This window comes from Flavobacterium succinicans LMG 10402, assembly GCF_000611675.1.
Lineage (GTDB): Bacteria > Bacteroidota > Bacteroidia > Flavobacteriales > Flavobacteriaceae > Flavobacterium > Flavobacterium succinicans.
In genome coordinates this window covers 1-57,671 of sequence record NZ_JATV01000006.1, presented here as the reverse complement: position 1 = coordinate 57,671, position 57,671 = coordinate 1, and the positions used below count along the sequence as shown (strand labels likewise).

Below are 57,671 nucleotides of genomic sequence, written 5' to 3'. Positions count from 1 at the left end.
GTGGTTCATCCTGGTCATGGTAATTATACAGGGACTTTGGTCAATGCTTTGGCACATCATTTTGATAATTTGCCGATGAATAGCAGCGAACGTCCTGGTTTGGTACATCGTATTGACAAAGACACTTCAGGATTGCTTGTGATAGCCAAGACCGAAGCGGCTATGACGCATTTGGCCAAACAATTTGAGGCCAAAACAACCGAACGAGAGTATCTTGCTTTGGTTTGGGGAAATGTAGCTGCAGAAAGCGGAACTATCGAAGGGAATCTTGCCCGTCATTTGAAAGACAGAATGCAAATGGCTGTTTTTGACGATCCCGAAATTGGTAAACCAGCGATCACGCATTATAAAGTATTGGAACGATTTGGTTATGTTACTTTAATTTCTTGCAATCTAGAAACTGGACGTACGCACCAAATTAGAGCGCACATGAAACATATTGGGCACCCCTTATTCAATGATGAGCGTTATGGTGGGCATTTGATTTTAAAAGGAACTACTTTTACCAAATACAAACAGTTTATAGAAAATTGTTTCAAAGCTTTACCACGCCAAGCCTTGCATGCTAAAACCTTAGGGTTTGTGCATCCAAATACTGGCGAAATGATGCGCTTTGATACCGAAATTCCAGCCGATTTTCAAGATTGTATTGACCGTTGGCGTAATTACTGCAAGACGCATGTTGCAGACGAAGATTAAGTATAAAAAAAGGACTTGTAATTATTAACAAGTCCTTTTTTTTGCTTTACAACTGAATTTTTTCGATGACAATAGGGGCATCGTTTTGGTCGAAATAGGTACAAGTTTTATCCAAAATGTTTACCGTCCAGCGGGCAATACCACACTGGGCTACTTGCGCGCAAAACGTAAGATAATCGGTTTGGCCTTCTTGGTGCATCACCAAATATTCAATGAAACGTTCTTTGTTGGCAGACGCGGCAATTGTTAAAGGTTCATACGTTTCGGTAGCGGACGTTCGAAAATTGTCAGCGCCAAAATACGTTACGCGACCATCGGCCACAGAAGTATCGTAACCGATCACTCCTAAATTAATTAAATCTTGAATATATTTTGGGAAATCTTCGCCTGATTTTACTTTGGCGTGCGCTTCTTTTATTTGGGCAATGGTAAACATAGGTTAGGTATCTAAAGTGAAATAAAATCAGTAGTTTTTGGAAACGCATTGAAAGAATCAATCACGATTTGAGGGGTTGGACTCGCCAATTTCCTTGCTTTGGTATCCATCCAAGCACCATCCACCGTGATGGTAGCACAGAGCACCTCGTCTCTATACATTTCATGTTTGATCGTCCAGCGTGAGGCATCGGGTTTCATTTTGGCAATTTTAGTATTCAAAATGATGGTGTCGGCCAAATGTATTTCTCTTTTAAAAACACACTCTTCTCTAAATAAAACGGGACCAATATGTTGAGATTTCATGACTCCCAAGGTTAACCCTAATTCTTCTAGAATCTCAATACGGTGTTGGGCTCCAAAATCGTAGTAAGCGCTATGACGCATATGAAAGTTAGGATCAAGATCAGACCATCTTACGGAAATTTGTTTGCTAAATGTGGGCATAAACGTTATTTTTTTGAGCTTTTTTTGAATTTGCAAAAGTAAAACATAAATCCAAGAGCAAGATGGAATTAAATAGAAATTAACACTATTCTTACTGTTGATTACTACAGCCTTTTTTCGAATTTCACTATTTGGGCGTTACCACAAGGGGCGGGCTTTACGCTACAATCTTTTTGAGGCAGAAAAAGCCTCAAAAAGGATTTTCACTGCAAACGAAGTTCACTGAACTCCTATGAAAATAGTATAAGTGAAGTAATCTCTAATCAAAAAGAACTGTGCGTAATAGAATTTAGAGCTTGTTCTAAAAACGAGAAAGGTATAAAAAAAGGTCCTTTTAAAGCATAAAAATGCTTTAAAAAGACCTGATTTTTGGTGTCATTTACATAACAACACTAAGTATCATGGGATCAACCTGTGTTTTTCAAACCACTTGAGATGGAGTTAACAATGCTTAATAGTTTGGTCAAAAGTTTATTTTTTTCAATACTATTTTCATCTGCAATATTTCTCCATTGCGTCAAGTATTTAAGATGTAGTTTATGCAAAACCTTAAGTTTTTCATTTCTCCACTCTAAATTATCATATTGACCACCTCTACGTTTGGAAGCTGGTTCGTCAAATAATTCTTCAATGATTGAGAATCCGTTGTGATAATCGGTTAGGATTTTGTCCATGAACAGTTTTCTCTCTGCTTCGTTTTCATCCAAATTAGCATACAAATTCATCATTTCTTTATTAGAAAGGATAAGGTTTGTTTCTGTTTGAATCATTAAGAATTTCAAGAATGTCCAATTTTCAACATTGTTTTTGAATGTGATAAAATCTGCCGGTCTTTCTTCTTTTAATTTTTTCAAGGCTTCACCCAATCCGTACCAACCTGTGATGGTAATACGAGATAAGTTCCAACTAAATACCCATGGAATAGCGCGTAAGTCATTGAGCGTTCTTGTTCCAGTTCGTCTAGCAGGTCTAGATCCAATTTTACTTTTCTCTAAGACGTCAATACACGTTGCTTTTCCGTAAAAATCAATAAAACCAGGAGTTTCAATTAAATCTTTATAGTGTTCACAAGATTTTTGAGATAAAAATTCCATGATTTCAATTGGGAAAGAAGCCTCGTCTGTATTTTCTTTGCTCAATATCGTTTGTTTTGCTACTCCTGATGCTAAAGCATTTAGGTTGTAAGTCGCAGTTAATGGATTGCCAAACAACTGTGCCATAGTTTCTCCTTGCACCGTTAATTTGATGGTTCCGTTCACGGTATTGGTTGGCATACTTTCTAGGAATCGGTGGTATTTTCCGCCCCCTCTACTAATCGTTCCTCCTGTTCCGTGGAAAAAGAAAATGTCTATTCCATTTTTTCTACCCACTGCCGAAAGTGCTTTTTCAGCTTTGTAAAGATTCCATTTACTAGCAATGGTTCCACCATCTTTATTACTGTCGCTATATCCTAACATCACTTCTTGTTTGTTGTCAAGTTGTGCAGTACGTTGTTTGGTAATAGTATTTTGTAAAAAGGCTTCTAAAATTTCTGGACCATTGTGCAAATCTTCGATGGTTTCTAGCAAGGGAACGACTCTAATTTTGGTATTGAGCAATTGTGTTTCTCTCATCAAAAGATAGACCACTAATAAATCACTCAAGCTTCGGGTCATACTCACAATGAATGAACCAATGCCCTCTGCACCATATTGATTAATGTGTTGGCGTACCACTCGGTAACAATCCAAAACATTGTCTGCTTCTGGACCATAAGAAACGGTTACATCTGTGATTAACGAATGACTTTGAAGAGTTTTGTTCAAAAAGGCTACCCTTTTTTCTTCTTCCCAGTTTTCAAAATCATAATCAGTTTCTCCGTTCGATTTCAAGATTTGAGAAATCGCTTTGTCGTGGAAGGTACTGTTTTGACGAATGTCTAACTTGGCCAAGTGAAATCCGAAGCATTTAACTGCGCGTTCAATTGGGAATAGTAAATCATCTGCCAATCCTTTCAATCCATTATCAACTAATACTTCTCGTAAAAATTTTAAATCTTCTTGCAGCGCAGCGCTAGATTTGTAGTACGATTGAGAATCGGAGGTTTTATCCGAAACGGTGTTTTTTAATTGTACCAAAATCAAACTTACATATTGTCTCCAAGGTTCGTAAGGATTTCTTTTGATACTATTTTGTCCTGCTGCTCCTAGAATCGTTGCTTTTTTCTCGATAGCATTCGTCAAAACAAAAGGAATCGGGTTATTGATAGCAGAAACAGAAAGACGACTTGCCAATGTTAGCAATTGACTTTTTAGTAAAAAAAGTGCTGTTTGTCTGTGCAAAAGTAAGGTGTCCTGTGTGATGTTTGGCGTTACTAATGGGTGACCATCTCTGTCTCCACCCACCCAGCTACCAAAAGTAATGCTTGGATAAACATCTGGATTTTTAATTTTATTGGGATTGAGTCCCATTTCAATCCAAGAACTCTTCAGTTGTTGGTCACTTTTTTCTAATACAGCAGGGAAAACTTTGCTTAGGTAATAGATGACATTCGATCTTTCGTCAGTAATGTCTGGTTTTTCAAGATAAATTTCACCAGTTCGCCACCATCTTTCCAATAAGCAAATAATTTTTTCTTTATTTTCAAAAAGTTCAATTTTACTTAAAGCAGTGTTTTCTTTTTGTACTAAAAGCAAATACAATTCACGGTGAATTTCGATAACTGTAACTCTTTTGGCTTCAGTAGGGTGAGCTGTTAAAACTGGAATTACATGAGTAGAGGCTATGGTTTTTAGCATTTCATCTTCACTAATTCCTTGTTCTTTCCAAATTTTGAAAGCCTCAGCCCATGATCCTCTGGTGGAATCAATGTTCAATTGATTCTCTGTTTTTCTTCTGTATTGAGTAGCAGCGTTTTCTTCAACTAAGGTCATTAATTGGAAATAGATGCTAAGTGATTGAATTACTTTTTCACTTGGAATCTCGTCATTCTCTTCAATCGAAAGGTTTTTAGGATCATTTTTGATCAATTCAATGATTTTTGGCTCATTGATGCGGGACAACATTTCAACATAACAATCGATGATGAACTTGCGATCATCGGTTATTTTTTGAAATGGTGATTTTAATTTTGTCATAATGATTCAATTTGTGTTAATTATGATTTAAAAAAGGTACCTGTTTTATAGTTAAACAAGAGCTATTAATTGTGCTAATTTTATCCGTTTAATCTTGTTATTATTATAAAAAAGATGATAAACAAATATAAAAAATGTTTGAGTATAATTAGCTTACATTGATCATGTGGTGGGTATTTTATATTTTTTTTTTGATACGTGTTGTACCAATAGTATACCTGAATAGGCTTGTGAATTCTGACTTTTTTATTTTTTTGTCACTTCACTTTGGAGTATATTCTACAACGTTTGAAGACTCGTTTTTGGAGATGTTTTCTTCTACACTTTACCTACTTGGGGTTATAGTTACGCTCGTTTTTTTATTGGAAATTTGCCTTAAAAACACACCTTAATAGATTGATTTTAAATAAATATTTTAACAAAAAATTAATAAATTATTTCTTCATTAATTATTGTATCGATATTTTACAATGTGTTTTTTTGTGGTTGTATAAAGAAATGTTGCTTTTAAAAGCAATTTGAAAATCGTGTTGACCTTTTTTCTATTGTTGGTCAATCATTGTTTAAGACCAACGCACCGTTGATTTTTGGATAAAAAAAACCGTTACAAAGGCTGTAACGGTTAAATATAGATTTGTGATTCGATTTTAAAGAATTCCCAACTCCACCATGCATTCTTTCATGCTTTGATACGTTCGCTCAATGTTGTTATCAAGTCCGATAGAGAAACGAATCAAGCCATCTGTTAATCCCATCTCGGCTTGTTCCTCTAATGGAATCTCGCTGGATGTGGACGTACCCGGTGCGCTGAATAAAGTTTTATAAAAGCCTAAACTTACCGCTAAGTACCCTAAATTGCGTTGTTGCATTAATTCCATCAAGGCGTTAGCGGTGTCCAAAGTGCCCACATCAAGCGTCATCATGCCACCAAAACCATATTCAGGGTTGATCATCTTTTTATATAACTCATGACTTGAATGACTGGCTAAACCAGGATAAACCGTTTTTAATCCGTCTTTTTCAAAACGTTCTGCCAAGTAACTGGCATTGTAACTGTGTTGTTTCATTCGAATATGCAACGTGCGAAGGTTTTTCATCACACTGGCAGATCGTAAACTGTCCATAGTGGGCCCTAAAAGCATGCTGGCGCCGGTATTCACGTTTTTTAGACTGTTGATAAACTCGCGACTACCGCAAGTAACTCCCCCCACCGTATCGCTAGAACCATTAATGTATTTGGTTAAACTATGAATTACCACATCGGCACCTAAAGTGGCTGGAGCCACAGACAGTGGCGAAAAGGTATTGTCGACTACCAATTTTAAGTGATGTTTTTTGGCAATTTTTGACAATCCCTCAATATCGGCTACTTCTAAAAGGGGATTACTTACTGTTTCGCAATACAAAACTTTAGTATTAGGCGTAATGCTGGCTTCTACCACGTCTAGCTTAGTGATGTCCACAAATGTAGTTGCTATACCTAATCTAGGGGCGAAGTTTTTTAGAAACGCATACGTTCCACCATAAATGGTTCGACTCGACACGATATGATCACCCGAACCACACAGTTGTAATAGGGTAGGCGTAATGGCACCCATTCCAGAAGCAGCTACATTGGCGGCTTCCGTACCTTCCATGGCAGCAATGGCTTGGTCTAAGTATAAATTACTGGGGGAAGAATGACGTGAATACAAATAACAGCCTTCCATATTGCCTTCAAAAGTGTCAAACATGGTTTTGGCGGATAAAAAAGTATAGGTAGACGAATCAGAAATAGAAGGGTTTACACCTCCAAATTCTCCAAAGTATTGTAAATCTTGAATGTTGTCGGCTGGGTTAAAGTGTTTCATAACGCAATTTGGTTTTATTGTTCAATAGTAAATGACTTTTTAAAAAAAAAATAATAGTCAAAATAAAGAGTTTGTAGATTCAATTTCAATAGCATCTGTTGAATATAGATTTTAATTCCTTAATTTTTATTTTATATAAATTTTAAATCTATATTTGATAAGTAAATTTTAAAAAGCTAGTTTTTCTTTCTAAACGAAAAGGTGGAACATTATGTTTTTTAATTCAAAATCAAGTATATGTTTTTAGATGCAATTGATAAAAAGTTATTGGTATTACTGCAAACCGATAGTAAAAAAACAACCAAAGAACTGTCTGTAAAGCTGAATCTTTCGGTAACAGCCGTTTATGAACGAATCAAAAAGCTGGAGCGAGAGGGCGTCATTCATCATTATGCGGCGTTAGTCGATAAAACCAAAATTGAAAAAGGATTTGTGGTTTTTTGTCATTTAAAATTAATTCAACACACCAAAGAATTTTTAACTCGTTTTGAAAATGAGGTCGTGCAGCTTCCTGAAGTGTTAGAATGCCATCATGTAAGTGGTGATTACGATTATATTCTGAAAGTGGTGGTCAAAGATATGGAGGCCTACCGAGAGTTTTTGGTCACCAAGCTCACCACGTTGCAACATATTGGCAGCACGCATAGTACTTTTATGATCAATGAGGTGAAAAACACAACGGTAATCTCTTTTTCATAACAGCATATATCATTCTTAAAGAAAATGCCATGACTGTACAAGAATCATGGCATTGGTAATCATTAAAAAGTTTTTTTTCTAACCAAGTTAGTCTTTTACTCCCAATTTAGTAAGTATGTCTTCCATTAAACACCATTTGGTGATAGAAGATTGCAATAGATTAGCGCCCACAAAGGCGGTAAACCACAACCAATTTTGATTGACATAGATAGATAATACGACACTTAGTAGCACAAAAGTTCCTGCTATGGCTCTTATAATTCTGTTTTTCATTGCTTGATTTTTGAGGTTAATTGGATTTTTCTATACATAAAACCGCCAAATGAATTTGTGATAGCGTTTCTTGCTTTGCATTGAAATCTGCAACCCATTCAAATAGAGGGTCTACTTTTTTTTCATGCGCAAAGACATAAAACAATACCGATTCATTTTCGATATTATCGGTGGCGAACCAGTTTTCTTCTATCAATTCTTCTGAACTGTTTTGGTAGCCCGTTACTTCTTTATAGGAATATGAACTAATATTGGCCTTCTTCAATAGCTGTTGGATTTCTTTTTGGAAAGCTTTGACGGCAACGATGAGTAGTAATTTCATTTTTTTAGGTTTAAAGGTTTAAAAGTTTAAGGTTTCTAAAATTGGAAACCTTAAACTTGAAACTAATTTTTATTGATTAGCAGCTCCTGATTCCTCTTTTTCGGAGAGATTATTTGTTTCCCATTTTTTTCGTTCAGTGATGTAATAAATCAAAGGCACCACAATTAGCGTTAAAACCGTTGAAACAATAGCACCAGCTACAAGTGAAATGGCTAATCCTTGAAAAATGGGATCAAACAAAATAATAGACGCTCCAATTACCACTGCTCCGGTTGTTAAAAGAATAGGAGTGGTGCGGACAGCTCCAGCTTCTATAATGGCTTGTTTTAAAGGTACACCGTCATTCAATCGGATTTCGATGAAGTCGATAAGTAAAACAGAATTTCGAACCATAACCCCTGCCAAAGCAATCATTCCAATAAAAGAAGTGGCGGTGAAATATGCATTTAGCATCCAATGCCCTAAAACGATTCCTATCAACGAAAGTGGAATTGCCAACATCATAACGATTGGTGTTTTGAAGTTTTGAAACCATCCTACAATCAACATATAGATTATCACAATCACGACCATAAAGGCTACGCCTAAATCACGAAATACCTCTAAGGTTATTTGCCATTCACCATCCCATTTTACTGTATAATCACTTTCATCTGTAGGTTGCTCCATATACAATTCATTTATTTTGTAGCCTTTTGGAATTTTCATTTTAGACAGTTTTTCATTCATTCCCAAAATAGCATAGACTGGGCTTTCTAATGTACCTGCCATATCAGCCGTAACATACACCACACGTTTTTGGTCTTTTCGGTAAATGGTTTTTTGTAGTGTGTCCTTTTTAACTTTTACCAAATCGCTAATCGGAATCATATTCCCTTGGCTTCCTTTTATTTTCAAGTTTTGAATATCTTGCAAACTGGTTTTGTCTTTGTCATCTAATGAAAGTACGATGCTTACATTATCATTTGAGTTTTCGTCGTATAAATTAGAAACAGGATATTCTTTTAATAAATACGTAAGATTCCCTACTACTTGTTGAGGAGCAATACCATTGAGCATGGCTTTTTCTTTATCAATTTCGAGTTGGTATTCGGTTTGAGTATCTTCAACCATCCAATCGATGTCAACAATATCACTAGTGTTTTGCAAAATAGATTGTACTTGTTGGGCTACCTTAATTTGTTCTTCATAATCAGGGCCATAAATTTCTGCGACCAAAGTAGACAGTACTGGAGGTCCCGGAGGTACTTCAATCAGTTTTACATTGGCACCATATTTTTTGGCAATCTTTTGAATCTCAGGACGCATGGCTTTAGCAATGTCATGACTTTGCAAATCACGGTCTTCTTTATGTAATAAATTTACCTGAATGTCGGCCATATTACTACCACCGCGCATATCGTAATGACGCACCAAACCATTGAAAGTAATAGGAGCAGAGGTACCTACATAGTTCTGATAATTGACTACTTCGGGTTGAGTCGATACATATTGAGCAATTTCTCTGGTAACTGCCGAGGTTCTTTCCAAAGTACTTCCTTCAGGCATGTCAATCACTACTTGAAATTCATTTTTGTTATCAAAAGGCAGCATTTTAACGACCACCGATTTGGTAAAGAACATCAAAATCGAACCCATCAATAAGACCACAGTACCAGCCAACAAAAGTCTTCTTTTTAAACTGTTTTCTAAAAACGGACGTTCGATTTTACTGTAAATTTTATAAATCAAACTGGTTTCTATTCCTTCGGCTTTTTTGTGTTCTTGTTCTTCTTTTTCATGTAACAAATGATAACCTAAATAAGGAGTTACCGTCAAAGCAACAAACAAGGACAACAACATAGCAATAGAGGCTCCAATAGGCATTGGACTCATATAAGGCCCCATCATTCCGGATACAAATGCCATCGGAAGTATGGCGGCAATTACTGTAAACGTGGCCAAAATCGTTGGATTCCCCACTTCATTAATCGCATAGATTGCGGCTTGTTTAAAGGGAAGTCGCTTCATTTTGAAATGCCTATGCATGTTTTCGGCAATAATGATACTATCGTCAACCACAATTCCAACTACAAATACAAGGGCAAAAAGTGTAATTCTATTGAGTGTGTAACCCAACAAATAATAAGCAAATAGTGTTAATGCAAAAGTGAGCGGAACAGAGAAAAACACGACCAATCCACCACGCCATCCCATAGCTAGAATTACCAAAACAGTAACCGCAATAATGGCTATTCCCAAGTGAAGCAATAATTCACCCACTTTGTGCGATGCTGTTTCTCCATAGTTTCTTGTTACTTCAACGTGTACATCATCAGGAATGATGGTTTTTTTAAGTTGCTCTACTTTGGTCAAAATTTTATCCGATATTTTCATAGCATCGGCACCTTTTACTTTTCCAACAGAAATGGTTACAGCAGGATATTCTGATTTTGCCGTTTTGAATTGTTCATTGGCTTTGCCATAACCAAAAGAAACATAGCTTTTTGGAGTTGAAGCACCATCTGTGATTGTAGCTACTTGTTTTAAGTATACCGGCATATTTTTGTTGATACCAACCACTAAGTTTTCTACATCTTCGGCATTCGATAAAAATTGTCCTGTTGTAACCAAAAATTCTTCATCGTTCTCAACAAAACTCCCCGATTGCGAACTGCCGTTATTGGCCTGAATCATTTGCATGATTCCTAAAGCATCGACACCATTTTCGGACATTCTATCTTTGTCGAGAATAACTTTAAGTTCTCGATTATTGCCGCCAATTTCTTTGGTAATGGCTACATCTTTTACTTTTTCAATTTCAGAAGTTACTTCTTCTGCAATCTGGCGCAGTTGGTAATCATCTTGTTTCTCGCTCCAAAGGGTTATTCCAAGCATAGGAACATCATCTATAGAACGGGTTTTAACCATAGGTTTGTAGACACCTTGCGGAAACATGTTTTCGTGTTTGGCCAATTCGTCATACAGTTTTACATAAGAGCGCTCTACATCTTGCCCTACATAAAATTGTACAATCAGCATCGCCTGACCATTCATAGCCATCGTATGTACGTGTTCTACACCCTTAATATTAGAGATAATTTTCTCTAGTGGTTTCGCGACACGGCTTTCCACTTCTTTTGGACTCGCTCCAGGATAGCCGACCAAAATATCTGCCATCGGAACATTGATTTGCGGTTCTTCTTCCCTTGGAATTAGAAACGAACTGTATACCCCAATAATCATCAACCCAATCATTAACAAAATCGTTAATTTGGAGTTCATAAATGCTTGGGCAATTTTGCCTGAAATACCTTCTTGCATTTTTATCTTGTTTAAAGTTTGAAATTGTTTAAAGTTTAAAAGTTGTTTAACTGAACACTAAAAACTGATTACTGAACTACTGAATACTTACCAAAGCTCCGTTGTACAATTTTCCTTCTGCCGAAACGATATAGTGTTCTTTGGCCGAAAGTCCAGATAAAACCTCTACTTGATTGCCTAATTTTTTACCAACGCGCAACCATCTCAAAATCGCAACATTTCCATTGCCCACAGTGTAAATTCCAGTGAGTTGACCTTGATGCACCAAAGCACTTTCTGGTACAAGCATTCGTTCATTTGTTGCCGAAGGTGTTTTATTTTCAGTAGGAAACTGAACATTTACAAACATTCCAGATAACACTTTCGCTTTCGTTGGTTCTAAATTGATTTTTACCAAATACTGTCCACCTGTATTTTTGGTCGAGGCACTCACTTCGATTACTTTTCCTTTAAGGCTCGTAGCATTCGATTTTACTAAAATGTCAACAAGCATTCCATTGCGTATTGCGGTAATATCATTTTCGCTAACCATAGCCGTTACTTGTAGCTTAGAAGCTCCTTCAATACTAACCAATGGCATTCCAGGATTTGCCATATCGCCTTCTTTTACAAAGGTGTTGGTGACTACTCCACTAAAAGGAGCAGTTATGTTAGTGTAGGAGAATTGGGCTACTACTTCGTTTCGCATTTGTTTGGCGCCTTGCAAGCTAGCTTTTGCCATTTCGTAACGAGCAGTCATGTCATCCAATTCTTTTTGGGAAGCACTTTGTTGTTTGAACAAGTTGGTAAAACGCTCGTAATCTTTTTTAGCATTGTTATAAGCTGCAGTAGCTTGTAGAATACTAGCGTCTACTTGCGCTTTTTTAGCTTGTAAGTCGGTATTATTAATGCTAACGATTAATTGTCCGCTAGTTACTTTTTGTCCCACTTGTACATGCAGTTTAATAACAAAGCCCATCATTCGGGTACTTAAATTGGCCGAATTTTCAGCTTCGATTTTACCACTCGCCGTAACGAATCCACTAGTACTGTTTTCTGCAATACCACTTACTTTTACAGCAATTGGTGTTTCTTTGTTCAAAGATTCTTTTTTGTCGCCTCCACACGAAGTCAATACAACTGCGGAAAGGGAAAGGAGGGCTATTATTTTATTACTTATTTTCATTTTTTTTTATATTGATGATTATCTTTTTTATTCGTAAAACGTGAGACTTACTAATTGCTACTTTGTTAAAAACTGCAGATATTCTTTGGTGAAATTATACTCAAACACTGCTTGTAAATGTTCCAGTTCTTTTTGTGCCATTTGCGTTTCGGCTTGTAATAAATCAGTGGTTTTTTCCAAACCTTGCTTAAATCTGTTGTTGCGAATGCGATAGGCTTCTTCGGATTGTTCAAATGCTAGTTTGGATAAATTGACTTTGTTTTCAGCATCTAATAATTGGCGATTGGTTTTGTTTAATTCCAATTGACTTTGTGCTTTGTATTGTTGGTTTTCTATCGTTGATTTTTGAAGATCAGCTTTGGCTTTTTCCATTTTGCCAATCGCTTTATAGCCATCAAAGACTGTCCAAGACAACTGCGCTCCAATCAAATAACCTCTAGCGCCCATGCCTAAGAAGTTCTTGTCGTATAGTTCATAACTACCAAAAGCATTCAATCGAGGCAAGAAATTCATTTGACTGGATTGCGCCATTTTTTCGTATGCCTTTACCGATTGATCCATCGCTTGGATGTCTTTTCTGTCTAAGGGCAAATTCAAATTTATGGGACTTACAACAATGCTGTTTTCGAGTGCTTCAACAGGTTTGAAAACTGCATTTTTAGTATCTTCATTTAATAAAAAAGCCAAATAATCAGAGGCGTTTTGTATGTTGCTTTTAGCATATTGCAATTGATTTTTAATTTCATTTACTCGAACTTGAACCGAAAGTAAATCAGTTTTTTGTAGTAAGCCTTGTTTGAAATAGTTGTTGACCAATTGTAAATTAGCTTGTACAGTAGTATTGGCTTTGTTCAAAACGTTGACGGCTTGATAAGCCAATTGTAGTTGCATAAAGGCCTTGTTTACTTCCAATTCAAGGTATTCTTTGCTGCGTTCGGTTTGTAATTGATGGGCTTGCATTTTGGCTTTTGCAGCCTGTCTGCCATAAAGACCATCGACATTGATTAAGGGTTGAAGGATTTCTATTTTGGTAGCAAAGTTTTGTGTGCGAGCTGGATTGTTGAGTAAAGCCGGGTTGAAATCGGCTTGGGTTAGGATTTCTTGATTCAGTTTTGAACCAAAAGCCATAAGCGGATTAGTAGTCGAAATCGCCGTATGCGAAGCCGTGATACTTGGAAGAAATAAAGCGTTCGATTGTCTGTAATCAGCTTGTGCGGCTTGAAATTCTTGTCGCGCTATTTTAAGCTGAAGGTTTTTATCTGCAGCTTTTAGCGCTATTTCTTTTTTGTATACCAACAGTGTATCTTGACTCCATCCTGTAGCGGAACCGATCAAGCTCAATAGAAGTCCAACTATTTTTATTTTTTTCATCTTTTTTACTTTTTGATGAAGCAAAAGTAGGCGCTAAAAAAAACAAAGTCTGTAACTAATATCACACTGCTTGTTTTGGGTAGGAGTTAACCCTGATTTCAAAAAAATAGGGCACTTTTGTCAAATCGGAAAGTTGTTAAACAGAAAATGGAATTAGAGAGTAAGAGACTAGAAATGAGTCCTAGCGTGCTATCGATAACAAGAAATGAAGACTTATTGCAGCACAATATGATCCAAAAGTAATTGGAACGATTCACTTTTTTTGTTCGCAATCAGAAATACTATTTCTTCAAAAGAAGCACTGCTGAAATTAGGAGCCTCTAAGCGTCGACCTCTAAACGAAGGATACAAGGTGTTGAGGTTGATAATAATGGTTTCCCATTCCCCTGTGGTTGGAAAGGTGGTGATATAGGAATAATAAGCGGAAGATTGATCTTTAATCCGAAATTGATAGTTTTTACCGTCTCCTTTTACACGAAGGACAATTTGACTTTTGGAAGTCGCAGCTACAGGCGAAAATCGATGTCGGATCGAGGTAAAACCGCCGTTGTTTTCTAAAGAAACCTTTCCCGAAAAAACACCATGCCCTGACGTATTGATGGCAAATGCACCAGAGGAAAGGCCACCCATAACTCCATCGTTGACCAAAGTCCAATCATTTGCAGCTGATTTTGTAGTGAAATCATAAAGAGTGGTAGTTTGTGTCATCATAAATACTATAGCAATGAATAAAGGCATAACTCAATGTTTCAACTAAAGTACTCAATCTACTGCGTTGTAGGGCAGTTTTAACAGCTTTTTGATAGCTGTTTAGGGGCGAAAGAGCGAATGGTTATTGTTTTGAAGAGGAGCTAATGCAGTGTCTATTGGAGTTTTTTAAATTTCATAAAGTTCAATGGGCAACTTGTCAGGGTCTTCCAAAAAGGTAAAGCGCTTTTGTGTAAATTCATCGACTCTTATCGGTTCTGTAATTACATTATATTTCATTAAATGTTCTATACATTTTTCGAGATTTGAAACTTCAAAAGCAAGATGACGGAGTCCACAAGCTTCTGGTTGCGAAACCCGCTGTGGTGGAGTAGGAAAGGAAAATAATTCTATAGTATAAAGGCCACTTAAAGCAAGATCAAGTTTGTAGGATTGTCTTTCCTCTCTGTAACACTCTTTAATAATTTCCAAACCTAATATTTCGGTATAAAAATGTTTTGATTTTTGATAATCAGAACAAATGATGGCTATATGATGAATGCTTTTTAACATTTTTGATGGGGTATAGTGCAACATGAAAAGTTGAGGCAAGTGCCTGTCGTAATAGATCTTACTAATTTTACTTGCTCAAAGGTAATTTTTTTTAATCAAAAAAAACAGCAGTAACGTCAAGACGATACTGCTGCAGGTATTGATTGAGTAACGTTACAATATGTTATGTAAGTTACTTCAGCTAAGTTAGTTTATGTTTACTATTTCAAAGGCATAACCCTCTGAGCCGTTTTGACTTGTTCTGCTCAAGGAAATAATATCTCCTTTGAAGTTAAACAAAAATTTAGGATATCCTTTTAGTAATATTTCATTATCACGCGTCAATGATGGGTACTTTATAATCTGTAGCGATGGTCGATTTGAAGTTCCAGCATAAATAGTGTTACCATTATTACCAAAAGCAAAATCTGAGAAAAATAAGGCTCCTCTGTCCACCATTCCTTTGTAAATCATGGAGCTTGATGCGCTATATACTGCACCAACGCTTCCGGTTATTACAAATTCACCATTACTAGAAATTCTGAAAATGTTTGCATCCAATGGGTGGTCTCCATGATATTTATCGTCAACATGCGAAAGGATTTTCCCGTTACTGTCTAATTCTAAATATTCCATATCTACGGGTGAAATACTAGTTGTTATGGTAATAATTTTATCAGAATTAGGAATGAATCGTATATAATCACCGTCAAAATCCCCATTTCCACTGATATTTATACCGGTACTTCTCGAATACGTTCTAATTGGTTGTTCCCACCAAGGCGAGGGTTTTACTGATGCTACCAAATACCCATGACCATTTGTGACAACGCATCTTGTGGCTAGACCGGTATTTATGGAAGTGACTAAATTTAGGGTATTGGCATTGTACACTTTAATAAAGCCATTTTCATTTGGGACATAAATTTCTAAACCAAAACCATTGTTTCCAATATCAATTTTACCAACAGTTGCGTCTATACTAACATTATCAATCTCTTGATTTGTTTTGTAATTGATAGCTCTTAATTTATGAGCAGCATTATCCACAATATACACTATAGGTTCCGAAGGGTGATGAACTGCATCAGTAATGGAGTAGTTGTAGATTTTACCAGCGGGTTCAAGCACATTAAGTTTGTTGCTATTCCTTGAGTAGTTTTCATTATTTGAAACTCTTACATAATAAAATACTTCATTGGCAAAAGGAGGAAGTTTGTCTAAAAAGGTAGTAATATCAGCGGAACTAAATGTTTCGATCACTTCTCCTTCGCTATCTTTATTAAGAGATCTTAGTACTTCGTATTTCTTAAAATCAGTAGATGTATATTTTTGCCATTTAAGCTCAACATTTCCTGAATTTGGAATTGCTGATTCTAGTGTAATACTACTAGGCGCTATTGTAGCTACTTCAATAGTTTTTGTGGTGAAGTATTTGTCTTTGTCTGTAGCTGTTACTGTAACGATATGCTTTCCTCTTGTTAATTTAGTAGTTTCAAATTTAACGTTATTGGAAGCATCGGGGCGCGTTTCCAATAATTTGCCGTCAAGATTACTTGAGATAACTACAGTGATATCGCTTGCTTTGGAGTCGCTATCTCTCACGTCAAATGAAAATACAATCTTTTCATTTAAACTAAATGAGGCTGGTAAGCTTGGAAGAATTTGTGTAATTTCAGGGGTAAAACCTGTTTTAACTCCTTGCTCAATAAGGATTTCTGCTTCTTCCAAAGAGTTTGCTGATACGCGTACAGCGGTTTTTCCTGAGCCATAACCGTCCAAATTAGCGTATACTTCGTAAGAGGCAACATCGATATCTTTTAATATGGCTCCTCCAAATTCATCAGTAGTTACTTGTTTGGTTGGAGGCACTGTAAATACACTTACGCCTTTGGCTGGAAATTTTGAAAAGCCATTATTCATAAAAACTTTTACATAAAGATCTCCTTTTGATGATGATGATTCGTCTTTGTCACAAGCTAAAAGAGTGAGCAGTACAAAAAGAGCTGCAAAAAAATTATTCTTCATTTTACCTTCTTAATTTATAGTTAAATATTAACAATTATTACGACTTGATTTTTATTGTAAGTACTAATGCAACGCATTAATGCCGTTGTTTTTTTATGAATTTATTTTTGAAAAAGCATTAAATCAGTACTTTGTGTTATGTGTGTTGATGAAATATAATTTTCTACCCTCATTTATATAAGTACTTAGATAACGTTTTGTATAAGGAAGTAAATATAATAATGTTTTTTTTACAAATTATTAAATGTGTACTATTTTTTCTATAGATTTTGAACATTTTACAACTTGATCAACATGACTATTGTCTTTTCGGGAAAGGATGTTTTATTCAGTAAAAGCTATAGTTCACGAGTTGTTTTTAAGGAGTAATAGCAGTGTGCATTACAATTGTTTGTAGAACGGGAGATTGATGTTGATACTTTGTTTATGAGGGTTTAGCTTGCTAATTATGTTGAAAAAAAAGTAAGATTTTTATTATATTTATGAATCTCAACTTGTTTAAAAATGGCGTGAAGTCGGAGACGTTCGAGCAGCATACTTCAAGAGTTTGTATGCTTCGGAGGATTAGGAGCTTTTAGCAATTGTTATCAGCTGTTCTTTTTAGTTCGAACTATCATTCCAAGATTTAAGATGCCACTTTCCATTTGTTTTTTCAAAATAGAAATCAGAATATATTCCATTGTCAACTCCTCTAATTTCAACAACCGCTTTATTGCCCTTAGTTTTGATGTTTTGTGTGTATCTATCAAATTCTCGTGTTAAGGCATCTTTTGGATATTCAAAGTCAAGTTTTGTGTAATCTTTTTTTTGAATAATTTTTACTATTGATTCAAGTTCGTTATTATAATCTAATTCCGTAACCTTCAATGGGAAAATTACACGACTAATTTGAAAAACAGAATCTTTACTAAAATTATCAAGAAATGTTTTGAAATTGTCATCAATATTTTTTGGAATATTAATTTGAGTCAACTTTTTTTTGCTCTCGATTGGTTTCTCAATAGGTGTTTTTTGCGATTCATTTTTACAACCCATTATGGTTAAAGTGAGCATTAAATAGCAATATATTTTTAGTGTTTTCATGAAGCTAAAGTAAAGATAAAGGTCACGTGCTTTTGTATGTTTGGGAAATAAATAAGGCCCATTATTAGAAGCTAGAAAAACCGAAAAATCAAATTTATTGAAGTATGTTAGAAGATGTCTTTTGTATTATAAATCAATTTCACTCATGAAACTTTCATTTGGATTGTCATTTTTGTAGTATACGTAGGCAACATAAATTTTTGCTTTTTTGGGAATTTTTTTTATTTTTTCATTGCCAATTATAAAGTTATTGGATAAACATTTTAAAATTGCTTTTGATAAATCAGCATTATCAAATTCTTTTAAAGCTTTGACTTTTTTTATTTTCAAATTAGTACTAATCGTAATCTCATAAAGCGCTGTGTTATCATTTACTTCATAACCTTTAAAATCGCTATCACATTTTTTTGAGCGAAGAAGCCACAAGCCATTTTCATTAAAAGTAGTAACTCTTTTTTCTTTTAAGATAGTAAGAATTGATAATTGTCTTTGAATGGATTGATTATGATATTTATGAGCATTTGGATATTCATTTGTGTCAAAATTCCTGTCGATTTGTTTTGAGCCTGAGCAAAAACCGAAACTTAATTTTCCATCATGGGTATCAGCAAAAACTAACCAAGTTGAGTTTTCTGGAACATTAAAGGCACAAGAACTATTAATTGCGTACAATATCTTAATTGTTTGTCTTGTTTCTCCTTTGTAGAGTTCTAATATTTCAATTTCAGCATCTTGATAATCAAAATCATTTTCAATAGTGGTGATTTTTACTATTTTGACCTTTGCAACAAATTCAGATTTTTGAAATCTCTCCATTAATGTTGTGAAACCACAAACACAACTAAAAGCATAATTTGAAAAGAAATAAAATAAAAGAATTAAAACTGATTTTTTCATAAATTTATTTTAAAAGGTTATTGCTCTATTTATTTTATAATTTCTACCAACGTTCTATTACTGCAGCGTTGTATTCTTTGAAGGTCAGAATTTGAGAACATATTAGGTTTTGTTTTGTGGAATTGCCAAAATGTATATTAAATTGTTTTGTTGAAAGCTCATTTTACAGGCTTTTTCATCTTAGTTTTGATATTTATTTTCTATCCATTTTGCAGTTCAAAAATTGTTATTTCGGGTCTTACATTAAATCGTACCTGCCATAAATGACCTAATGCTCTATTTATGTATAACGTTCGATTATTACTTAATGCAAATTGTCCTGCAGAATATTTTTTATTATTTACTGGTAACATGGGTGGCGGAAGAAATGGAGGTTTTACTTGGCCTCCATGGGTATGTCCCGATAAAATCCAACTGTTGTAGTTGCCCCAAATGTCCAAGTCGCAAACGTCTGGGTTATGGCACAACACTAGACTTGCTTTTGAAGAATCAAAACCATGCATTGCTTTTGCAGGATCAAAATTAAGTCCCCAAAAGTCGTCGAAACCTATGAAATGTACGCCGTTTATTTCTGTACTTTCGTTTCTTAACATTTGAACGCCATTTTTGGTAAGTAGTTCCGAAATTTGGTCTGCCACTTCGCTTTGTGACCAATTTCGCCCGTAATCGTGATTACCCAAAATTCCAAGTGTTGCTATTTTTCCTTTTACTAGATTTTGTAATGTTTCCTCTAGTTTGTCCCAAAGGACTTTGTCTTTGTAAGTACTTACATAGTCTCCTGTATAAACCACAAAATCTGGATTGTATGCTTTTGCTTTTTTGAAGGAGTCGATAACAAAATTATGGTCGAAACGATTTCCAATATGGATGTCACTGATTTGCATTAATGTCTTTCCGACCAAGTCTTTGGGTAGGTTTTTGATCGGCATTTTGACTTTCACAAATTCTAACCAATGAGGTTCTATTTGCCAAGCGTACAAGCCACTAAAAAGTCCTAATCCAGTTAGTCCCCAGAAGGACCTGTTTAAAAATTTTCGTCTGTTCATTATCGTTTGTCTAAAATTGCGAAAAATCGTTTTTATTTCTCAATCATTACATCAACATTTATTGAGGGTTCACCACCTGAATATTTTTTCCATGCTCCAAAATAATTTCTGTAATAAGTATCTTTTGAAAAGGCAAAAACATTTCCAGCAAAAGAAAGCTTTCCTTTAAAATCATCCGCTATTCTGACTAAAACAAAGAAATCTTTATTTGTCCAAATGTTTTGATTAGAAACATCTATCGACAATTTTTTGTTTTTTATGTCACTTTCGGTTACTGTCAATTTTAAAGTTTCAGTAACTAAAGATTGGGTATCATCTGGGAAACCATTTTTTTCATTTTGTATGTCGAAAATAAAGGTAGCCGTTTTTTCGAATTTGAAATCAGCAAGATTAATGTTTATGTTCTTGATTTTTAATTTCTTTTTGTTTTTAATTTTTATGGCATGTTCGATAAAAACATCATAGGGTTCATTGGAATTAACCCCAAAATAGGCTTGTTTGGTATTAGAAGTGCCAAAATTTTTACTGACATATTTTTTGGGGTTGATGATTACTGTTTCAAGAGTAATCATTTTTTTCTTTAGCTTAATCGTGTAGTTTTGAGATTGGAGTAGGTCACCAACGGAAATTTTAAAGGGTTCATATTCATTTACGATTACTTTAAAGGTTTCGGTTTTGTCAATGTTTGTTACGTTAATAGTATAATTTCCATTACTATCTGTTACACCGCCAATTGCTCTGTTTTCAATTCCAATCCTTGCTTCAGAAATGGGATTGTTATTTTCATCCAAAATTTTACCTGAAATTTTTTGAGCGTGAAAATTTATAGTGATTAAAATAAATAGTACCGTAAATCTAATTTTTTTCATTGAAAATGGTTTTTGTAAAATGGCTTATCATTGCTCAAATTGTCCTCCTCTGCGGATTTTATACTTTGCTTTCAAAGACATAAACATACTAAAAGGCTATCGATTTTTTCGTAATTATATTACAAATTCGCTCACTTTGTTTAGAAAGTCTTAAGTTGCTACTTAACGAAAAAAAACACCAAAAAAGCGCAAAGGTCATTTTTGGTGTTTTTTTTGGTTTTTAAAGGCTCATTATGCTAAAAGGTCGTGAGACTTTTATCATATTTACGGTGAACAACCTAATTAAAAATGGCGCGAAGTCGGAGACGTTCGCGCAGCATACTTTAATAGTTTTTAATCTTCGAGGAGCGAGTTTAAATTTGCAGTTAACGTACTTTATCTTCTGTAGATTTTTTTCTTTGAAGATTAGGTTTTATCGCAAAAAAAATAATAATGAAATTGCTATTGATTTTAATTTTATTCCTTTTTTATTTAATCACAACTACAATCAAATTCTTTAGCAATTTCTTCACAAGTCAGGTCACTTTGGCTTTGAATATTTAATTCAGAACAAGGAGTTTTATCATCATCTTTTGAGCAGGAACTATTAGTTACTCCGATTACTATTCCAAATAGTAAAATTAGTTTTTTCATAAGTTTATGTTTGATTAATAATTCATTTGGTTTGAAAAATACTTAGAATGTTTTTTATTTCAACATAGACGTTTTCGCCTCACACTTTAACGGTTTGTATGTTTCGAGGAACGGTGAAATAGTACTTAAATTTTTACTGTTTAGTTGTTAGTTCACGAAGTCTATTATATGTTTTTTCAAAAGATGTCAATCCTTTACTAATTACTGATTTAGTAACCTCATTTTTATCTATTAAAATAAGACTAGGCAATGCATTTGTCTGATATTTATTTTTGAAAAAATCATAATCTTTATAGACTTTTGAACTCATATTTATGTGTCTATCTAAATTTATCTCAAGAATTATTAACCTGTCTTCTGCAAGTTTTATAAACTCTGTATTTTGAAAGACATTTTTTTTCATTTTTATACAAGGTTTACACCATTCAGAACCCGTAAGAACAATCAAAATATCTTTATTTTGCTTTAGAGCTTCACTTTTTGCAACCTCATAATCTGTGTACTTAATAATTTGAGCTTCACTGTAATTTGATATTAAAAGAATAACTGTAATTATTAAACTTGTTCCGAGTTTCTTCATTTTTATGTTGTTAAGGTTTTTTTGTGGTCTTACTGACAACATTCTGGTACTATAGCGGGTTCGCGCAGCATATTTTAACGATTTGTATGCTTCGAACGGCTGATTTTGCTAGTCTTATATTTTTTTAAAATCTATAGCCAATTCTCAAATGTAAATTAACAGTCGTTTCGCTTTCGTTTTCTAAATAGCCAGCTTGCTTAGCAAAAATGTATCGGTAACCAAGTCCAATTCCCGTTTCATAGTTGAAATGTTTTCCAATGTTTCTTCTTATTCCCCAAGTTGGTACAATTGAAATATCACTAATAATAGTTATATTTTCATAATTGGAAATTACAAACCAATCTGGATGATAACTTGTTTTAAGTGAAATAAAATTTCCACTATTCCCGTCAATTCTTTTCGATTTGCTTACTCTTTTATTGAGATTATAATACCATTTGGGTTCAGCAGTTATAACTGGAGTCATTAAAAATCCCGTTTTATCGTAAAAATCTCCGCCCCAAATTCCACTATCAAATCCAATTTCACTTCGTAATGCAATTTGATTAGTTAGTTTCGCTTCGTTATGTGCCCAAATTCCAAGCAAACCTGTTTGAATACCAAATAAAGATTTTTCAACACTTGCATTTTGAGATTTTACTGTTAGGGTTAAGCCGATTAAGGCTACAGTCAGAATTGTTTGTTTCATAAATGTTTAATTCAATTTTTAAATTATTGGTTTTCGTTTTCGTTCTGCCAAACTGAGGGCTAACGTTGTAATAGCTGTTGGTTGATTTTACTACTTTATAGACTTGTTTTCAATGTCTTTTTTTAGCTTATTATATGCTCCAATTATTAAACTTCTTGAAGTTTTAGAAATATGAACATCATTGTTATCGTTTTGTCTTCCTACAGAAGCTATCACTTTTTGAGTGTAAATAATTTGGGAATTTTTTAAATCGTAGATTTCGATTGTTACTTCATTACTGTTTATTCCTTCTTTGCTCATTTTGCGTGGAGTCCAATCGATTGAACCAAAATCATTTCTTGTCTCGATGGCTTTGATGTTTATGAAAAAATCATAATTAGTGCCTTTTCTAATTTCAGTAATGATTTGCTTACTTGGTTGCAACGGAATTTTTTTCTGTGTCAAAAGCAAACCAGAGACATCGCTCACATAATTTAATCTGTCACCAAGAAGAATCTTAAAGTCACGTATTGAAGTTTCTTTAAGGTGTTTTGTGCAATTTGCTGGCGCATCTATCTCATTAAGAAGCCATTTTCCGCTGGTAAAATCAACACCTGTTGTTTGTCCTGGATTATAGAGAACGTACGACGGTAAGTTACAAGAACTAAGTGATGCGAAACATAATACAAGAAATAGTATTTTCTTCATAAATCAATGTTTAAGATGTTTTTGCGGTAAAGTTGCCCGACATTCTGGTATTGTAGCAGAGGACAACCTGATTAAAAATGGCGCGAAGTCGGAGACATTCGCGCAGCTTATCTGGGAACACTTCGGGGAGCTGGTTTGTATGATTCGAAGGTCAGGAACCAAACAGCTTTCGGCAGATTGGCTGTTTTTTAAAAGCAATTTTTTTCATAATCCTTAATAAAATCAACAAGGATTAGTTCATCTTTAATTTTAATTTCGTCGTTTTCAATTTTTGTATAAGAAATTTTACAGTCTTCAATTGCAGGTAACATTTCCTTTTTTGTAATTAATCTACTTAAACCCATTGCTGGCATTTCTGCTATTTTGGTAATATTAGGCTTTTTGATTCCATATATCCTAACAATATGACCACGAGAAATTTGTCTAAGAATTTTGTAAAGTTTTATTCTGTTGGAATATAAAGTTTGTGCGAAAATTGATTCATCAACGCTTTCAAATTTTACAGTCTCTTTTTCAAGTTCAATTGTAAATCCTTTCAGATTTTTTGGAGAATAAGTTACTTGTGTCCCATTTTGAACAACAGTTATTTTTTCCTGTAAATTTATCAATCTGTTTACGTTAAATGATGATGCATTGAAAACAATTTCAACTGTTGAAGTTTTATTTTCTAAATCAACAATTTCACCTTTATAATTTTGTGCTGTTGAAATTGTAAAAATTGATAAAGCAAATAATGTTGTAATTTTTTTTGTAAGGTTTTTCATTTTTAGTTTTTATTTTAGAATTTTAATTATTTTCTATTTAATACTATTTTTTTAAATGTCTGTCAACGTTTGTCCTTTTGGCGAGCAGTTATAATATCTGTCAACGTCCCAGTATTACAGTCGGTCTAGGACTAAATTAAGTCTTATTTTCGGATTTGCCATCCCGAAGCTACGGGACCCAAATACAAAACCAATTTCAAATTAAGCCTAATACCCAAATTGCTTGTAGCGTATGTTAGCGGAAAGGCAAATTATCTACCGTTTTCTGTTGCTATTTTTCTTATTTGCAAATGTAAATGTCAAAATCAATTACAAGTTGAGTTGAAGTTGGTGAACCATATTTATCTGTCGAAATTGTAATCCACCTAAAATTTATAAGTTTGTATGCATTTCCACCGTCGATTGTAACCCATTCGTCAATTCCTGCGGCGGCATTTCGTAAATCATCTTTTACCGTCAATCCTTGAGGTGCAACATAGTTTTTTCCACGTGTTAAACTCTTACAATTTGGATTTTGTGTTTCCTCTGCCGTTAAATATTTAGATTTTGTAAGCATTGGAAGTGTTTGGTTTACTTCCAAAGGAGTCATTGTCGTCGCACAAGAGTATAGAAAAATTGAAAGAAATAATGTCAGAAAAATATTTTTTATATATTTCATTTTGTTTTAGTTTAATAGAATAAATTAATATTCTGATACTTTGCTTTCATCGTTTTTTATGGCACCAACTCCCATTGCTAAAAGAATTAACCCTTTTTTGTCTTCTGGTTTAACGTTTTGGCGAAGATTATTTTGCAACACTTCGATTGGAGCGTCCCACCAATCTTCCATTTCAATTTCTGCGGGGTTGCCATAGTGTAAAACTAAATCTGATAAACCGTGTCTATCATTAGCAATTTCATTTAATAATTTTTCAATGTCTGCTTTCATTAATTTGTATTTTTGTTCTTTTATAAAATTATTTTTATTGTGTCTTTTTTAGTGATTTTGTCATTGCTGTCCGCTGACTAGCATATTAGTTTAGTTTTTATCATACCTATAACACCAAAATTATAGAGATAGTTCCAACTGTATTCAAACTTTTTTATTTCTCAAATATATTCTTTTTCTTGCAAAAAAGATAAAAAAATTCTGAAATATTCTATGGTGTTTGGTTACCTTAAACTCCCGTGATTGCCCGCGTGAGGGCAATGTCATTAAGTTAAGGATAAAGACTCTTGATTTTGTCATTCCGACAAAGGAGGAATCACACTTGCTGTTCACATTATGTGATTCTTCGTTCCTCAGAATGACAAAAAGAACGCTTAACTTAATGACATTTCGCGTGAGGGATAGAAGCTGGCTACCAAAGTAGCGTGTATAGCCCGACCGCAGGAACGCAAAGGGGCGAATAACACGTTTGCTATTCGCCCCTTTGTGGTACTGGGGTCACGCCCTAATTATGCTTTTTCTTTTTCGAAACGGTCAATGACTTCTTGGTAATAGGCCAAGGTGGTTTTGGCGATAGAAGCCCAACTGAATTGGTTGAGTACGCGTTGGCGACCGGCTTTTCCCATTTGGTTGGCCAAGGCTTCGTTGTCGAGCAAGAGATTGACTTTGGTGGCAAAATCTTGTTGGAAGGCTTGAGGATTGGCGGGGTTAAAATCGGTTCGGGAAACGGGGGCGAGGGGTACCAAAAATCCGGTTTGTCCTTCGACTATGATTTCGGGTATGCCTCCTACGGCGCTTCCTACTACGGGTGTTTCGCAGGACATCGCCTCGAGATTGATGATGCCAAAGGGTTCGTATAGCGAGGGGCAGGCGAAAACGCGGGCGTGGCTGTAGAGTACTTTTACTTTATCTCTTGGAAGCATTTCGGAGATGAGGATGACGCCTTCGCGGGTGGCTTTTAGCTCGGCGATGAGTTGTTCGGTTTCGGCGGCGATTTCGGGTGTGTCGGGTGCGCCTGCACACAACACGATTTGGCAATTGGCATTGAAATGTTGTGCCGCAGCGATGAGTTGCGAGATGCCTTTTTGGCGCGTGATGCGGCCCACAAACAGCACAAACGGTATGTTGGGGTCGATGCCCAATTCGGTCAACAAGGCGTCATCAAAAGTGGGTTGGTAAAAATCAGGGTCGATGCCGTTGTGAATCACCTTAACTTTTTCGGGTGCTACGCCATAGGCTTCGATGACATCGGTTTTCATTTGTTCGCTTACGGCAATCACACCATCGGCAGAGGCATAGGCGTGTTGCTCTAACCAGCGCGACAGGAAATAACCGTTGCCGAGTTGCTCGACCTTCCAAGGGCGGTGGGTTTCGAGACTGTGCGTGGTCAAAATGAGCGGTACTTGCAGCAGTTCGCGGGTAAATACGCCTGCCAAATGGGTGTACCAAGTGTGGCAGTGTACAATGTCGGCCTCGGGCGTGGCTTGTGCCATCTCGACATTTTTACTCAGGTTATGAAACATTTTGATGTGTGCATTGCTTGGGTCTTCCATTTTGGTCAAGCTGGAGGTGATGCCTTGCACGTGCATATTTTCGGTAGTTTCGGATTGTGCCCCAAAACAGCGGACTTCTAGTTGGGCGAGTTTGGCCAGTTCTTGGCTTAAAAAATCGATATGTACTCCCGCACCACCATAAATGTGCGGAGGAAATTCATTACTGTAAAGGGCTATTTTCATACGAAGATTTTTAGAGAAGTAAAAAAGCTTTGTTTTTTGTCTTTATAAAACTATAAAATTTAAGCGAGAAAGTAGCCGTGAATTTGATGATAATTTGAAACGGAATCGACTTAATTTGTAGTATTTATGATTTTTTGTGGTAATTGTTTTTTATGACAATTTGATAGCTGAGTACAGGTTAGAGGTAAAGTTTTGAAAAGATAGTTTGTGTCTCGGTGTCTTGGTTTGGAATTGGTCTCGCAAAGGCGCTGACAATGTCTTTAAGTTAAGGAATTACTCTTTTTGTTTTCACGCAGATTTCGCAGATTTTCGCAGAAAAATTAGTTAAAATCTGTTGAATCTGCGTGCTATTTTTTTCTTTTTCCTCTTAACTTAATGACATTGAAGGCGCAGAGGTGCAAAGAGTGGAATTTTGAAAAATTCAATAGGGATGGGCTTTAGCTCATTCTTTACAATGAGTTTCGTGTTAGGCTTTAGCGAAAATAGTACCCTAGTTTCGGCTAAAGCCTTTACATCTTTATCATTATGTCATCCCGCTAAATCGGGATGCAATTGATTTTGTGCAATTCATTAATATTTCTTGATGTGTTTGTTTGATTGGAATTAATGGAGTTTTGGTTTTTTTGAAGGCTTTTTGGGGAATAAAAATATGAAATTGGTCTCGCAAATGCGCAGAGGCGCAAAGAGTGGAATGCTTAAATATTCAATAGGGATGGGCTTTAGCCCATTCTTTATTATGAGTTTAGTAGTAGGCTTTAGCCAAAATAGTATGTTAGTTTCGGCTAAAGCCTTTATATCTTTTATCATTATGTCATCCCGCTAAAGCGGGATGCAATTGATTTTAGTACAATCTATTAACAAGCCTTGTTGTGTTTTTTTGATAGGAATTTAATGGAGGTTTTTTTTGGGGATGTTTTTTGGGGATGTTTTTTTGGGAATAAAAAAGTGGAGTTGGTCTCGAAAAGGTGCAGACAATGTCTTTAAGTTAAGGAATTACTCTTTTTGTTTTCACGCAGATTTCGCAGATTTACGCAGAAAAATCAGTTAAAATCTATTGAATCTGCGTGCTATTTTTTTTCTTTATCCTCTTAACTTAATGACATTGAAGGCGCAGCCGCGCAAAGAGTGGAATGCTGTAATATTCAATAGGGATGGGCTTTAGCCCATTCTTTATGATGAGTTTCGTGTTGGGCTTTAGCCAAAATAGTACCCTAGTTTTGGCTAAAGCCTTTACCTCTTTATCATTATGTCATCCTGCAAAAGCGGGATGCAATTGATTTTAGTGCAATCTATTATCAAGCTTGTTGTGTTTTTTTGATAGGAATTGAAGGTTATATTTTTTGGATGCTTTTTTTTGGGAATAAAAAAAGCCGCTTCTTTTCAGAAACGGCTTGCAGAATTAAGGGCTACATCACAAGTCTTATTGTGGCATAGCTACTCATTTAAGATCAGAAAATCATTGTAACTTAAATTGTGCTTCGAATTTTTTAAATCGGTAATCCAAATCTTCTAATAGTTGATCTTTTACTTTAGACTCTTCGATAAAACTAAAACGGATACTGTTGTATACATATTCCTTGATGTCTTTGTAGCTTACTTGTGGGTATCTTTTGGCCAAAAGCACATATTGCTCTGTGAGATTGGTTCTTAAAATACCAGCATCGTCCGTACTAATTACGATGGGAACACCAAATTCTTTGTACAAACTAAACGGATGGCGATTCTCTTTTACTTTAAGTATAAACTCGTTACTAGTTAAATTGATTTCGATAGCGATTTCGTTTTTCGCCATATAACGCAATAGCTCGTAGTTGTTTTTTTCGTAAGCCAAATCTACGCCGTGCCCAATTCTGTTCGCGCCTGCGGTATATACGGCTGCGTTGATGTGCCACGTTAGTTCTTCGGGTTGCACCAATCCTAGGGTCAGTTCACCCGCGTGCATGCTGTATTTTACTTTTGGGAATTTGCTGTGGCAGTATTTATAGAACAACATATGCAATTCATAATCTTTCATTGCTGTAGCGCCATCTTCTGGAGAAACGATATTCACGCCATCAATCAGCGGACTGTTATCAGCTGAGATAAAAGCGATTACTAAGTTCTTAAACAAGTCTACCGGTTCCATAAAGCGCAACACAAAATTTTGATAACGCATTGTGAATTGCGCATCATCAATCTTGAGGTCGTTATGCATTTTGGCAACAAAATTGGTGTTGAAATTAGAAGCGTATTTTGCAGCCTCTCTTTTGGAGAAAGTAGCAAACAGTTGGTCCAATGCTTTGAAAACCGCTTTTTCGTCTTTTTTGGCTACCAAGCTTCGAAGTTCTTCGTTATAAGGTGTCAAATCCTCGGTATTCATATCACACGGAATCGTTGATAATTGCGTTTCGATATAACTTACTTGTTCTTTGATGGCGCGATTTTTCAGTTCCAAAAGTCCTTGTTCAAATGTGCCTTTGATGGTGGCTTGAAATTTCCCGAAGGATTCAAAAAACTGTTTATCAGAAGGGTAACTTATGCCGTTAAAGTCTTTGATAGACCATTTTTCGATGATTTTTTGTTGGTATAAAGGTAATGCTCCATTTTTCTGAATCATTTCAAAATTTTCCCAAATCCCGTCTTTTCCTTTTTCGGGCTGTACTTCTAAGGTTTCTAAATTGAGGTAAAAATTGTTTTTAATAGCGTAGGCTATAAGCGGTTCGGCATAGACAGAGCCAGAGTAGTGGTGGTGCAAATCGCCTCCTTTGGGCATTTGAGAAAAGAAAGCCGTGAGTTGGGCTTCGTTATTTCGGATGTTATCAAAAAAGGAGTCAACAGTTTGTGCGGTTCCAAATACGGTACTTAGTAGCACTAAAAAGAGCGAAATCTTTTTCATACTTTTTATGGTTTAGTAGATTTGGGGTGCAAAAATAGGAAAAAAAAACAATTTTTGTATACGCAATTATAAAATACCCAAAATCAATAGAATAGCAAAAAGTATCAAGAAAAGGGCTACCAACATCTGAATGGTTTTTAAGGTCACTTTTCCTAGCAATCGATTACCCCAAAAAGCCCCAATAAAAGCCGAAAGTGTGGCGCACATGATGAGAGTAAAGTCAATATCCATTGCTTCTTCGGGTAAATTTTCAATATATACCCCCATTCTCGAAAGGTCGATCACGGTAGCAATCACAACACCTGTTCCAATAAACGATTCTTTTGATAAACCAGCTCTGATCAAAAAAGCGGAGCGCATAGCCCCTTGCATGCCAGATAATCCTCCAAAAAAGCCACTCAGCATTCCACCCAAGGGCATGTATTTTTTATCAAAAGTAAGCTTGGACCACGAGGGCACCACATCAACAAAAGCAAAAAACAAAAGAATTATTCCAATTCCTACTTTGATCGGAAGAATATAAAAGGTTTCGCCCACAAACGTATAACTTCCCAGCGCTTCCATGTCATTTATAATCGAAAGGGCATAAGCCCCAAGTGCAGCAAATATAAAAGCCGGCACACCAAAATACAACAACACTTGTGTGTTGGCATTTTTGCCTAAAAGAATAAGTTTGAAAAAATTATTCAAACAATGCACAATGGCCGTCAAAAAAATCGCAATTTCTATGGGAAAAAAAAATCCGAAAAAAGGGAACAAAATAGTCCCTAAACCAAAACCTGAAAATAAGGTAAGGCCCGAACCCAACAAAGCAACAATACAAATTAGGAAATAATCCATAAATTAATTAAATGAAGCGCCAAAAGTACAAATTTTACACTTTGAATTACAAGTGATTATGCAACTATTAAAGAAAACGATTTCAATCGTCAAAAAACTAAAATTCAAATTGTATTTTTGAAAACAAAGAAAAGTCAGTTATGAAATCGCCATTTATAAAAGGTTTGTTGCAAACAAACACCGATAAGTACAAGACGATACCATATATGACCGCTAACAAATATCTTTTACATATATGAAAATTGTTATATCGCCAGCCAAGTCCTTAAATTTCGAGAAAGAATTACCCGTTGAAACTTTTACGCAGCCTTCTTTTTTAAAGCAATCCAAAATCGTGCACGCCGAATTGAAACTCAAAACGCCCAAAGAATTAGCTAGCCTGATGTCGATTTCGGATAAATTGGCCGACTTGAATTGGCAGCGCAACAAAGATTGGAAAACCCCATTCAAACCCAGCAATGCTCGCCCTGCGGTGTACGCTTTCGATGGCGATGTCTACACTGGTTTAGACGCTTACACGCTTTCCGAAGCCCAATTGCCACTGTTGCAAGACCGCTTGCGCATCCTTTCGGGTTTGTATGGCTTGCTCAAACCCTTAGATTTGATTCAGCCGTACCGCTTAGAAATGGGAACCAAAATGCCTGTAGGCGAGAGCCAAAACTTATACCAATTCTGGAAAACCACCTTAACCCAAGCGTTGAACAAGGAACTCAAAAAAGACGAACTGTTTGTGAATTTGGCGAGCAACGAATATTTCTCTGCCGTAGATGCTAAGGCGCTCAAAGTACCCGTAATCACGCCCGAGTTCAAAGATTACAAAGACGGAAAACTAAAAATGATTAGTTTTTTTGCCAAAAAAGCCCGCGGAATGATGGTGCGCTACATCATCGACACCCAAGCCGAAACCATCGACGACCTAAAAGGCTTCAATTACGACGGCTATGCCTTTGATGCCAATTTATCCAAAGGCAACCAACTCGTTTTTACCCGATAACCTATTTTTTAAAATTATTTGGGCGTGACCCCATCCACCCAAAGGGGCGAATAGCAAACGTGTTATTCGCCCCTTTGTCTGGCTGCGGTCGGGCTATCCATACTACTTCGGTAGTTTATTCCTATCCCTCACGCTGGCAATCACAGGAGTTCAAGGAATCAAAATCGTGAATCGTAAAGAAAAAAATGTAAATAAAATTTTATATATTTAATTAAAAAGGAATACATTTGAGACAATAGAAACGCGACACAATAGCGGATTTGCTATCAAAATAGGAGGGATAGTCGTTTAGAGTAGCGACTATGTTCAAGTTGTGCGCAAGCAATAAACATCGGTTAATGATAATAAACTTTGAAATACAAGGACTTTGGTTTTTACCAGAAAATAAAGAGAAGAGAATTCCTGGAACTTTACGATTTGATCCTGTTGATGGTGCAATTCTAGAACTTATAGGAAGTTTAAATAATCAAGATTTCTTTCTACAGAGTAATCCAGAGACATTTATCATTCTAGGCTTATCAGTTAACAGCGAATATATTACTCTCTTTAATTGTTTCAATTTCTCAAGACGAGGACAAACTTATCGAAAAGGAAATGAACAAGGACCAGCTATAGAAAAATATTATGCAAACTTCATTTTAAAAGGACATCATTTTGAAACCGAAGAATCATTAAAATTTAATTCAATTAAAAGCTCAATACAAAACTTTGATGAATGGTTAAATATAACAGGATTTAAACATTCTGAAAGCTTAAACAAGCTCACCGAAAAATCGATATATTTAGACTATGAACTTCCTGAAAATATAGAATTTGAATTACATGATAATTTTAAAGGAAAATTCATATTTTCAAGTACTTCTCCATCTTATTATTCACCGAAATCAGAATCAATAACTCAGAATGTTGAAATAGAAATAAACTCAACAGAAGACATAGCTTTAGATGATATAAGAAAACTATTAGCTCGTTTTCAAAACTTCTTAATTATGGGAATTTATAAAAGTGTATTTCCAACTGCAATAACATTATACAATAGTAATCTGATGAATGATTACGGAAACTCTGGTAAGTATCGTAAACCTATAGAATTTTTTCAAACTACTTCGAAAAGAAAAAATCGAAAGGAAATTCATCCAAATGAAATGCTATTTGATTACCGAAAAATCGAAAGTCACTTCCCTGTTGTGATAAAAAACTGGTTTACAAAGTATGACAAATTAAAGCCTGCTTTCGGTTTAATCTTCGAACAATTTTACAATGAATCTAAATTTTCTGAAAATACATTCTTAAACCTTGCTCAAGCCGCTGAAACTTTACATTCAAGACTTTATAATCATACAAAAATCCCTAAAGAAGACTATAAAGAAATGAAAAATGAAATATTAAAATTAACACCGGTGAAATATCATACTTGGTTAAAAGAACAATTCAATTTTGGTAATCAACTTAACTTACATCAAAGATTAACCGAACTTTTGGATAAGTATTCAAACGAAACATTAAGTGAATTAATTCCAAACAAAATTACCTTTATAAAACAAATCAAAGATTTAAGAAATTACTACACACATTATTCAACTAGTTTAGAGAAACACTTAATCTCTGAACAAGACTTGATGCTTTTGTCTGAAAGAATAAAATTAATTTTAGTAATCGGATTACTTCATGAGATTGGATTACCGAAAAAGACGATTGATAGCTTGTTAGAGAAGGTGAAATATAATTTTAACCATTTAAAAGTTGAGTAATTTGCCTGCGTACAACACACACTACAAGCGATTTCTTCAATTGCCTTAATGGAAAGTTGGTTTTGTATTTGAAAGATTTGGCAAATCCGAAAATTGGAAAAAATTTAGTTCTAAACCCAGCAAAAATAAACGTAATCCTTAAATCTCAACAACAATGAAAAAACATAACACCCTACTTTTAATGCTATTTTTCACCACAATAGCATTCGCTCAAGGTGCAATAGAAAACCACAAAAAACAGTTTCAAACTTTAGTACAAGAATCGTTTGACGAAATTTGGTCAAAACTAGAAGCTAAAAACATTGAGAAATATTATACCAAAGATTTCTTGCTTTTGGAACACGGCGAAGTTTGGAATAACGATACCATCGCAACCTATTTGAATAAAGCCAAGCTCAATTTGCCCATCCAAAAACGAGTAAACAAAATTGAAATCATTGATGTCAAAGTCACTAATAAAACCGCTTGGGTGGCTTATCACAACTATGCAACCATTTCCATTGACGATAAAATCATTCGAAAAGTACATTGGCTAGAAAGCGCCACAGCCATTTTAACCGACAAAGGTTGGAAGTTTGATATGCTGCACTCCACGCGTGTTAAAAGCGAATAAAAAAGCTAAAGACTATGAGTTATAAAACCAAAAAGCCGATTTCAGTACTAGAAATCGGCTTTTTCGTTAATGCATTGCATCGGCAGGATTGATTTTGTTTTTTCCTTTTTTAATCAAAAGAATGAAAGGAATACAGAACAAAAACAAATAGCCTAAGTACAGAAAGATATCCGAAAAGGTGAGGACAGCTGCTTGTTGTGTAATCATCAACTCGAGCGATTTATAGGCTTTGGATAGGGCTTCGTTGATAGAATATCCTTTCGACATGAATCCCATCTGCAATTGATGTACTCTTTGTTGTACTTCAAACGACGTTTTATCCAAATAGCCAATCATATTCACCCGATGTTCTTGATTGATTCGAGCAATATACGTGGTGATGATGGCAATACCAAATGAACCTCCCAATTGACGCATCATTCCAGTAAAGGCCGCTCCTTCGCCGATATGTTTGCCGGAAAGGGTAGAGAGAGAAAGCGTTGTGATAGGCACAAACAACAGCCCTAAACCTACTCCTCGCAAGATTAAAGGCCAGTACATATGCTCGACACCCGAATCAGGTGTAATCACCAAATGCATCCAATACGTAAAAACAAAAAAGATAAAAAATCCCGCAGCAACTAAATACGCTTGTGGCACTCCTTTTTGAATCATTTTGCCAATAAAAGGCATCATCACACCAGTAGTAATCGAACTCGGAATCAGTAATAATCCGGCATCTGTGGCACTCCATCCCAAAATGGATTGGGTGTAAATGGGAATAATGAACGTAGAGCCATACAATCCAAAACCAAGGATAAAACACATTATGGTACCAATGCGTAAATTAGAATCTTTCAGCACTCGCAGATTTACAATCGGGTGTTCGTAAGTGAGTTCTCGCCAAATGAAAAACAACAGACCAAAGAACGAAACAATGCTCAACGTCACGATTACCGAATTATTGAACCAATCGTCTTGTTGTCCGTGTTCCAACACAAATTGAAGCGATCCAATAAATGCAGTTAGGAACACAATGCCCCACCAATCGACTTGGTTGGCTTTTAATTTTGCGCCATATTTTGGACTTTTGATAAACGAAAGCGTCAGTAATGTAGCGATGATCCCAATCGGAATATTGATATAGAAGATATACGGCCATGAAAAACGGTCTACAATATAACCTCCCAATGGCGGACCTAGGGTTGGCCCAACAATAACACCCATCCCGTAAATAGCCTGTGCCATACCTCGTTTTGCCAAAGGGTAACTTTCGGTCACAATGGTTTGTGCAGTAACTAGTAGTGCTCCGCCACCGAGTCCTTGAATGAAACGAAAAGCCACCAATTCCCATATATTTGTGGCGTTCCCACATAAAAAAGAGGAAACGGTAAAGATGATAATAGATACCGCAAAATAATTGCGTCGACCAAATTGTTGCGACAACCAACTCGTCATCGGTATGATAATTACGTTGGCAATAGCATAGGCTGTAATTACCCAAGCTACATCTGTAAGCGTTGCTCCCAAACTGCCTCGCATATTGTTGAGTGCTACGTTGACAATCGTGGTATCTACCACTTCAAGCATAGCGCAAAGGACACAAGTAATCGTAATAATTACTCTTCTAAAACCATATTCTATTAAATCGTCAGCTTCTGATTGTACCATTTTTTTTAGTGATTAGTCCCTAGTGAATAGTTCTTAGTCCTTAGTAATTAGTGAATAGTCCTTAGTGGATAGTGCGTGGCGAAGAGTCCTTAATAGTCAGCCTGCTAACAGCTAATTACTAATCACTAACAGCTATTTATTTCAAATGCACATCCACTTCGACATTCATACCAGGGCGCAACAGTTTTATTTTATTGGCATCATTGCTTTTGTCTAAACTAATTTTTACAGGCAAACGTTGGATGGTTTTTACAAAATTACCAGTGGCATTATCAGGTGGTAATAAGGAAAAAGTAGATCCTGTGGCTGGAGAAAAAGAAGTTATCGACCCTACAAATTCATAGTCAGGATAGGCGTCTACTTTCATAGAGACTTTTTGACCTATCACCATTTTGTTCAATTGCGTTTCTTTGAAATTTGCTACAACCCAAGCTTGATCGTTGTTGATAATGTAAAATAAGGATTGACCCGCTTGTACCAATTGTCCCGGTTGAATGTCTATTTTCGAAACCTGCCCGTCAATAGCTGCAGTAACAACGGTATAACTTAGGTTAATTTTTGCGGCATCCAAAACCGCTTGTGCTCTTTTGATATTGGCAGCAGCGACTTCGGTTTGTTTGTTAGAAACTCTTGATTTGGCCTCAATTACTGATTTTTGAAACGAACTCGCACGTTGTTGTTGTTGTAAAATGCGCAATTGGCTTTCTGCTTCTTGTTTGGTAGCCAAGGCTTGTTCGTATTGCTGTTTAGTTATGGTGTGATTTTTATAAAGATTTTCATAACGGGCAAAATCACTAGTGGCACGCCCCAATCTAATTTTTGCTGATTCGATATTGCCACCTGCCGAAAGTACATTGGCTTCAGAAACAGAGATACTGGCTAAGGCACTGCCGATGTCTGCTTTGGCTACCTCAAAACCCCCTTCAGCACCGATTAAAGCGGCTTTGGCTTCTTCAATTTTTACTAAAAAATCTTTTTTATCAATAGTAAATAAGGTATCTCCTTTTTTGACAAAATCATTGTCTTCTACATGTACTTTACTGATATAACCCGCCACACGTGGGATGATAGGGGACATGTTTTTTTCAATTTGTGCATCATCGGTTTCTTCGTGGGATTGTGAATGATTGTATTTGTAAATGCCATAAATACTGCCAAGTACTAGCAATGAAACGGTAATAATGAGGAATTTTATATTTGTTTTTTTCTGTTCCATGGTAAGGTTACTTATAATTTGATGGATTGAAGGTTTGGCTTAGTTGTCCGGTAACGGATAGTAATTCGTAATATTTTTGAATGATATTGGCTTTGCTTAAGGCTTTGTTGATTTTGGCCGTAAGTTGGTCCACATCTGCCTCTAATAAATCGTTGGTGTTCGAAAGGCCATTGTCGTATTTGTCTTTTACAATCCGATAATTTTCAGAAGCTTGGTCTATCGCTTCGGCATAGACGACATCTTGCTTTATGGCCAATTGGTAATCTTCAATGGCTTTTTGTACTTGAACTTTGATGTAGTCCGTTAAAAGTGCTTCGGTGTTGTGTACTTCAGAAGCTTTGCTTTCGGCCACTTTTACCAATGCCTCATTTTTAAGTAGACTGGTAAAATCGTACGAAATACCTACCCCAATATTCATGGCATTTTGCACGCTAACTACGTTGTGTAAATCTAATGCGGTATAACCTCCCAAAATAGCAATAGTAGGAAAATAGGCGCTACGTGCTATTTTAATGTAGGATTCGCTGGCTTTTCCTTGTAAACGAAGGGCTTCTAAATCTTTTCTGTTTTGTAAAGCTGGTTGTTCGTCAACGGGAATATTGGTCATTTGAAAATTAGCAAAATCTTTTTCGATGATTTCAATTTGAGTAGCAGAATCAAGTTTTAAGAGATTGACCAAATAAAAGTTAACGATGTTCCAATTATTAGTCGCCTCGTCGATGGCCAATTGTATTTTCGAAACTTGTAATTGTGCTTTCAATAAATCATTGCGAGGAATAATGCCATTTTTCTCTAAATCAATAAAATCAACTACCCGTTGTTTGGCGCGCTTTTGATTTTCTTTTAAGATTTCGATTGTTTTTTGGGCTTTATACAAACTCGCGTAATAGTTGACCACTTTTAAAGCAATTTCCTCTTTTGATTGGAATGCTCGAGCGGTTTCGGCTTGGTACAGGTTATCGTGTAAATCTATATTGTTTTGAATTTTAAAACCTGCAAAAACCGGTACGCTAGCCGTAAGTTGTCCCAACATTAAGCGATCCACTGGGCCGCCTGTAGGTAGTGCACCGCTCGCCGAGTTAGGTACTAAATCAATAGTGGCATTGGTAAGCCGTTGGTATTGACCAGAAAGTTTTAAATCAGGATATTGATTGTTCTTGCTGGCTTGCAGTTCGTATTTTTTGGTAGCAACTTTAGAGGAAGCAAGCGAAATGTCGTTACTCTTGGTCCAAGCCAATTGTACGGCATCTTCAAGCTTAAGGGGTGTTTTTTCTTGAGCATTTGCCGTCGAAGTTCCCCAACACAAAATCCCAAAGACAAATAATGGGCTAATTTTCATAAATTAAAAGGGCTTTAATGGTTTGTTGTATGTGTTTGGTCAAGCTGGTCTTGACGTATTGGTTATACAAGTTTTCTGTACTTAGGTTCAATAAGTCTTTGAAATAGGTTTTATTCATATGAAAATGAAAAAAAGTACCCAAAATGGTTGGCGTGATTAATGGAATCATGACATCTTTTCGGAAAATTCCTTTTTGTTGTCCTTCATGAATGATGGCTTCTAAATACTTCAAATTGCCTTTTCGGAATTCATTGAAAGCCATTAGGTTTTGTTCTCTTTTTTTTGAATTGAATTCAAAATGTAGAATCCTATAAATTCCTTTGTTGTTGTTGATCCGATTGATGTAAATTTCAATCAACTTGTTCACCTTTTCAATAGGTTCTAAATCTTCTAATAGTAAATTTTCGAGTTGACTTTTGAGATCTGTTGTTTTGAAAATAATCAGCGACTGTAGTAATCGCTCTTTCGATCCAAAGTAATAGGAGATCATAGCAATATTAATTTTTGCTATTTTAGAGATATCTCGAATTGAAGTACCATCAAAGCCTTTCTCGGCAAATAAGGATTCGGCTACTTCGAGTATTTGGATTTGCTTTTCGGTAAAGTCCGTTTTCACTCAGGTTATATTTGTTAAAGCAAAACTAAACAACTGTTTAATTTAAACAATTGTTTAGTTTTTATTTAACTTATTTTTAACAAAACTTCATTGGCGTATAGTGTGAACAAATTCTTTGATTTTGCTGGTTCCATTTTCTTTTAAATAAGTAATGAAGGCACTACCGATGATAGCTCCTTTGGCAAATTGAGTTGCTTGTTGAAAAGTTTCGGCATTGTTGATTCCAAAGCCAATGACTTGAGGATTTTTCAAATTCATTTGAGCGATACGTTGGAAATACGCTTCTTGTGTGTTTCCAAATCCTGCACTGGAACCTGTTACACTAGCCGAGCTAACCATATAAATAAAACCATCCGAAACGCTGTCGATAAAATGGATGCGTTCGTCTGAAGTTTGCGGCGTGATTAAAAAGATGTTTTTTAAACCGTATTTTTCGAAAATAGCTTTGTATTCGTCAGCATATACATCTACAGGTAAATCAGGAACAATCAATCCATCGATTCCTATTTCGGCGCATGTAGCACAGAACTTTTCCACACCATACTGTAGCATCGGATTAAAGTATCCCATAATCACCAAAGGAATGTTGACTGTTTTTCGAATGTCTTTTAATTGGTCAAACAATACTTGAGTGGTCATTCCGTTGTGCAAGGCTTGCGTTGAACTCGCCTGAATAGTTGGACCATCTGCCAAAGGATCACTAAACGGTAATCCGATTTCGATCATGTCGACGCCATTTTTTTCTAAATCTTGAATGATTTGTACGGTATCGTTTAGGTTAGGATAACCCGCAGAAAAATAGATGGACAATATTTTTTTATCTTCTTGTAATTTTTGATTGATTCGGTTCATAGTTTATTCTTTCTATCTGAAATTCTATATTTATTGGTCTCAAATCTAATGCAAATGAGACTTTTTAGTTAAGTTTAAAATTGTATTTACACCAAATTGGCATTTTAAAATGTTAGCCACGAAAACACAAATTGGCACTAAATCATCGATTTTGAAATTGAATTGCACCAATTATATGGTTCTTAAGGATTCGTGCAATAAAAGAAATGTTTTGAATTAGTGTTTATACGTGTAATTTGTGGCGAAAATTTTAAAAGTAAATGCCTTAAAATTTACGAATTTGCGGTTGTTTTTTTTCTACACCACCAAACTATAAGCCCAAGCTTTTTGGTTGGATTGCAAAACTACTTCTACACGTTTATAATGTTTTCCTTCGTAGCGATCGGCTTGCAACAAGTCTTTGTCATTGACATCATAAACAATGCCTTGAATGGTATCTTCAGGATTTTCGGTTTCGACGATGATGGGGTAGTTGATTAAACCAAATTCTTCTTCGATTTGGATTTCTTTGACACGATAGCCCAAAAGCGTTTCTGGGGTTCCTTTGAGTGTTCTACCAAAAAGGTCTTCTTGTACCTCAGGATGCTGTAATGTTCCGTATGTAAATAATTTTTGCATAGTACTTTGGTGTTGATGGCTACTTCATTTGTGGTGATGCAGGGTTTGCGTTAGGGATGGGAGCGGCATCCTCTAGGGGCGGGGTTCGCCCCTAGAGATATAGCGTACAGCCCGACCCTTGTGGTAACGCCCTACTACAATTTAAAGTAGTCAATATACGTATTTAAATCTTTATCTCCTCGTCCTGAAAGGCTAATCACGACAATGTCTGAGGGTTTGAATTGTTTTTGTTTGAAAATGGCCAAGGCGTGCGAGGTTTCGATGGCGGGAATGATGCCTTCTAATTTGCACAATTCGAGTCCAAATTCCATCGCATCATCATCGGTTACGGAATAGAATTCGGCACGACCGGATTCCGCCAAATGCGCGTGCATAGGTCCTACACCGGGATAGTCCAGGCCAGCCGAGATAGAGTAGGGCTCCGTAATTTGACCATCTGGGGTTTGCATCAAAAGGGTTTTACAACCGTGAATGATTCCCATTTTTCCTAGTTTACTCGTGGCGGCACTATGCCCTGAATCGACACCTTTTCCTGCGGCTTCAACGGCAATAATACCGACTTCTTCTTGGTCTAAGAAATGGTAAAATGTTCCAGCAGCATTACTTCCTCCACCAATACAAGCTACGACATAGTCTGGATTTTCGCGACCTTCTTTTTCGTTTAATTGCCATTTGATTTCCTCGGAAATGACACTCTGAAAACGGGTAACCATATCAGGATAAGGGTGCGGTCCAATGGCGGAACCAATGATGTAATGCGTGTCTACGGGATTGTTAATCCAATCGCGGATGGCTTCGTTAGTTGCGTCTTTTAGGGTGCGAGAGCCAGATAACGCTGGACGAACGGTTGCGCCTAACATTTTCATTCGAGCTACGTTAGGTGCTTGACGAGCAATGTCGATTTCGCCCATATACACGATGCATTCTAATCCCATTAAGGCACAAACGGTAGCGGTGGCCACGCCGTGCTGACCCGCACCTGTTTCAGCGATGATGCGTTTTTTGCCTAATTTTTTGGCGACTAAAATTTGTCCAATCGTGTTGTTGATTTTGTGTGCTCCGGTATGGTTTAGGTCTTCTCTTTTTAAGTAGACTTTGGTATTGTATTTTTCAGACAATCGCTTCGCAAAATACAATGGGCTTGGACGCCCCACATAATCTTTTAATAATTGGTTGAATTCTTCTTTAAAATCGGGTGTAGCTGTAATGTCCAAATAGTGTTGGCGCAATTCTTCTACATTAGGATATAACATTTCGGGAATGTAAGCTCCTCCAAACTGACCATAATAGCCTTTTTCGTTTACGTTGTATGACATTTTTTTATTTTTTTTAAATAGGGACAATTCGCGAATTGTCCTTACGCGAATTGTCCTTACAAGATTGATGTTTTTTAATCCAGGTTCTATTTCAAATTTACTATTTACGTCTATGGCGTAAAGGGGTAAATGGGTGTTCAAAATTTCGTTTACTGCTGCTATTTCGTCAATTCCGATACCTCCGCTAAGGAAAAATGGTTTTGAGGAAGGATAGTTTTGTAAAATTCTCCAGTCAAAAGTGGTTCCGTTACCTCCGGGTAATTTGCCTTTGGTATCAAAAAGAAAGAAATCGCAAACAGGCTCGTAAGGTTTCAATAGGCTAAAATCAAAAGTTTCATCTGCTGAGAATACTTTGATGATTTCGACACTAGTCCCTAATTTATTTTTTAATTCCAAACAAAAAGCTACCGATTCTTGTCCGTGTAACTGTACGGCTTGTAAATCGTATTGGGCTACTTTGTCTAGGATGCTATCACTTTTTTCGTTGACAAAAACTCCCACTTTTTTGATAGATTTGTGTAACTCAGGCATAGGTCCCTCAAAATACCGTGCTGACTTTTCCCAAAATATAAATCCCATATAATCGGGTAGGAGGGCTGCTACTTCGAGTATGTTATCAGGGTATTTCATACCGCAGATTTTTATCCCCACCCCAGCCCTCCCCGAAGGGGAGGGAGTTGAAATACTAGATTTTAGATTTCGCTTTTTGATTGTCTTTTTTTCTGAATCTGAATGCATAATAACTTAATATATTTATTAGCTTTTAGTTCCCCCTTCGGGGGCTGGGGGGATTTGGTTTATAAATTCCATTGCAGCTTGACCTGCGTTATCTGTTTTCATAAAGTTTTCTCCAATCAAGAAGCCTTGGTATCCGTAAGGTTTTAACTCTTGAATCGCTTCAATAGTCGAAATGCCACTTTCGGATACTTTGACAAAATCATTTGGAATCTTAGCAGCTAACTCTTTGCTAAAATCCAAACTTACTTCAAAGTTTTTGAGGTTGCGGTTGTTCACTCCAATCATATCAAGAGTGGGCATAATCGATTTTTCTAATTCTTCTAAATTATGCACTTCAAGCAGTACTTCAAGTCCTAAACTTTTAGCAAATTCAGATAAAGATTGGATTTCTTCACGCGATAAAACTGCTGCGATGAGTAGGATTAAATCGGCTCCGTGGGCTTTGGCTTCTAGGATTTGGTATTTATCTACAATGAATTCTTTTCGTAATAAAGGAATATTTACCGATGCTCTAGCCAAGAGCAAGTCATCTAGCGAACCCCCAAAATATTTACCATCCGTAAGTACCGAAATTCCACAAGCACCAGCATTTCCATACCCTTTTACGACTTCTTCAACCGTGAAATTATTGTTGATAATCGATTTAGAAGGGGAACGGCGTTTGTGTTCGGCAATAATTCCAGAAGGACTTTCTTTTAATTTTTGGCTAAGAGAAATAGTCTGTTTTTCAAAAAACACCGAAGCTTCCAATTGCGAAACGGGAATAATGGATTTCTTGAGAAGGACTTCTCTTTTTTTATCGATGATGATTTTATCTAGGATGTTCATTAATTATAAATTTAAAGATTGAATGATTTAAAGATTGAATGATTAAAGATTTCAATCTGAATAAGAATTAGTCTTTGATTTTAGTATTTAAGTATTTTATGAAGTTTGACAAGTTTTGCGATATTTCTATGCTTATTTTATAGCTTTCTTCAATTTCAGTTTGGGAACAAAATCCCAGTTCCCTAGATAACACTAGCATACTTCTTACTTCTGCACAACTTCCTTTAGAAATTTTCAAATACCTAATAAGCTGTTTGTTATTGTTGTATTCAGAACCTTCAGCGATATTGTTGGTTATGGAAATAACCGCTCTTTTTATTTGATCATTAAAACCAAATTCTTTTTCAAATTCTTTTTTGTTTGTTATTTGAAAAATCTTTTTTGCTAATAATATCCCTTTTTGATACACTTCAAATTCTTCAAACGATTTTGTCATTTTTTTTTCAATTTTTAAATCATTCAATTTTTTAATTTTTATTTACTTAACTCTTTTAGTTTGTTCAAAGCTACCAAGCCTTTGCTAGATAGCAAACTTTCTTTCGCTATTTGAAATCCTTCTAAAGGAGTGCAATGGGTAACGGTTGCAATGGCCATAGCAGCATTGGCACAAACCACATTGTTTTGGGCTTCTGTTCCTTTTCCTGAAAGAATAGAGAGAAACATAGCCGCTGATTCTTCAATGGTTTTTCCGCCTTCGATTTCGTTTTGAGATAAAAGGGACACACCAAAATCAGTCGGATGCAACATACCTTCCATTGTTTTGGTAATTGTTTTGGTTGGACACGTCAATGAAATCTCATCGTAGCCATCGAGTGCGTGAAGGATAGTAAAATTCACCTCGGTGTTTTGATACAAATAGCCATACATTCTGGCCAATTCTAAATTGAAAACCCCTACCAATTGATTTTTGGGAAAGGAAGGATTGACCATCGGACCCAACATATTGAAAAAGGTTTTTACTGCCAATTCTTTTCGTATAGGACCTACATTTTTCATCGCCGGGTGAAAAAGCGGTGCGTGCAAGACACAGATACCCGCTTGGTCAATACATTTTTCTAAAAAAGAGACGTCGTTACTAAATTGTACTCCCATTTTTTCGAGTACATTACTGGAACCTGAAATAGAAGACACTCCGTAATTACCGTGTTTGGCTACTTTTATTCCTGCTCCTGCTGCTACAAATGAAGCCAAAGTGGAGATGTTAAAGGTATCTTTTCCATCGCCACCTGTACCACATAAATCAATGGCATTATAGGCGGATAAATCTACTTTGATACACAAATCCAATAAAGCTTCTCTAAAGCCAGCTAATTCGTCTATACTAATGCTACGCATCATATAAACAGTCAAAAAAGAAGCAATTTGACTAGGGTTATAACTTCCGTTGGATATGTTTATCAATACATTTTTTGCTTCTTCTTTCGAAAGCATTTCGTGATTGATGAGTCTGTTTAATATGTTTTTCATTTTTATGAAATACTAAGTTTGTAAATAACTAAGATTCTTAGTTTTGTTTTCAAAAAGGACTGTTTACTTAATACTGAAAACTGAGCACTAATTTTTCACCCAATTCTCTAACATTTTTTTTCCGTCAGGGGTCAATACACTTTCGGGATGGAATTGTACGCCACGAACATCAAAGGTTTTGTGGCGCAAAGACATCACTTGACCGTTTTCGTCTATGGATGTGATTTCTAAAACATCCGGGACATTCACATCGACCACCCAAGAATGGTAGCGCCCCACTTCGAATGTTGGTTCCAATCCATCAAAAAGGAGTTCATCATTTACAATCGTTTTTACCGTTGTAGCTACCCCGTGATAAACTTTGTCTAAATTGGACAAAGTACCGCCGTAGACTTCTCCAATGGCTTGTTGTCCAAGACATACCCCAAAAATGCTTTTGGTGGGACCGTATTTTTGAATCACTGCTTTGAGCAAGCCCGCTTCGTCTGGAATACCGGGTCCTGGCGATAATAAAATTTTGTCGAAATGAGCGATTTCATCCAAATCAAATTCATCATTTCGGTACACCGTTACTTCACAATCTAAATCTTCTAAATAATGCACTAAGTTGTAGGTGAAGCTATCGTAATTGTCTATGACTAGTATTTTTTTCATATTGTTTGATTATTTTTCTCGAACGTATTTTTCGATTATGATTTGGTCTACACCAAGTTTTTCAATTTTTTCGATTCCTTTTTGTGTTAAAGTGTTATTTTGAACTTTTACTACAAAATCAAATTTGTTGTTTTCCCATTCTCTAAGTGAAAAGTATTCTAGATTTTCAGTGTAAAGGCTATCTTTTAAAGTGTACTTTCCTCCTCCAGCAAAATAGACGGCTGCACTGTCTTTTCCATTATTCAAATCATGGTTGAAGAAAGAAAAATGAGTGCCATTAATTATTTTTATCATCTTCGTTTTGGGATTGAAGGTTGAAAAAGTACTGTCTTTTATAATTTTAACTGCAGATATGAGTCGCCAAGTGCCTTCGATGCTATTATTTTTCTTAGAATCCTCTCGTTTTTCAGCTAGATTACAGGCTGTAAAAAGGAAAATCATTAGTAAGCAACTGATTGTTGTTTTCATATTTTTACTTTTATCGTGTTTAAATCGTCTCTGCCAAATCCAATGCCGTATTTAAGGCTCTTAGTTTATTATAGACTTCTTGCATTTCGCTTTCTTCATCAGAGCTGGCTACGATTCCAGCACCTGCTTGTGAATGCAATTGATGGTTTTTGCTCAAGAACGTTCGAATCATAATGGCGTGATTAAAATTGCCTTCAAAATCCATAAAACCAATGGCACCTCCATAAAAATTGCGGTTGGTTTTTTCGTATTCTTCAATCAATTGCATGGCTCTGTGTTTTGGTGCGCCACTCAACGTTCCTGCAGGGAAAGTGTCTGCTACCACTTGTAAGGTCAAGGCTTTTTCGTGCAAATACCCTGTAACTTTGGAAACTAAATGGATAACATGGGAGAAAAATTGCACCTCACGGTATTTCTCTACTTGTACGTCATGTCCGTTGCGACTTAAATCATTTCTGGCTAAATCTACAAGCATCACATGTTCACTATTCTCTTTTTTATCTTCAGAAAGAGCTTTGGCCAAAACAGCATCTTTTTCATCATCGCCTGTTCGTTTGAAGGTTCCGGCGATAGGGTGAATTTCGGCTTTTCTGTTTTTTACAATAATTTGTGCCTCGGGAGAAGAACCAAATAATTTGAAATCACCATAGTCAAAGAAGAATAAATAGGGTGAAGGGTTAATACTTCTTAACGCTCTGTAAACATTGAACTCATCACCTTTGAATCCTTGTGTGAATCGACGAGACAAAACCAATTGAAAAACATCGCCACGGAAACAATGTTTTTTGGCTAAAGCTACGTTGTGTTTGAATTCTTCATCCGTAAGGTTCGAAAAACCTTCACCTTCTTTTGAGAATTTATAAGAAGCGATATTTCGAGATTGCAAGAGTTGTTCGATTTCGGAGATGTTATTTTTTTCATCCAAACTATGACAAAAAATATAGGCTTCGTTTTTGAAATGATTGATGGCAATGATGTTTTGGTACACCGCATAATACACATCTGGAATGGAATTACTGTTTTCTTTTTTGGCAATACTTACTTTTTCGAAATAACGAACAGCATCATAAGCAATGTAACCAAATAGCCCATTGTTTATGAATTTGAAATCATTTTTCTTGGATTGAAATTGACTTGAAAAGTTCTGAATAATCTCAGGAATTTTGGTGGTAGCATCTATGTTAATAGTTTCTGAAGTTCCATCTGGATAATTCTTAGTGATGATTTCGTTTTCTATTTTGAAAGAAGCAATGGGATTGCAGCAAATGTAGGAGAAACTGTTGTCGTTTCCATGATAATCACTACTTTCCAATAATAAACTGTTAGGGAATTTATCTCTGATTTTTAAATAAACACTAACGGGTGTAATGGTGTCGGCAAGGATTTGCTTGTAATGGGTATTTAATAAATATCTTTTCATTTTTTTTCCTCCCCCAACCCCTCCGAAGGAGGGGAGTACCTATTGGGGTAAAATAGGTTTTAAATTAATCTTTTATGGTTTTAAATTTTTATCTCAATTCCCTTATATTTCGAGCAAAAAAAAAGGCTTGTCGTGATGACAAGCCTTTTTGATTATATTTAGTTCAAATAATACTATAGGTGCTTTGTTCACGACGTTTGACGTAAAGTATTCCACCACCAAGTATTGTTTGTTATTGTTCTCATGTTTTGTTTATTTGAAGCAAATATAGGAATGTAAATTTATAAATCAAAAATTAAATCCTTGAAATAAAACAATTTTTATTGTAAAGTTGTTATATTTCAAACAGTTGTTGCCTTTAAATCAAAACATACTATTTATTTTTGGGCTACTATTTGACCTTCTTTTTTTCTAAAATCAGGACTGTTTTTCACATCGGTAGAATTGAAAAACTCTGCGATAGGTATATTGGTTAGTTCAAATTCCATAGCGTTTGGATCTGGCCAATATTTTAGTTTTCCATTAAAGCCAATTTCTTCACTAATTAGGTTTTCTTTACATCTGTTAATGCTGATGTTTTTAAAGGTTATTTTGGAAAAATTTTCAGGAGTTAAAGTGATTTTTTCTCCCAATAATGCCATTGTTGAGAAACCAGAAACTACACTATTGGTAAATGATAGGTTAGTATTTTCTTTAAGATAAATAGCTTCTCGAACCAATCCTTGATTGTTTTCCTCAATATTGATAAATGTAATGTTGTTGGCCTTTACATTGGTTAGCTTTTTAGTTAAGTTGGCATTTTCAATTTTGTCATAGGAATCAATTTCAAAACATCTAGAGTTTCCGGATCCTGATGAAAAGGGGTGTCGAATTGCAATACTATTACTGATAGAAGCTTGTACACCTTCTGAAAAGTCAAAATCATCATCGTCACAACGATACGATACTAAATTATTCATGTTTACTTCACCGCCTATAAATTGAAAAGCATCGGCGTTAGAGTAACTTACTTGTATGTGATTAAGCACGGTGTTTTTGCCCACACCTGCTAATGTTAAAGCATTAATTTCTTTGGAACCATTAATTTTCTTACCGCTGTACTCAATGCGGATATGTTTTAAAATACCTGAATTATCGTCTATTTTGTCTCCTCCATAAGAGGCATAAGTAGAATCAAGATTGAAGTCTCTTAATAGCAGTTTATTTTTATCGATTTTATTAACAGGGGCATTCCCCATAATTACAATTCCTCCCCAGTTTCCTGGTTTTCTAACAGAAGCCGCTTTGTCTGAGGTGAATACAATAGGTTGTTTTTCGGTTCCTTCTGCTATTAATTTTGCTCCTTTGGTAATGATTAAAGTACCGCAATAGTCGATGTCGCCAATACCCCCTCTGATTATGGTTCCAGGTTCAATGGTAAGTGTTGCATTATTGGTCACATAAACCCTACTATCTAGCAGGTATGTTTTTGTGTTGACTAATTTGGTATTGGTAGTAATGTTACCAGTTAATACTTCGGTCGCTTCGGGATATTCTGCTTTTGCTGGTTGAAAATTGGTCCAATTATTCATCCAATTGGTTTCGCCGAAAACACCTTTTTTAGTTTGAGAAAATAGCGACATGCTTACGGCTACGCATAAAAGAGTTAGGTTTTTGGTTTTCATGTTTAGTAGTTTTGGAGCTTAATATTTGGTAAACATAATAAAACTCGATCAATAATTTAAAATAAAAACAATAAAAACTTAACATTTTTCAGTTAATAATTCAAAACTATTTCACAAACACCAACTTATATTGTGTAAATTAAGTGAAATGTTGTACAAAAAGCAAAGGAGGCTAATTTGCTTAATTAGCCCCCTTTTTATGAATAGGATGGTTGTAATGTTGATGTGTTTGTGCTATATTTTAATTAGTACTAACGACTATTTTTGTTTCTTTTTTTCTAAAATCGGGGTTGTTTTTTACTTGAGTAGCGATGAAAAATTCAGTAGTTGGAATAGTAGTAAATTCGATTCCCATGCTCGCTGGATCTGGCCAATATTTTAATTTTGAATTAAAACTTTGTTCTTCACTCATGATTGCCCCAGTACAGTTATTAACATTGATGTCTTTTAAAGTAATTTTACTTAGATTTTCTGGAGAGAGCCCAATTTTACCATCCATTAAAAGAAAAGGAGCAAATCCAGAAACCACACTATTTTTTAAGTTTAAAATTGTTTTTTCTTTGATATGAATGGCTTCTTTTACTAATCCTTGATTGTTTTCTTCTAAATTGACCATCGTGATATTACTCGCTTGCACTGAAGTTAACTTTTTGTCAGGATCATAGTTTTCTATCTTGTCGAAGGAGTCGATTTCGAAACATCTTGAACCTGATGCATCAGATGAAAAAGGGTGTCGAATTGCAATACAATTGTTCATCTCTATTTGAGCGCCTTGTGTAAAGTCAAAATCATCATCGGTAGTTCGGTAGGAGATCAAATTATTAATTTTTACGTTACCACCATAACATTCAATAGAGTCGTCGTTTGAAAAGCTAATTTGAATGTTTTGCAATGTAGTCTGTTTTCCTACGCCAGCTAATGATAGACCGTTAAGCTCTTTGTGTGCATTAAGCTTTCTGCCGGCATATTCAATTCTTACATATTTTAAGATACCTGAATTACTTTCTGTATTTTCACCACCATAAGTGCTTTTGGATGGATCTAAGTTAAAATCTAGTAAGGCTTGTCCGTTGATACCTGCTTTATTGATGGGTGCGTCACTTAGAATGAGTATGCCTCCCCAATCGCCGGGTTTTCTAACGGATGTGCCTTTGTTGGACGTAAAAACAATGGGCATTTTTTCTGTTCCTTCAGCAATTATTTTTGAACCACGTGTGATTATAAGTGTACCACAAGTCATCTCGTCTCCTCTTATCACAGTGCCGGCTTCAATTGTTAAAATGGCGTTGTTGGTTACATAAACCACACCTTCAAGTCGGTAAGTGGTATCACTTTTCAGTACAGTGTTTTTATCGATAATTCCAGTTAAGATGGCATTAGCTTCAGGATATTCTGTAGTTGAGGTTTTGAAGTTGGTCCAATTTTGCATCCAATTTGATGTGCCATAAATTCCTTTAGTGGGTTGTGCTAATAGTGAGAAAAAACTCAGAACACAAATCAAGATAGCTAGTTTTTGTTTCATTTTTTACGATTGTTTGAGATAAAATCAAAAGTTGTATTTTCTTATATATCAAGTCAAAAGTAGTACTAGATCATGAATTAAAAGGATAAAAAAGGTTAAGGATTTATTATGTAAACGTGTATATTTTTTGTTGATTTAAAATTTATTTTACGATTAATTAATATGTAGTACGATGTAAAATACAAATAAAAAGCCCCAACAGTGTTGAGGCTTTCGATTGACTAAATTTTATAATTAGAATTTCAAAGATACTTTCAATTCAAATTCGTCGTTGATGGCTTTGTCACCAATTGAAGAAAATATTGATTTTGAGTTGTATTGAATACCATATTTAGTTCTGTCTACGTTGAAGGTAGTAGTTGCGGTGTTTCCATTTACAGTCATATCAAAAGTAACTGGTTTAGTAATTCCTTTGATGGTTAAATCAGCAGTTACAGTATAAACGTCTTTTGCTTTTGAACCGATTTTTTTGAATACTAAAGTTGCTGTTGGGAATTTTGCAGTTCCAAAAAAGTCATCTGCTTTTAAGTGCCCATTTAGTTTTCCTTGGTATTCTCCTTGTAAGTCTGTTGCTGTTAAAGAGTTCATGTCTACTGTAAATGAACCTCCTTTTAAGGCTTTTCCTTTGAATACTAAAGCACCTTCTTTGAAGTTTACCGTACCATTGTGTTGTCCGGTTACTTTTTTTCCTAACCATTCAATAGCGCTAGTTGCAGTATCGATTTTTTTGGTTTGTGCGCTTACAGTTATTGTAGCAAATACTAGGAACGCAGCAGCAATAGATTTTAAATTTTTCATTTTTTAATTGGTTTTAAGTTGTTGATTAAATGGTAAAATTATAATGTAATAAATATATCTTCGTTAGATTTTCTAACTTTTTTGTAATGTTGAGTATCGTCTTCTTCATGACGGTAGCCTACTGCTGCAATTACTGCTGCATTTAAGTTTAATTTGTCTAAACCCAAAATAGCATTAAATTGCACTGGGTCAAATCCTTCCATTGGCGTAGTGTCAATTTTTAATTCAGCAGCGGCATTCATTAAGTTAGCCAAAGCTAAATAGGTTTGCTTGGCTGTCCAAACTTTTTTAACATCATCGGCTAGGTTAAGAAGGTTGCCTTTCATGAAATCGCCATAACCATTTAGAGTTCCTTCTGGTAAATTTCTGATTCCTTCTGCATTTTTTAAGTAGCCCTCAATGTCTTCGTTGCTCACAGTAGTTTGATTGGCAAAAACGAATAGGTGAGAAGCCTCAGTAATTTGACTTTGTCCCCAAGCGGCAGGCTGTAATTGTGCTCTTAGTTCAGGATTGTCTACAATAAAAACTTTATACAACTGCAAACCATAAGAAGAAGAACTCAAACGAATCGCTTCTTTTAAAGTGTTTAAATCTTCAGTTGATATTTTTTTGCGAGCATCAAATTTTTTGGTAGCATATCTCCATTTCTGGCTGTCTAAAAAGGTATTCATAGTTTTTGTATTTATTTAGTTCTGTATTTTTCTATTAATTGATTGAGTTGTTGAAGTTCTTCAGCGGTCAAATTTTTAGCAAAAGATTCTTCATGTTCTTGCAGCAGTGGTTCTAATTCTTTCAATAGCAACAACCCTTTTTCAGTAATGAGTACTTCAATTTTTCTTCGGTTGTCTGGACATACATTGCGGGTTACTAGTTCTTTCAATAATAATTTATCCACTAAGCGAGTGGTATTACTGGTTTTGGCTAGCATCCGTTCTTGAATAATACACATATTTGCTGGACTTCCTTTTTGCCCTCTGAGAATTCGAAGTACGTTGTATTGTTCTGCTGAAATGTCGTAATTTTTTACAATCTCATTAAAACTTTCTGTAATTACGTTATTAGTGTACATGATGTTTAAAATGGTTCGCGTGGCGTCATTGTAATCTACGGTACTTTTTAAAATTTGTTCGATCTTCATGTTTGTAATTACATTATTTGTCGGTACAAATGTAACACATTTTTTATATGTATATACAAATATTTAAAATTTAACATTTGATAATTGTATTTTGTAATGTTAAGCGAGCTGTTTCTGTTGTATTGAAATTTTTAAGCGCCTGTGTGAGAGAGGGTAGTAGTTCTTGTTTTGTCTTGCACTATTGTATACGTAAGTTTTCATTCGTAAGTGCAAAAAAAGATTGCATTAGTAAATGCTTTTCTGCTTTTTTAGAATCTCGGTTAAATGGCATTACGCATAGAAACACATTCTTTAGAGATTAACACTTCTCCAAATTTTAGCCATAAAATTATCCGCATACATCAATCGATTAGTACGTGTGGGATGTACTCTATTGGTTAAAACGATCAAAAATCTGTTTTTTATTGGATTGACAAAGAAAAAAGTCCCAGTAAATCCCGTATGACCGTACTGATTTATATCAAAAAAATAATCTGAATTTCTTTTATCAAACCCTAATCCTCTGTAGATACCTTTTTTGAGTAGCGGTGATCGAGTAAACTTACTAATCACATTAGATTTAAGGATTTTTTTTCCATTGTAAACCCCTTTGTTTAACAACAATTGGCATATTACAGCCACTGATTTTGCATTCGAAAACAATCCAGCATTACCTGAAACTCCACCAAAAACAGCAGCAGTTTCATCGTGAACATGAGCCCGAATAGTATCTTTTCGAAACAAATGATCTACTTCTGTAGGAGCTACTTTGTCTTTGGTAGTCCAACGTAAAGGTGTAAAACCTATACTTGTCAATTCTAAAGAAGTATAGAGTCTATTGACTAATATGTCAAGTTTTTCATGAGTTACGGCTTCAATTACTTGTTGTATTAAAATCATATTCAAATCGCTATAGAGATAATTTCCTCTAGTTTTGATCGGAGCTGATATAATTTTCTTAAAAACTATCTCATAAAACTCTGGATTTAACCATAGATTATCATAAATTAAAACGGATTTGTTTTTCGGCTGATGTGTTATAAATGCTGTGTTATATTCTAAAGAAGAAGACACGAATTGAGTATCAAAAGGGAGATTGTAAATTGATGATTTCTCTTTGCTTAAAAAAGGAGAATGATCTGGGGTTTGCAATAATTGCTGGTAGAACATAAATCCTGATGGCAAACCAGAGGTGTGTGTTAGTAATTCAAAGAGTGTAAGATTTGCTATTGGTGTATTCTTAAATCGTGCTACTTTTTCACCTAATTTATCATTAACTGATAACTTGTGATTGCTTACCAATTGCATGGTTATTAAAGTGGTAGCTAAAACTTTGGTCATGGAAGCTAAATCGTACACCACATCACTATTAACTTGGGAGGTTTGCGAATAATCTGTAAATCCATAATTTTTTTCAAAAACAATCTCTCGGTTGTTCCCAATAATTACTTGTGCTCCAGGGAAAAATTTTTTATCCAAAGCATTTTCCATCATTGAATCAATATAGATAGGAGCAGGATTGGAAGGGGTGTTTTTTATAGTCTGATGCATTGATTTGCATCCGAATTGTAAAAATGAAAGTAACAAAAAAAGTAAAAATACATACCTTGGAATAGTTTGTCGCATAGTGCTTGTATTAAGGTTTTATTTTTAAATCTTGAATGGCAACAGTAGGCTCATTATTGGTTCCAGAAATTACAATTTTCACACCAACAACAGCTTGCTTGGGATAAATAAAGGCTTGCCCGTACTCAAAGTCAGATCCTCTTTCAAATGATATGCCATCATAGGTATATTCCACATATCCTTCGTTAACAATAAATCTTGGATGATTAGGAATGCCGGTTGATACTTCGATTTTTGTAGCCGAAATTGGATTTTGAAAAGTGTAAAGAATCCAATCTCCTTTTTCACAAGGTCGACTTGATCTAAAATAACTTTCAGGGTTATAATCCTCTAAATTTTCTAGTTTGAAATTTGATTTTTCTGACAAAGAACTACTAGCTTGTACTAGAGGTTCTATATATTTAGAATGCTCAAGATATACCTCGGCTTCTGCATTTGATCCCTCCGTATTTTCAAATTCTAGTTCTAGGCGGTACTCGTGACTTGATTTGTAGTTAGGGATCTCTATTTTGTAAGATGGTTGTTTATTTAAGTCATTCTTTGATGTTTGATTGAAAATCATGACATTGTTTTCGTACAAAGAAATTCGTCTACAACTCCCGTTATTTGCATTTTCATTTTTTGTGGTAAAATACACTTTCCAAATACCATTTCGATCTATAACTGAGGTGACATTTTTCGAAATTATTTTCTTTTCGGCCATAAATGACTTCCAAGAAGCAATAGCGGGAAGTTTTGCGTTTATGGCTGGGCTTTGTGATTCTTTGCCAAAAAAGGTTTTAAACTTGTATTCTTCAAAAGATTTCGTTGGAATAGGCTTTTCATATATTTGTGAAATAAACGTTGGATCAGTTCCGTCATTTGTATAACGAACAGTCGCATTTGAGTATGGTAATTCAACTGTAATCTGACCATTACTATAATATGCAGCAGGAGGAAAGTCTCTAAATGCAATGCCCATATTTTCTAGACGATTAAAATGACTATGGGTTAATCTGTGATAAAAATCATCCCAGTTATTTTGCTTATTTTGACTCCACGCTATTTCAGCTAATGCGGTAATTCTAGGGAAGCTTTGATATTCAATAAAACGTTCTGGTCTATCCAAGTACTCACTCCAAAGTGCACCCTGTATGCCAATAATTAATTTTTTTTCTTTTCTAGTTAGTCCTTCGCTAGGTACTGGATTTAAAGAATATACCTTTTTCGTGTTGATAAGGCCTGCCCAACGGTGTCCTCGTTCTGATTCAGATTGCGCCATGTCAAAATAGGTAAACTGCCCAGGAATCATAATTGTTTTATGTCCTCTTTTTACAGCTTCGATACCATGATTTACTCCTTGCCAAGCTGCAATGACTGTGTTTTTACTCAACTTGCCTCCTTTTAAAATTTCATTCCAACCAATAACTTTTTTGTTCTTTTTTTCGATGATCGATTCTACTCGTTTAAAGAAATAATTTTGCAGTTGAAAAGCATCCGTAAATCCTTGCTGTTGCATTAATGTCTTGCATTTTGAACAATGATTCCAAGTGCTAGTATTGACTTCATCGCCGGCAACATGTATGTATTCGAAAGGGAATAAATCAATCATTTCATTGATAATTCCCTCTAATACTACATAATTTTCTTCACGACCAACGCACCAAACATTATTGATTTCGCCTTGGATGCTTTTGCTTTGTTCTGTAGTTTTACATCCCATCTCAGGATAGGAGCCAATAACAGCTCTAGAATGTCCTGGTATTTCGATTTCGGGCAAGATAGAAACTCCACGTTCTTTAGCAAATTTTACTACTTCTTTTATATCTTCTTGGGTATAAAATCCGCCATATCTTTTGTTTCCAGAACCGTAGGATGGCAATAATACCTCACCAGGACCTCGCCAAGCTCCTTTTGTTGTTAAGTTTGGCATTGACTTGATCTCTAAACGCCATCCGTTATCATCTGTCAAATGCCAATGAAAGATGTTAATCTTATGAGCGGCTAACCAATCGATGTATTGTTTTACTTTTTCTTTATCAAAAAATTGCCTAGAGACATCTAGCATCATTCCCCGCCATTCTAGGGTAGGATAATCTTTAATGGTTACTAGTGGTAAAGCTCCTTTTTCAATCTCTTTACTTGATAGGATTTGTAAAAAGGTTTGGTAGCCATTGAGAACCCCTTCTGTAGTTTTGCCTTCAATTACTATTTTTTTTTGAGTAATCTTGAGATGATATCCTTCTTTTGGAATTCTCATCCATTGTTTAATATTTATTTCTACAGTGGGTTTTTCAACTGTATGATCAAAAAAAATTTTTGGAGATTTATGGGTCTGCTTGATAAAATTTGAGGCAATAAAGGGTGCATTAAAACGTAATTGTTTATCCAAAACAAATACAAACTCTTCAGGAAGCGTTAATACCTTGCCATTGTTTTTAAAGTTTAGCTTTTTAGGTTGAGGAATAAGGTCCAAATTTTGAGCAACACTAATAGTGATTGAGCCAATAAAAAAAACTACAATAAAACTTAATATTTTCATAAACAACAGACTTGAAATTGATTGAAACTTAAATTAAGGGCCATAAGACCTGTAAACATGATTAAAAAAGACAAACAAATGATGCGGTCTAGCTTTTATAAAGTGATCAAAATAGAAGTTTAGAATAGTATTGCTCTTTTGTAGGGATTGTATTCTGATTTTACAAGCTAATTCATCATTTGTTTTATTGCTAAAAACAAAATAATCTAATAATCAAATCGTTTGAAGGCTTCGATCGCTTCGTATTCAGCCAATCCAAGATCATCGTATAATTTGGCAGTATCTTTATTTCTGTCCTCAGCACGTACCCAGAATTCTCTTGAGTCATTACCTTGGAACATTACTCGATCTTTTTGAGATTGATGGAATAAAATGGCCTGACGTTTTAACAACACTTCATCTGGACTTAGTGGCACAGCCATGTCGATTTCGTGTAGATCCCATTCGTGCCACGCACCTCGATACAACCACAACCAACATTCTTTCATGTATGGCTTAGCTTTTAATTGCTTCATCGCAGCAAAAATGGCATTCAAACACACTTCATGTGTTCCGTGTGGATCAGCTAAATCTCCTGCTGCAAATACTTGATGCGGTTTAATTTTAGCAATAATGTCTGCTACAATTTCAATATCTTCTGTTCCAAGTGGATTTTTCTTCACCTGACCTGTTTCGTAAAATGGTAAATCTAAAAAGTGAACGTTTTCATCTTTTAATCCAATGTAACGAACAGCAGCGTGCGATTCTCTTCTTCGGATTAATCCTTTTAATTTGCGTACTTCAAGGGAATCAATTTGATTGTCATTCTTGTTTTTCAAGAAATCAATCACCGCTTGAAAATTGATCTTACTACTATCTTCGCCAACAAAATCATTGCATACTTCGGCAAATTTTAAAGCTTCGTCATCCGTAACTGCAATATTTCCTGAGGTTTGATATACAACGTGTACGTCGTGTCCTTGCTTGATCAATTTAGCAAAAGTTCCTCCCATAGAAATCACATCATCATCAGGATGAGGGCTAAATAAAATCACACGTTTTTTAGCAGGATTAGCGCGCTCTGGTCGATTGCTATCGTCAGCATTAGGTTTTCCGCCTGGCCATCCGGTGATTGTATGTTGCAACACATTGAACATGTTAATATTCAAATCGTAGGATGATCCTTCTTGCGCTAACAAATCAGACATTCCATTATTATTGTAATCTCTGTCAGTAAGTTTTAAGATAGATTGTTTAGTTTCTTGACACAACCATACAATGGCTTTGCTTTTTAATTCTTGTGTCCATAAACATTCCCCTACCAACCAAGG

General features: G+C 35.4%; 52 protein-coding genes and 1 pseudogene (1 of these 53 running past the window's edge). 5 read left to right on the top strand and 48 right to left on the bottom strand.

Annotation, left to right across the window (positions count from 1 at the left end; all coding sequences use genetic code 11):
- Window positions 1-699, top strand: partial view of an RluA family pseudouridine synthase gene (locus tag AO58_RS0106720; RefSeq protein ID WP_024980971.1) — the 3' portion only. Its footprint begins 339 nt before the window's first position; 699 of the gene's 1,038 nt are visible here — the last part of the coding sequence; its start codon lies off the left edge, out of view; the stop codon is at window positions 697-699.
- A 46-nt stretch (window positions 700-745) separates the two neighbouring features.
- Here the strand turns inward: AO58_RS0106720 and AO58_RS0106715 are convergent, their stop codons facing one another.
- From AO58_RS0106715 to AO58_RS0106700, 4 genes are all read right to left on the bottom strand, one after another.
- A complete protein-coding gene (locus AO58_RS0106715) occupies window positions 746-1,135 on the bottom strand; it encodes a DUF1398 domain-containing protein (protein ID WP_024980970.1) in 390 nt (129 codons plus the stop codon).
- Window positions 1,136-1,146: 11 nt separating this feature from the next.
- Window positions 1,147-1,581, bottom strand: coding sequence for an acyl-CoA thioesterase (locus AO58_RS0106710; RefSeq protein ID WP_024980969.1), 435 nt, complete (start codon window positions 1,579-1,581; stop codon window positions 1,147-1,149).
- A gap of 407 nt (window positions 1,582-1,988) precedes the next feature.
- Entirely contained in the window at window positions 1,989-4,697 is a 2,709-nt protein-coding gene (locus AO58_RS0106705; RefSeq protein ID WP_024980968.1) for a phosphoenolpyruvate carboxylase, read from the bottom strand.
- A 647-nt stretch (window positions 4,698-5,344) separates the two neighbouring features.
- Window positions 5,345-6,547 carry an aminotransferase class I/II-fold pyridoxal phosphate-dependent enzyme gene (locus AO58_RS0106700; RefSeq protein ID WP_024980967.1) on the bottom strand — a complete coding sequence of 401 codons (1,203 nt, stop codon included), beginning with the start codon at window positions 6,545-6,547 and terminating at the stop codon, window positions 5,345-5,347.
- Window positions 6,548-6,784: 237 nt separating this feature from the next.
- On the opposite strand from AO58_RS0106700, the gene AO58_RS0106695 reads away from it, so the two are divergent.
- The gene (locus AO58_RS0106695; RefSeq protein WP_024980966.1) at window positions 6,785-7,246 is read left to right on the top strand and encodes an Lrp/AsnC family transcriptional regulator; all 462 of its coding nucleotides are present in this window, start codon (window positions 6,785-6,787) and stop codon (window positions 7,244-7,246) included.
- Window positions 7,247-7,333: 87 nt separating this feature from the next.
- On the opposite strand, the gene AO58_RS17735 is transcribed toward AO58_RS0106695, so the two are convergent.
- The 22 genes from AO58_RS17735 to AO58_RS0106580 form a co-directional block, all read right to left on the bottom strand.
- The gene (locus tag AO58_RS17735) at window positions 7,334-7,519 is read right to left on the bottom strand and encodes a YgaP family membrane protein (RefSeq protein WP_024980965.1); all 186 of its coding nucleotides are present in this window, start codon (window positions 7,517-7,519) and stop codon (window positions 7,334-7,336) included.
- Window positions 7,520-7,535: 16 nt separating this feature from the next.
- On the bottom strand, window positions 7,536-7,841 hold the full coding sequence (locus tag AO58_RS0106685) for a hypothetical protein (protein WP_024980964.1): 306 nt from the start codon (window positions 7,839-7,841) through the stop codon (window positions 7,536-7,538).
- Between the two features lie 69 nt (window positions 7,842-7,910).
- Window positions 7,911-11,144 carry an efflux RND transporter permease subunit gene (locus AO58_RS0106680; protein WP_024980963.1) on the bottom strand — a complete coding sequence of 1,078 codons (3,234 nt, stop codon included), beginning with the start codon at window positions 11,142-11,144 and terminating at the stop codon, window positions 7,911-7,913.
- 76 nt (window positions 11,145-11,220) lie between these two features.
- Window positions 11,221-12,309: an efflux RND transporter periplasmic adaptor subunit gene (locus AO58_RS0106675; RefSeq protein ID WP_024980962.1), complete on the bottom strand. Its 1,089-nt coding sequence runs from the start codon at window positions 12,307-12,309 to the stop codon at window positions 11,221-11,223.
- A 57-nt stretch (window positions 12,310-12,366) separates the two neighbouring features.
- Window positions 12,367-13,680 carry a TolC family protein gene (locus tag AO58_RS0106670; RefSeq protein WP_024980961.1) on the bottom strand — a complete coding sequence of 438 codons (1,314 nt, stop codon included), beginning with the start codon at window positions 13,678-13,680 and terminating at the stop codon, window positions 12,367-12,369.
- Window positions 13,681-13,893: 213 nt separating this feature from the next.
- A complete protein-coding gene (locus AO58_RS0106665) occupies window positions 13,894-14,418 on the bottom strand; it encodes a CIA30 family protein (protein ID WP_244530689.1) in 525 nt (174 codons plus the stop codon).
- 138 nt (window positions 14,419-14,556) lie between these two features.
- Window positions 14,557-14,940, bottom strand: coding sequence for an SMU1112c/YaeR family gloxylase I-like metalloprotein (gloA2, locus tag AO58_RS0106660; RefSeq protein ID WP_024980959.1), 384 nt, complete (start codon window positions 14,938-14,940; stop codon window positions 14,557-14,559).
- A 186-nt stretch (window positions 14,941-15,126) separates the two neighbouring features.
- Window positions 15,127-16,947 carry a hypothetical protein gene (locus tag AO58_RS0106655; RefSeq protein ID WP_024980958.1) on the bottom strand — a complete coding sequence of 607 codons (1,821 nt, stop codon included), beginning with the start codon at window positions 16,945-16,947 and terminating at the stop codon, window positions 15,127-15,129.
- 600 nt (window positions 16,948-17,547) lie between these two features.
- Window positions 17,548-18,030 (bottom strand): DUF4348 domain-containing protein, encoded by a 483-nt coding sequence (locus AO58_RS0106650; protein ID WP_081764648.1) that lies wholly within the window; start codon window positions 18,028-18,030, stop codon window positions 17,548-17,550.
- A gap of 126 nt (window positions 18,031-18,156) precedes the next feature.
- Window positions 18,157-18,927, bottom strand: a complete 771-nt coding sequence (locus tag AO58_RS0106645; RefSeq protein WP_024980956.1) for a hypothetical protein — start codon at window positions 18,925-18,927, stop codon at window positions 18,157-18,159.
- Between the two features lie 200 nt (window positions 18,928-19,127).
- Window positions 19,128-19,973, bottom strand: coding sequence for a metallophosphoesterase (locus AO58_RS0106640; RefSeq protein WP_024980955.1), 846 nt, complete (start codon window positions 19,971-19,973; stop codon window positions 19,128-19,130).
- Window positions 19,974-20,005: 32 nt separating this feature from the next.
- Entirely contained in the window at window positions 20,006-20,842 is an 837-nt protein-coding gene (locus AO58_RS0106635) for a carboxypeptidase-like regulatory domain-containing protein (RefSeq protein ID WP_024980954.1), read from the bottom strand.
- 471 nt (window positions 20,843-21,313) lie between these two features.
- Window positions 21,314-21,475 carry a hypothetical protein gene (locus AO58_RS17975; RefSeq protein WP_155959411.1) on the bottom strand — a complete coding sequence of 54 codons (162 nt, stop codon included), beginning with the start codon at window positions 21,473-21,475 and terminating at the stop codon, window positions 21,314-21,316.
- Between the two features lie 133 nt (window positions 21,476-21,608).
- On the bottom strand, window positions 21,609-22,055 hold the full coding sequence (locus AO58_RS17550; protein ID WP_162150397.1) for a thioredoxin family protein: 447 nt from the start codon (window positions 22,053-22,055) through the stop codon (window positions 21,609-21,611).
- A gap of 124 nt (window positions 22,056-22,179) precedes the next feature.
- On the bottom strand, window positions 22,180-22,743 hold the full coding sequence (locus AO58_RS0106620; RefSeq protein WP_024980951.1) for a hypothetical protein: 564 nt from the start codon (window positions 22,741-22,743) through the stop codon (window positions 22,180-22,182).
- A gap of 90 nt (window positions 22,744-22,833) precedes the next feature.
- Window positions 22,834-23,430 (bottom strand): hypothetical protein, encoded by a 597-nt coding sequence (locus AO58_RS0106615; protein WP_024980950.1) that lies wholly within the window; start codon window positions 23,428-23,430, stop codon window positions 22,834-22,836.
- Between the two features lie 188 nt (window positions 23,431-23,618).
- Window positions 23,619-24,194, bottom strand: a complete 576-nt coding sequence (locus AO58_RS0106610; RefSeq protein WP_024980949.1) for a hypothetical protein — start codon at window positions 24,192-24,194, stop codon at window positions 23,619-23,621.
- A gap of 280 nt (window positions 24,195-24,474) precedes the next feature.
- Complete coding sequence (locus AO58_RS0106605) at window positions 24,475-24,852, bottom strand: hypothetical protein (protein ID WP_024980948.1); 378 nt, start codon at window positions 24,850-24,852, stop codon at window positions 24,475-24,477.
- Window positions 24,853-24,876: 24 nt separating this feature from the next.
- A complete protein-coding gene (locus AO58_RS0106600) occupies window positions 24,877-25,122 on the bottom strand; it encodes a hypothetical protein (protein WP_024980947.1) in 246 nt (81 codons plus the stop codon).
- Window positions 25,123-25,631: 509 nt separating this feature from the next.
- A complete protein-coding gene (gene glgA, locus AO58_RS0106595) occupies window positions 25,632-26,858 on the bottom strand; it encodes a glycogen synthase (protein WP_024980946.1) in 1,227 nt (408 codons plus the stop codon).
- A gap of 1,456 nt (window positions 26,859-28,314) precedes the next feature.
- Window positions 28,315-29,733: an amidohydrolase family protein gene (locus tag AO58_RS0106585; RefSeq protein WP_024980944.1), complete on the bottom strand. Its 1,419-nt coding sequence runs from the start codon at window positions 29,731-29,733 to the stop codon at window positions 28,315-28,317.
- Between the two features lie 66 nt (window positions 29,734-29,799).
- On the bottom strand, window positions 29,800-30,573 hold the full coding sequence (locus AO58_RS0106580; RefSeq protein WP_024980943.1) for a sulfite exporter TauE/SafE family protein: 774 nt from the start codon (window positions 30,571-30,573) through the stop codon (window positions 29,800-29,802).
- 235 nt (window positions 30,574-30,808) lie between these two features.
- Between AO58_RS0106580 and yaaA the strand changes: the two genes are divergently transcribed.
- From yaaA to AO58_RS0106560, 3 genes are all read left to right on the top strand, one after another.
- Window positions 30,809-31,567, top strand: a complete 759-nt coding sequence (gene yaaA, locus AO58_RS0106575) for a peroxide stress protein YaaA (protein WP_024980942.1) — start codon at window positions 30,809-30,811, stop codon at window positions 31,565-31,567.
- 338 nt (window positions 31,568-31,905) lie between these two features.
- Window positions 31,906-33,318: an ApeA N-terminal domain 1-containing protein gene (locus tag AO58_RS0106570; protein WP_024980941.1), complete on the top strand. Its 1,413-nt coding sequence runs from the start codon at window positions 31,906-31,908 to the stop codon at window positions 33,316-33,318.
- Window positions 33,319-33,472: 154 nt separating this feature from the next.
- Window positions 33,473-33,931, top strand: coding sequence for a hypothetical protein (locus AO58_RS0106560; RefSeq protein WP_035717438.1), 459 nt, complete (start codon window positions 33,473-33,475; stop codon window positions 33,929-33,931).
- Window positions 33,932-33,997: 66 nt separating this feature from the next.
- Here AO58_RS0106560 and AO58_RS0106555 read toward each other — a convergent pair whose 3' ends face one another.
- From AO58_RS0106555 to AO58_RS0106455, 22 genes and pseudogenes are all read right to left on the bottom strand, one after another.
- Window positions 33,998-35,581: a DHA2 family efflux MFS transporter permease subunit gene (locus AO58_RS0106555; protein WP_024980939.1), complete on the bottom strand. Its 1,584-nt coding sequence runs from the start codon at window positions 35,579-35,581 to the stop codon at window positions 33,998-34,000.
- Window positions 35,582-35,717: 136 nt separating this feature from the next.
- Window positions 35,718-36,797 carry an HlyD family secretion protein gene (locus tag AO58_RS0106550; RefSeq protein WP_024980938.1) on the bottom strand — a complete coding sequence of 360 codons (1,080 nt, stop codon included), beginning with the start codon at window positions 36,795-36,797 and terminating at the stop codon, window positions 35,718-35,720.
- A gap of 7 nt (window positions 36,798-36,804) precedes the next feature.
- Window positions 36,805-38,136, bottom strand: coding sequence for a TolC family protein (locus AO58_RS0106545; protein WP_024980937.1), 1,332 nt, complete (start codon window positions 38,134-38,136; stop codon window positions 36,805-36,807).
- Window positions 38,126-38,752 (bottom strand): TetR/AcrR family transcriptional regulator, encoded by a 627-nt coding sequence (locus AO58_RS0106540; RefSeq protein WP_024980936.1) that lies wholly within the window; start codon window positions 38,750-38,752, stop codon window positions 38,126-38,128. The genes AO58_RS0106545 and AO58_RS0106540 overlap by 11 nt, the downstream gene beginning before the upstream one ends.
- Window positions 38,753-38,839: 87 nt before the next feature.
- Window positions 38,840-39,604, bottom strand: coding sequence for a tryptophan synthase subunit alpha (gene trpA, locus AO58_RS0106535; RefSeq protein WP_024980935.1), 765 nt, complete (start codon window positions 39,602-39,604; stop codon window positions 38,840-38,842).
- A 297-nt stretch (window positions 39,605-39,901) separates the two neighbouring features.
- Complete coding sequence (locus AO58_RS0106530) at window positions 39,902-40,222, bottom strand: gamma-glutamylcyclotransferase family protein (RefSeq protein ID WP_024980934.1); 321 nt, start codon at window positions 40,220-40,222, stop codon at window positions 39,902-39,904.
- 134 nt (window positions 40,223-40,356) lie between these two features.
- Window positions 40,357-41,538 (bottom strand): tryptophan synthase subunit beta, encoded by a 1,182-nt coding sequence (gene trpB, locus AO58_RS0106525; protein ID WP_024980933.1) that lies wholly within the window; start codon window positions 41,536-41,538, stop codon window positions 40,357-40,359.
- A 60-nt stretch (window positions 41,539-41,598) separates the two neighbouring features.
- Window positions 41,599-42,168 (bottom strand): annotated as a pseudogene (locus tag AO58_RS18375) (phosphoribosylanthranilate isomerase); the annotation flags it as partial.
- 126 nt (window positions 42,169-42,294) lie between these two features.
- On the bottom strand, window positions 42,295-43,104 hold the full coding sequence (trpC, locus tag AO58_RS0106520; protein WP_024980932.1) for an indole-3-glycerol phosphate synthase TrpC: 810 nt from the start codon (window positions 43,102-43,104) through the stop codon (window positions 42,295-42,297).
- Window positions 43,105-43,171: 67 nt separating this feature from the next.
- Window positions 43,172-43,567 (bottom strand): four helix bundle protein, encoded by a 396-nt coding sequence (locus tag AO58_RS0106515; protein WP_244530690.1) that lies wholly within the window; start codon window positions 43,565-43,567, stop codon window positions 43,172-43,174.
- 11 nt (window positions 43,568-43,578) lie between these two features.
- A complete protein-coding gene (gene trpD, locus AO58_RS0106510) occupies window positions 43,579-44,571 on the bottom strand; it encodes an anthranilate phosphoribosyltransferase (protein WP_024980930.1) in 993 nt (330 codons plus the stop codon).
- Between the two features lie 87 nt (window positions 44,572-44,658).
- Entirely contained in the window at window positions 44,659-45,225 is a 567-nt protein-coding gene (locus tag AO58_RS0106505) for an anthranilate synthase component II (protein ID WP_024980929.1), read from the bottom strand.
- A gap of 9 nt (window positions 45,226-45,234) precedes the next feature.
- Entirely contained in the window at window positions 45,235-45,693 is a 459-nt protein-coding gene (locus AO58_RS0106500) for a hypothetical protein (protein ID WP_024980928.1), read from the bottom strand.
- A 19-nt stretch (window positions 45,694-45,712) separates the two neighbouring features.
- On the bottom strand, window positions 45,713-47,113 hold the full coding sequence (locus tag AO58_RS0106495) for an anthranilate synthase component I family protein (protein ID WP_024980927.1): 1,401 nt from the start codon (window positions 47,111-47,113) through the stop codon (window positions 45,713-45,715).
- A 377-nt stretch (window positions 47,114-47,490) separates the two neighbouring features.
- Complete coding sequence (locus tag AO58_RS0106490; protein WP_024980926.1) at window positions 47,491-48,777, bottom strand: beta-helix domain-containing protein; 1,287 nt, start codon at window positions 48,775-48,777, stop codon at window positions 47,491-47,493.
- Between the two features lie 241 nt (window positions 48,778-49,018).
- Window positions 49,019-50,299: a beta-helix domain-containing protein gene (locus AO58_RS0106485; RefSeq protein WP_024980925.1), complete on the bottom strand. Its 1,281-nt coding sequence runs from the start codon at window positions 50,297-50,299 to the stop codon at window positions 49,019-49,021.
- A 234-nt stretch (window positions 50,300-50,533) separates the two neighbouring features.
- Window positions 50,534-51,097, bottom strand: a complete 564-nt coding sequence (locus AO58_RS0106480; RefSeq protein WP_024980924.1) for a YceI family protein — start codon at window positions 51,095-51,097, stop codon at window positions 50,534-50,536.
- A 38-nt stretch (window positions 51,098-51,135) separates the two neighbouring features.
- Window positions 51,136-51,768: an NAD(P)H-dependent oxidoreductase gene (locus AO58_RS0106475; RefSeq protein ID WP_024980923.1), complete on the bottom strand. Its 633-nt coding sequence runs from the start codon at window positions 51,766-51,768 to the stop codon at window positions 51,136-51,138.
- A gap of 11 nt (window positions 51,769-51,779) precedes the next feature.
- Entirely contained in the window at window positions 51,780-52,235 is a 456-nt protein-coding gene (locus tag AO58_RS0106470; protein WP_024980922.1) for a MarR family winged helix-turn-helix transcriptional regulator, read from the bottom strand.
- 291 nt (window positions 52,236-52,526) lie between these two features.
- The gene (locus AO58_RS0106465; protein ID WP_139225547.1) at window positions 52,527-53,765 is read right to left on the bottom strand and encodes a serine hydrolase domain-containing protein; all 1,239 of its coding nucleotides are present in this window, start codon (window positions 53,763-53,765) and stop codon (window positions 52,527-52,529) included.
- A gap of 85 nt (window positions 53,766-53,850) precedes the next feature.
- Window positions 53,851-56,361, bottom strand: a complete 2,511-nt coding sequence (locus AO58_RS0106460) for a beta-N-acetylhexosaminidase (protein WP_024980920.1) — start codon at window positions 56,359-56,361, stop codon at window positions 53,851-53,853.
- A 206-nt stretch (window positions 56,362-56,567) separates the two neighbouring features.
- On the bottom strand, window positions 56,568-57,671 hold a 1,104-nt coding region (locus AO58_RS0106455; protein WP_024980919.1), incomplete at its 5' end, for a PIG-L family deacetylase.

Coding starts and splice junctions, on each gene's coding strand:
- AO58_RS0106640 (WP_024980955.1), bottom strand. CDS start 19,973: ATGAACAGACGAAAATTTTTAAACAGGTCCTTCTGGGGACTAACTGGA.
- AO58_RS0106665 (WP_244530689.1), bottom strand. CDS start 14,418: ATGCCTTTATTCATTGCTATAGTATTTATGATGACACAAACTACCACT.
- AO58_RS0106580 (WP_024980943.1), bottom strand. CDS start 30,573: ATGGATTATTTCCTAATTTGTATTGTTGCTTTGTTGGGTTCGGGCCTT.
- AO58_RS0106705 (WP_024980968.1), bottom strand. CDS start 4,697: ATGACAAAATTAAAATCACCATTTCAAAAAATAACCGATGATCGCAAG.
- AO58_RS0106655 (WP_024980958.1), bottom strand. CDS start 16,947: ATGAAGAATAATTTTTTTGCAGCTCTTTTTGTACTGCTCACTCTTTTA.
- yaaA (WP_024980942.1), top strand. CDS start 30,809: ATGAAAATTGTTATATCGCCAGCCAAGTCCTTAAATTTCGAGAAAGAA.
- AO58_RS0106600 (WP_024980947.1), bottom strand. CDS start 25,122: ATGAAAGCAGACATTGAAAAATTATTAAATGAAATTGCTAATGATAGA.
- AO58_RS0106550 (WP_024980938.1), bottom strand. CDS start 36,797: ATGGAACAGAAAAAAACAAATATAAAATTCCTCATTATTACCGTTTCA.
- AO58_RS0106485 (WP_024980925.1), bottom strand. CDS start 50,299: ATGAAACAAAAACTAGCTATCTTGATTTGTGTTCTGAGTTTTTTCTCA.
- AO58_RS0106605 (WP_024980948.1), bottom strand. CDS start 24,852: ATGAAATATATAAAAAATATTTTTCTGACATTATTTCTTTCAATTTTT.
- AO58_RS0106615 (WP_024980950.1), bottom strand. CDS start 23,430: ATGAAGAAAATACTATTTCTTGTATTATGTTTCGCATCACTTAGTTCT.
- AO58_RS0106560 (WP_035717438.1), top strand. CDS start 33,473: ATGAAAAAACATAACACCCTACTTTTAATGCTATTTTTCACCACAATA.
- AO58_RS0106490 (WP_024980926.1), bottom strand. CDS start 48,777: ATGAAAACCAAAAACCTAACTCTTTTATGCGTAGCCGTAAGCATGTCG.
- trpC (WP_024980932.1), bottom strand. CDS start 43,104: ATGAACATCCTAGATAAAATCATCATCGATAAAAAAAGAGAAGTCCTT.
- AO58_RS17550 (WP_162150397.1), bottom strand. CDS start 22,055: ATGAAGAAACTCGGAACAAGTTTAATAATTACAGTTATTCTTTTAATA.
- AO58_RS0106635 (WP_024980954.1), bottom strand. CDS start 20,842: ATGAAAAAAATTAGATTTACGGTACTATTTATTTTAATCACTATAAAT.
- AO58_RS0106695 (WP_024980966.1), top strand. CDS start 6,785: ATGTTTTTAGATGCAATTGATAAAAAGTTATTGGTATTACTGCAAACC.
- AO58_RS0106530 (WP_024980934.1), bottom strand. CDS start 40,222: ATGCAAAAATTATTTACATACGGAACATTACAGCATCCTGAGGTACAA.
- AO58_RS0106700 (WP_024980967.1), bottom strand. CDS start 6,547: ATGAAACACTTTAACCCAGCCGACAACATTCAAGATTTACAATACTTT.
- AO58_RS0106650 (WP_081764648.1), bottom strand. CDS start 18,030: ATGAAAACACTAAAAATATATTGCTATTTAATGCTCACTTTAACCATA.
- AO58_RS0106675 (WP_024980962.1), bottom strand. CDS start 12,309: ATGAAAATAAGTAATAAAATAATAGCCCTCCTTTCCCTTTCCGCAGTT.
- AO58_RS0106470 (WP_024980922.1), bottom strand. CDS start 52,235: ATGAAGATCGAACAAATTTTAAAAAGTACCGTAGATTACAATGACGCC.
- AO58_RS0106710 (WP_024980969.1), bottom strand. CDS start 1,581: ATGCCCACATTTAGCAAACAAATTTCCGTAAGATGGTCTGATCTTGAT.
- AO58_RS0106585 (WP_024980944.1), bottom strand. CDS start 29,733: ATGAAAAAGATTTCGCTCTTTTTAGTGCTACTAAGTACCGTATTTGGA.
- AO58_RS0106620 (WP_024980951.1), bottom strand. CDS start 22,743: ATGAAACAAACAATTCTGACTGTAGCCTTAATCGGCTTAACCCTAACA.
- trpA (WP_024980935.1), bottom strand. CDS start 39,604: ATGAACCGAATCAATCAAAAATTACAAGAAGATAAAAAAATATTGTCC.
- AO58_RS0106715 (WP_024980970.1), bottom strand. CDS start 1,135: ATGTTTACCATTGCCCAAATAAAAGAAGCGCACGCCAAAGTAAAATCA.
- AO58_RS0106555 (WP_024980939.1), bottom strand. CDS start 35,581: ATGGTACAATCAGAAGCTGACGATTTAATAGAATATGGTTTTAGAAGA.
- AO58_RS0106685 (WP_024980964.1), bottom strand. CDS start 7,841: ATGAAATTACTACTCATCGTTGCCGTCAAAGCTTTCCAAAAAGAAATC.
- AO58_RS17735 (WP_024980965.1), bottom strand. CDS start 7,519: ATGAAAAACAGAATTATAAGAGCCATAGCAGGAACTTTTGTGCTACTA.
- trpB (WP_024980933.1), bottom strand. CDS start 41,538: ATGTCATACAACGTAAACGAAAAAGGCTATTATGGTCAGTTTGGAGGA.
- AO58_RS0106545 (WP_024980937.1), bottom strand. CDS start 38,136: ATGAAAATTAGCCCATTATTTGTCTTTGGGATTTTGTGTTGGGGAACT.
- AO58_RS0106475 (WP_024980923.1), bottom strand. CDS start 51,768: ATGAATACCTTTTTAGACAGCCAGAAATGGAGATATGCTACCAAAAAA.
- AO58_RS0106495 (WP_024980927.1), bottom strand. CDS start 47,113: ATGAAAAGATATTTATTAAATACCCATTACAAGCAAATCCTTGCCGAC.
- AO58_RS0106680 (WP_024980963.1), bottom strand. CDS start 11,144: ATGCAAGAAGGTATTTCAGGCAAAATTGCCCAAGCATTTATGAACTCC.
- AO58_RS0106500 (WP_024980928.1), bottom strand. CDS start 45,693: ATGAAAACAACAATCAGTTGCTTACTAATGATTTTCCTTTTTACAGCC.
- trpD (WP_024980930.1), bottom strand. CDS start 44,571: ATGAAAAACATATTAAACAGACTCATCAATCACGAAATGCTTTCGAAA.
- AO58_RS0106645 (WP_024980956.1), bottom strand. CDS start 18,927: ATGAAAAAATCAGTTTTAATTCTTTTATTTTATTTCTTTTCAAATTAT.
- AO58_RS17975 (WP_155959411.1), bottom strand. CDS start 21,475: ATGAAAAAACTAATTTTACTATTTGGAATAGTAATCGGAGTAACTAAT.
- AO58_RS0106505 (WP_024980929.1), bottom strand. CDS start 45,225: ATGAAAAAAATACTAGTCATAGACAATTACGATAGCTTCACCTACAAC.
- AO58_RS0106465 (WP_139225547.1), bottom strand. CDS start 53,765: ATGCATCAGACTATAAAAAACACCCCTTCCAATCCTGCTCCTATCTAT.
- glgA (WP_024980946.1), bottom strand. CDS start 26,858: ATGAAAATAGCCCTTTACAGTAATGAATTTCCTCCGCACATTTATGGT.
- AO58_RS0106610 (WP_024980949.1), bottom strand. CDS start 24,194: ATGAAAAACCTTACAAAAAAAATTACAACATTATTTGCTTTATCAATT.
- AO58_RS0106670 (WP_024980961.1), bottom strand. CDS start 13,680: ATGAAAAAAATAAAAATAGTTGGACTTCTATTGAGCTTGATCGGTTCC.
- AO58_RS0106460 (WP_024980920.1), bottom strand. CDS start 56,361: ATGAAAATATTAAGTTTTATTGTAGTTTTTTTTATTGGCTCAATCACT.
- gloA2 (WP_024980959.1), bottom strand. CDS start 14,940: ATGTTAAAAAGCATTCATCATATAGCCATCATTTGTTCTGATTATCAA.
- AO58_RS0106570 (WP_024980941.1), top strand. CDS start 31,906: ATGATAATAAACTTTGAAATACAAGGACTTTGGTTTTTACCAGAAAAT.
- AO58_RS0106480 (WP_024980924.1), bottom strand. CDS start 51,097: ATGAAAAATTTAAAATCTATTGCTGCTGCGTTCCTAGTATTTGCTACA.